Consider the following 55,444-nt stretch of genomic DNA (forward strand, 5'->3'; position numbering starts at 1 on the left):
GGGAAAAGCTAAGGGGCTCTCCCCCCGGTTTTTGCCGAGCTTCTATCTCAGTTCATAAATGACGGTGACGTCGGCCGTCAGGTCCAACTGACCCGGCTGCAGCTTCGTCGAGGCTTCGGCCTGATCCATTGCCGCGCTCCGCATCATTTGCGGCCTCGGCGGCTGCGGGGCATAATTGCTGCTTTCACTGATCGAAACGATCCGTGCGATCTGCATTCCTGCTGCCTGCGCATAGATATCGGCGCGTGCGCGGGCATTGCGCATCGCGTCGATCCGCGCCTCGTTCATGGCGGTTTCGGAATCCTCCATGCCGAACGTCGGGCCATTGATCTGGTTTGCACCTTCGGCCACCAGCGCGTCGAGCGCTGCGCCCGCATTGGCGATGTCGCGTAGGGTCAGGCTGACCGTATTCTGCGCCTGGTACCCGGTGATCTGCGGCGGCTCATTCTCGGCATAGCGATATTGCGGATTGAGGTTCAGATTGTCGGTCTGGATGTCCTTCTCATCGACACCCGCCGCGGTCAGCGCGGCGATAACCCGGTCCATGCGCGTCCGGTTCTCGCGCATCGCTTCATTCGCGGTCGCCGATTGGGTCACGACTCCGGCGCTGATCGTGGCGATGTCTGGATCCGCCTTCGTCTCTCCCGTGGCCGAGATGGTCAGGAGCGTCATGTCCTTTGCCATCACAGGAACCGAGTCTTGTGCCAGGGCCGCGCCCGCCAGGGGCAGCGTCAAAAGGGTACCTGCCAATGCGGCAATCATCGTGCGTCTCATTCATCATCTCCTTGGGGAAAGTCCCCGACAGCGAACAGCGCGCGCAGGGAGTTCCTGCACGCGCTGTCTATTTTCACACATCAGGCTGAATAGCGCCTGACGCCCTGATATTTAAACGCTGCGGGCGCGGAACATGCGATACAGCCACAGCAGAAGGACGGCGCCAAGCGTTGCGACGATCAGCGTCACGATAAATCCGCCGCCGATTCCCAGAAGTCCAGCCAGGAAACCGCCGACGACGGCACCCGCAATGCCCAGAAGGATGGTGACGATGATGCCGCCGGGGTCACGTCCGGGCATAATCATCTTGCCCAAAATGCCCGCGACCAAACCGATGATAATCCAGTAGAGAATATCGCCCATGAAATTCGTCCTTCCCTTTGTTGATATGACCGTGAACGCGCGAATACCGAGAAGTTTCCGATAGTCGAAAACTGATGCTCAACTGCAACAGCAGAAGATTGAGTTTCACTGCTTTGCGACTATGTGAAGCGCCGCAGCCGGACCGGGGTGGCAACCCGCGCTTGCCGCCAGTGACTTATTCAACTAATACACGTAAGGAATAGTCGGTCCCATCCGCTGGTGGGATCAGTCCGGAAGCGCGAGGCGTGAGAGATGAACATGCACGAACGAATCGACGTTTCCGGTTCGCCCCTGGATGAACCGCGGCGCTCTGGCCGGGGCCTTTCGCGCGGTGCCATTATATCACTGGTCGTTGCGGCGGCGGTCGTCGGCGGCCTGCTGTTCTGGTTTCTGGGAGCCGGCAGCGGCGGCGAGATCCCGCCGCAAAGTGCGGGCGCGGCCGGCGCCAGTGCGCCTACTGTTTCCGTCAGCGTCCCGGGTGCACGCCCCGTCACCGCCAGCGTCCGTGTGAACGGGAGCGTTGCTGCGCGGCGCGACCTGCCTGTCGGCGTCCAAGGCCAGGGCGGCATGGTCACCGCCGTTCTGGTGGACGAAGGCGATTATGTGGAACGCGGACAGGTTCTTGCCCGTATCGACAGGGCGGTTGCGGAGCAGCAAGTGGCGCAGATGCGCGCGTCCGTGGCCCAGGCAGAGGCGGACGCGCAATTGGCTCAGTCAGAGCTGGAGCGTGCCCAGGCCCTTGTCGAACGCGGGTTCATTTCGACGGCAGATATCGAACGACGTACCGCCACCCGGGACAGCGCGCGCGCGAATGTAAATGTGGCAAAGGCGCAACTGGCGTCGATGCAGGCGCAGCTGGGACAATTGGACGTGCGCGCGCCGGAGGCGGGTCTGATCCTGCAAAGGAGCGTGGAGCAGGGTCAGGTTGTCAGCTCCGGATCGGGGGCATTGTTCCGCATCGCACAGGGCGGACAGATGGAATTGCAGGCGCTCGTCGCCGAAGAGGATTTGCGCTCGTTGCGTGTGGGGCAGGACGCCACCGTCAGCCTGGTTGGCAGCCCGGTGGATTATCCGGGCGAGGTCTGGATGGTGGAACCCTTGATCGATCCAAGCACGCGGCAGGGAACGGCGCGCATCCTCATTCGCTCCGACGGTCAGGTTCGGCCCGGCGGCTTTGCCACCGGAACAATCGACACCGGCACCGCGACCCGGCCACTACTGCCTGAATCCGCCGTTCTTGGCGGTGGCGGCGAAAGCTATGTATATATCGTTGATTCCGAAAACCGGGCGAAGCGGCAACCCGTGCGCGTGGGGGCCATCACTCCCGACGGAGTGGTGATTGAAGAGGGCCTGACAGGCGACGAGCAGGTCGTCCTTTCAGCCGGTGCCTTCCTGAACGATAATGACCGCGTCGTGCCGCAGCTTGTCGAGCGGGACGACTAGGCCATGCGCAATATTTCCAGCTGGTCGATCCAGAACCCAGTCGTTCCGATCGTGCTGTTCGTCGCGCTGACGCTGGCGGGCCTCGTCAGTTTCCTGCGGCTGGACGTCAATAATCAGCCGGATGTCAGCTTCCCTGTCGCGAGCGTGACGGTGGCGCAACCGGGTGCCGCCGCCGAAGAATTAAAGACTCAGGTGACGCAGCGGGTCGAGGCCGCCGTGCGCGGGGTCAACGGCGTCGATGAAATCACCTCCACCATTCGGGAGGGTAGTTCCACCACGACGGTTCAGTTCGACATGGACGTACCGATCGACCGAGCGGTCAACGACGTTCGCGACGCCGTTTCCAACATCCGCGCCGATCTGCCGGACGGGATATTGGAACCGCAGGTGCAACGCATCGATTTGGGCGGCATCCTTGCCTACCTTTCGGTTGGCGCCGTCGACATGACGGAGCAGCAATTGAGCTGGTTCGTGGACGATGTCGTGGCGAAGCGGCTGCTGTCGCTTGAGGGGATGGCGGCAGTCAGCCGGTCGGGCGGCGTCGACCGCGAAATTCGCGTGGAGCTGGATCCGGCGCGCATGCAGTCGATCGGCGTGACGGCGGCGCAAGTGAATGCGCAGCTGCTGCAGCTGAACCTGAATGCCGGTGGCGGGCGCACCGAAATCGCCGGCGGCGAACAATCGGTACGGGTGCTCGGCAATGCCGATAGTGCGTACGCACTCAGCAATATGCAGATCAACCTGGGCAATGGCCGGTCGATCCGCCTGTCCGACATTGCGACCGTGACCGATGGCATCGGCGAAAAGCGCCTGATTTCAAAGCAGAATGGCCGCGAGGTCATCGGCGTGCGCGTGGAGAAGGCCAAGGGCGCATCGGACGTTTCGGTCTATGAAAGCATGCAGGATGAACTGGATGCGATGCGGCAGGATTATCCCGGCGTCACCTTCTCGATCCTGTTTACCCCCTATGATCAGACGGTGGAGGCGTATGAATCCTCCATGGCGGCGCTGATCGAGGGTGCGATACTGGCGGTAATCGTGGTCTGGCTGTTCCTGCGTGACTGGCGCGCGATGCTGATCGCCGCGACGGCCATTCCGCTCAGCGCGATACCGACCTTCTGGGTGATGGATCTGCTTGGGATCACGCTCAACAATACGTCGCTGCTTGCGCTCGCGCTGGTCGCTGGCGTGCTGGTCGACGATGCCATTGTGGAGATCGAGAATATCGTCCGGCACATGCGAATGGGCAAGTCACCCTATCAGGCATCGATGGATGCGGCGGACGAGATTGGCCTGGCCGTGGTCGCGACCACCAGTTCCATCGTCGCGGTGTTTCTGCCCGTGGGCCTGATGTCGGGCATCCCCGGCCAGTTTTTCAAACCTTTTGGCCTGACGGTCGTCGCGGCAGTGCTGTTCAGCCTGGTGGTCGCGCGCATGGTGACGCCGCTGATGGCGGCCTTCTTCCTGCATGCGCATGGGGAAAAGGAACATGCGGGCGGCCGTGCGATGCAGACCTATCTTCGCATACTCAATTGGTCGCTGCACCGCCGGAAACTGTCAGAGCGAGAGAAGCGTCAGCGCGGCTTCGTGCGGCGCCTTGGCGGCGATCTGGTGCGCGATCACCGGGTCTGGACGCTCCTGGTCGGCTTCGTCGCCCTGATCCTGACGGTCGTCACGTTCGCCACCCTGCCGTTTACGATGAACCCGTCGGTTGACGAGGACACCGTCCAGGTCAACATCAACATGCCGCCGGGCTCAACGCTGGCGCAGACGGAGCGTGTATCGGACGCCGTCACGCAATTCCTGTTGCAGGAACAGGAAACCCAGGATGTGTTTCAGGCGGTCGGCGTCGCCGATGCAACGCTTTACGTCAATCTTAAGGAAGATCGCGAACGGTCCAGCATCGAATATGCCCGCCAATTGGGTCCCGACCTTGGCCGCTTTGCCGATGCGCGCGTTGGTTTCCAGGCACAGCAGAATTTCGGCGGCAGCGCCCGCGACGTCAATCTGATGATTGCCGGCAGCGATTCCGTAATCCTGAACGAACATGCGAATTTGATCGTGGAGCAGCTGCGCCAGAACAATATTTTCGTGCAGCCCCGCATAGAGGGCGGACTACAGCGGCCGGAAATCGTCATCTCGCCCAATTTCGCTCTTGCTGCGGACCTCGGTATTACGACGGCCGCGCTCAGCCAGACTGTACGCATCGCGACGATTGGCGATATCGACCAGAACGTCGCGCAATTCAGCCTGCAGGACAGGCAGATACCGATCCGCGTCCTGCTGCCCGAATCATCGCGCCAGACGCTCGCCACGATCGAAAACCTGCCGGTTCCGACAACCAGCGGCGGTTCCGTCCCGCTTAAGGTAGTTGCCGATATTACGCTGGGCTCTGGCCCCGAGGTGCTGCAGCGTTTCGCACAGCAGGATCGCATCATCATCGGCGCCGATCTGGTCGAAGGCGTCGTCACGGGCGAGGGGCAGCGCATTGCGGAACGAATTCCCGCCATGCAGGATCTGCCCATGGGGGTCACGACACCGACATTCGGCAATTCCAAGATCGAGGGGGAACTGACCGAGCAGTTTTTCATCGCCACCGTGTCGGGTATTTTGCTGGTGTTTGCAGTGCTTGTGCTGCTCTACAAGCGTGTGATGCCGCCGTTCGTGAACATGGGGTCTCTGCTGCTTGCCCCGCTTGGTGGCGGTATTGCCCTGCATCTGACGGGCAATGTCCTCTCCATGCCGGTCATGATCGGCCTGTTGATGTTGCTGGGTATCGTCGCCAAGAATTCGATCCTGCTGATCGATTTCGCGCTTGAGGAAATTGCCGCGGGTGTGCCGCGCAAGATCGCCATCATCGATGCGGGTCGCAAACGCGCACAGCCCATCGTGATGACCACCGTGGCCATGGCGTCGGGCATGCTTCCCACCGCGATTGCGACGACCGGCGGCGCGGGCTTCCGCGCGCCCATGGGCATTGTCGTGATTGGCGGTCTGATCCTGTCCACCATCCTGACCCTGCTGATCGTACCGGCGGGATTCAGCCTGGCCGATGATTTCGAGAAGTGGCTGGGCAAGATATTGGGTCGGCTGGTGAACAGGCGGCATCAGGGCACCGGTGCGGATGACGTGCCGGAAACTGCCGCGGGCGGCTCCACGCCAGCGGAGTGAGGCCGCTGCGTTCCTTTGACAGACGACCGCTGACCCTGTTCCAGCCGCATCCGGCGCGGCGTATGCGGGTGATCGCGACGGGCCTGCTGGTTCTGATGCTGGCGATCTTCATCTTCACGCACCGGCTGCAGGGGGATGCGGCCTGGATCGGCTATGCCCAGGCCTTTTCGGAGGCGGCGCTGGTTGGCGGGCTTGCCGACTGGTTTGCCGTCGTCGCACTGTTTCGTCATCCGCTCGGCCTGCCCATCCCGCACACGGCGATCGTTCCCAAGAACAAGGACCGACTGGCCGACAATCTGGCCGGCTTCCTGCAGGGAAATTTCCTGACCCCGCCCATCATCGCCCGCCGTCTAAAGGACGTCGACATGGCGGGCGCGGCCGCCCGCTGGCTGGCCAGTCCGGGAAAGGCCATGGGGCCGCGCGGCGGCGTCGCCCGCTTCGCCATGCAAATGATGGATGCTGCGGATAATAAGGCGATTTCCGGCCTGGTGCGCGGCGGCATCTCCTCAAACCTGGAAAAGCTGGAGCTTGCGCCCCTGCTGGGCCGCATTCTGGATCGTTCGATAGACGAGGGGCGTCTGCAGCCTGTGTTCGACAACGCCGTCGTCTGGCTGGCGCGTATTCTGGACGAGAATGAGGGGTTGATCCGCGATCTGGTGCAGGAGCGGACACAATGGGTCCTGCGCCTGGCGGGGGTCGACGAACGTGTCGCGAATGCGCTGATCAACGGATCGCGCAAGCTGCTTGCCGACATGGCCGCCGATCCGCAGCATCCCCTGCGCATCAAGGTCATGATCGCGTTGAAGGATATGGCATTCGACCTGCGCTATCTGCCGGAAACGCAGGCGAAGGTGGAACGCTATAAATCGGAGCTGATCGCCAATCCCGAACTGGGGCGGTTCCTGGATGGCATTTGGGGCAATCTGAAGGAAACGCTGCGCACGTCGCTGACAGACCCGAAGGCTGCCCTATCAGGCCGGCTGGGAGAGGGGATTCGATCGCTGGGCACGACCATAGAATCAGATGCCCGGCTTCGCCATTCGCTCAACAAATATGCCCGCCGCGCCATCACCGGGCTGGTCGCCGATTATGGCCGGCAGATCGTCAGCATCGTGTCCGATACGGTAAAGCGGTGGGACACCGCGACGGTCAGCGACCGGCTGGAGCGGGCGGTGGGACGCGATCTGCAGTTCATCCGCATAAACGGCACGCTGGTCGGCGGTCTGGTCGGCCTGACGCTGCACGCGCTGATCGTCACCTTCTAGCGCGGTTTGGAGAAGGGCGTCGGACGGGCTATTGCAGTCCGATTACGCCAGCACTTTTTCCAGGGAATTTTGACCGTGAAGCGCATTTTGATTTTCGTTGACGAAGCGAATTTTGCCCACGCCGCCTATCAGGCAGGCAAGAAGACCGACTATCTGGCGCTTGCCGATTATCTGGCTGACGAGGGGCATGACCGCCAGCTCGTTGAAATGGTCGTCTATCTGGGTCTGCCGCCCGCCATGCGGTACGAGGATATGCCGCATGAATGGCAGCAGCGCCACGACGCAAAGATCCGCTTTCGCGACTTCCTGCGCTTCAACGGCTTCATGGCGGTCACGCATCACGGCAAGGGCTCGCCGCAACGGCCGGAGACATTGAATGCCAATGTCGACGTGCTGATGGCGATGGATGCGGTCGAAATGTGCATCGAGATAAAGCCTGATGTCGTCGTGCTGGTGACCGGCGATGCCGATTTCCATTATCTGGCGCAAAAACTGCGCCGCCGCGGCATTCGCGTGGAGGCCGCCTCCACAAAATCGCAGGCGTCGTCAGAGCTTCAGAAGTCGGTCAATGATTTCATCGACCTGACAGATTTCCTGTCCACCATGGACGATTGGGAAACGCATGGCGAAGGACGCGCCGACCCTTATGTGGATGACGACGGTTACGAGGACTGATCGGCCGTCGCGACCTTCTGAACGCGGTCCCCCACCAGGCGCGCGATTTCCGGTGTCACGAACTTGTCGATGCACCCGCCAAAGCGCGCGATTTCCTTGACCAGGCGGCTGGCGATCGGCTGCAGCGCAACATCCGCCATCAGAAAGACGGTCTCCACCTCGTCGTCCAGCTGCTGGTTCATACCGGCCATCTGATATTCATATTCGAAATCGGATACGGCGCGCAGGCCGCGAATGATCATGCTGGCATTCTGCTCGGCCGCGAAATGCACCAGCAGGCCGTCGAATGTGACGACCTGAATATCTTCGGCCAGTTTCGCGACCTCCGCCTCCACCTGCTGGCGGCGCTCTTCCAGGCTGAACATCGCCGTCTTGGACGGATTTGTGCTGAGGCCGATAATCAGGCGGTCCACCAGCTTTGCGCCGCGGCGGATAATGTCGATATGACCCAGGGTCAGGGGATCGAACGTCCCGGGATAGATGCCGATACGCATTAACGGTCCCTCTCAATGGCGAAACGGGCAATGGCGCGCAGCAAATCCGCTTCCGTGCCGAACCCGTCCAGGTGCGCAATCGCCTGGTCGATCAGCATTTCCGCCTGTGCGCGGGCGCGGGGCGCGCCCAGCAGGGACACGAAGGTCGATTTGCCGGCGGCGCCGTCCTTGCCCAGCGCTTTGCCGGCAATTTCCTCATCGCCTTCTATGTCGAGAAGGTCGTCGGCGATCTGGAACGCCAGTCCCAGATCATGGGCATAGCCGCGCAGGCGCACATGCGACTTTTCCTCGGCCTTCCCCATGATGGCGCCAGCCTCTACGGCAAAGCCGATCAGCGCGCCCGTCTTCAGCTGTTGCAGGCGCGTCGTCAGCGGCAGGTCGAACGGCTCCGCCTCCGCCGCCAGATCCAGCATCTGCCCCCCCGCCATGCCATTGGGGCCGCTCGCCCGGGCAAGCGCGAGGCAAAGGCGGGCACGGACGGCAGGATCTTCGTGCGTATGTTCGTCGGCCAGAACCTCATAGGCCAGCGCCTGCAGCGCATCGCCTGCCAAAACCGCCGTCGCTTCGTCGAACGCCAAATGCACCGTCGGCTTGCCGCGCCGCTGGGCATCGTCGTCCATGCACGGCAGGTCGTCATGGATCAGGGAATAGACGTGCACGCATTCCGCTGCGATGGCGACGCGCAGCGACCGTTCCTTGTCGACGTGGAACAGGTCGCATGCCGCGACCGTCAAAAGAGGGCGCAGGCGCTTCCCCCCCTCCATGGCGGCATAGCGCATCGCCTCGATCAGGCGGCGGCGCGGGTCGTCGGGGATCGGCAACAGGCGATCGAAACGCGCATCCACCGCCTTGGCGATGGCATCCAGCGCCGGCTTCAGACTGACTGACGTTAGCGATCGCATCATACCGGGCGCGCGGTCCGCGCCACTATTCCGCATCTAGCGGCATCGTGCCGACCGGCTGTCCCGCGCCGTCCAGGGTGATCTTCTCGATCCGGGTGCGGGCGGATTCCAGCTTCCCGTCGCAGATTTTCTTCAGCCGCACGCCATCCTCGTAGAGGGTGATGGATTTTTCCAGCGGTACCTCGCCCCGCTCCAGCGTCTGGACGATGTCCTCCAGCCGCTTCAGCGCGGTTTCGAAATCCATGTCCTGTTCGGGGGGGGCGGTCGTTTCTGTCATGCGGACAATCTGTAACGCAGGGGCGGCAGCGGTCAACAGACAGTTCCGCGCGGCGAATGCCCGCTGCCGGCGCTTTTGGAAAGGGCGGATACCGCCGCCCAGCCGCGGGCGCCCAGCGGCACCAGCGAGCGGTAGCGCGCCCGCGTCATGCCGCCCAGCGCGATAACGGGAAGCGGGCTGTGTCGCGCCAGCAGGCCGAAGCGCACGCGGCCGAGCGGCAGGGCACCCGGATGGCTGCCCGTGGCAAAGACCGGCGACAGGAAAACCGCCCGTGCGCCTGCCCGTGCCGCGCGCACGATTTCGACCCTGTCATGCGCCGCAGCCGTCAGCGGCCGATGCACGTTTTCGAAACCCGGCATGTGGACGCCGTCCGCGCCGATACGCCGCGCCAGTCGCTCATCGCCCGCAAGAATGAACAACAGGCCGCGTCGGCGGGCCAGACGCATCGCCCTTCGTGCCAGATCTTCTCTGTCCGTCACGTTATAATGGCGGAAAATCACGCCGGACCCGCGCGGCAAAACTGCCATCGTCGACAGCAGCTTACCGCCACGTTCCGGGTCGGAAACGAGCCAGCAGCTCGGCAATGCCTTCATTGGGGGATTGCGGCGGCGCATGGCTGTCCTTTAGCGAAAGGAAATGGGGACAGCACACCACAGATTGAACGAGATTGGCGAGCGGATCGACCGTGCGGCGCGCCTGATGGGCCGCAGTGCCCGCGATGTCACACTGATTGCGGTATCCAAGATGCACGATGCCGAAGACGTGCGCCCGCTATTGCAGGCGGGCCATCGCCATTTCGGCGAAAATCGCGTGCAGGAGGCGGAGGCGAAATGGCCGTCTCTTCTGGCGGAATATCCGGACACCGTCCTGCACATGATCGGCCAGTTGCAGTCGAACAAGGCGGAGCAGGCGGTGGCCATGTTCGACGTCATTCACAGTGTCGATCGCCCGTCCCTTGTAAAGGCGCTGGGCAAGGCGATCGTGAAGCTGGACCGGACGCCGCAATTCTTCGTGCAGGTCGATATTGGCGAAGAGCCGCAAAAGGGCGGCTGTGCCGTCGATAAATTGCCCGACCTTCTGCAGAAATGCGCGGATCATGGCCTCGACGTGGTCGGACTGATGTGCATTCCGCCCGCCGATACGGAGGCCGCGCCCTATTTCGCGCTGCTGCGCAAACTGGCTGAGCAGCAGGGTCTGCCGCTGCTTTCGATGGGCATGTCCGCCGACTTCGAAACCGCCGTCATGGTCGGTGCCAGCCATGTCAGGGTCGGCACCGCCCTTTTCGGTGCGCGGGACCGACCCGAATGAGGGGACCGGTGATCTTCGATTTTGACGGCGTTCTCATTGAAAGCGAACTCGCCAGTAACCGGCAATTGGCGGAGGCGCTGACCGAATTGGGGACGCCGACGACGACAGAGCAGGCCATTGCGACATTCATGGGTCTGTCGGGGGTGAATTTTCAGCGCGCGCTGGAGGGGTGGCTGGGCGACGCCATCCCCGAGCGCTTTCACGAGCTGCGGCGCGCAGAGGACGACCGCGTGCTGCAGGAAGGGCTGGACCCGGTGCCGGGGGCGCTGGCGTTTCTCGATTCCCTGCCGCCGGAGCGGCCGCGCGCCATCGCCTCTTCCAGCTCCACCATGTGGATACGCGCGCATCTGGATCATATTCGGCGGGCGTCGGTATTCGGCACCGCGATCTTCAGCGGCAAGGAGCATGTGACGCGGGGCAAGCCGGCGCCGGACCTATATCTCTACGCGGCTGAGCAACTGGCAGCCGAGCCGGCAGACTGTTTCGTGATCGAGGATTCGCCCACGGGCGTTGCCGCCGCCAGCGCAGCCGGCATGCATGTCTGCGGCCTGCTGGCGGCGGGCCATTGCCTGCCCGACCATCGCGACAGGCTGATAGAGGCAGGTGCGCACAGCATCGCCCGGGACTATGATAACGTGACCGCGCATCTGGCCGCGTTCGACAGGAGTTGAGTGAATGATTACGCTATTCTGGAGTCCGCAGACCCGCGCCGTGCGCGCCCTCTGGATGCTGGAGGAAGTGGGCGCGGCCTATCAGGTGAAGGCGGTCGATATCAGGGCCACGCCTCGCAACGACCCCGCGGATTTCCGTGCCGCTAGCCCACAGGGGAAAGTCCCGGCGCTCATCGACGGCGAGGTGAAAATGGCCGATTCGGCGGCCATGGCGCTCTACCTTGCCGACCGCTATCGCCCGGGTGAGCTCGCGCCCCGTGTGGATGATCTTGCGCGTGGGGAATTCCTCTATTGGCTACTCTATTCCCCGGCCACGATCGAACCGGCCATGATGGAAAAATTTGTGAAGCTGGATGTCGAATCGCAATCCTCGCCCTGGGGAAATTTCGATGACATGGTTTCGGTGCTGGAGAAGCGGCTGGAGGGGCGCACCTTGGTTGCCGCGGACCGCTTCACCATGGCCGATCTGATGCTGGCTGGCAGCATCCAGTTCATGGTCCAGTTTGACATGTTGCAGCCTGGTCCCGTGCTGCAGGACTATATGGATCGATGCCTGGCGCGCGGCGCGGCGCAGCGTGCGCAGCAGCGCGATGGCGAGGAGACGGCAAGGATGGGGGCGGCGTCGGCTTGACCGGCGATCTGCTGTTTTACGGTGCCTACGGCTATACTGGCCGCCTGGTAACGGAGCGCGCGGTGGCGCGCGGCCTGTCGCCCATCCTTGCCGGGCGCAACGCGGACAGGGTGGAGGCGCTTGCGCGGCAATATGGCCTTCGCTGGCGCGCCTTCGACCTTGGCAACCGCGCCGCCCCGGAACTGGCGGACGTCTCGACGGTCCTCAACATGGCCGGGCCCTTTTCCCGCACCGCCGTGCCCATGGCGGAGGCCTGCCTGCAAAGCGGCACGAACTATGTCGACATTACCGGCGAAATCACCGTGTTCGAGGCGCTGCACGCTCTTGGCGACCGTGCGATCGACAGCGGCATCGTGCTGTTGCCGGGCGCGGGGTTCGACGTGGTGCCGTCGGATTGCCTGGCCGCGCACCTGCATCGCCGCCTGCCCGCCGCACAGTCCCTGCACTTCGTCATCGGCGGACTGAACAAGCTGAGCCGGGGCACCGCAAAGACGGGGCTGGAAAGCATCGCCTATGGAACGAAGGTGCGCCGCGACGGCGACGTGGTCACGCTGCCCAAAACACCGCGCGGCACCAGCGATCTGGGCCATGGCCTGCGCGCAACGATCGGCGTGTCGTGGGGCGACGTGGCGACGGCGTTTTATTCGACCGGCATCCCTAATATTGAGGTTTATTTCGAATCCACCCCCGACATGGCGCGCATGGCCAGCCTGCCGTCCGTGCTGCGCTGGCTTCTGAAAACCGCCCTTGGCCAGTGGGTAGGGCGCCGCGCCATCGACCGCATGCCGCCCGGCCCGAACCTTGAACAGCGCGACCGTGCCCGCGCCATCCTGCAGGCAGAGGCTGATGACGCGAACGGCACCACGGTCATATCCCGCATGGAAACGCCCGAAGCCTATAAGCTGACCAGCATGACCGCCCTCGACATCGCAGAGCGCCTCGCGCGCGGCGAAGTCAGCCCCGGATATCACACACCCTCGTCGGCCTTCGGCGCGGACTACATATTGGGCTTTTCCGGGGTCTCGCGCACCGACCTTTAGCGGCGAACCCAGATTTCGATTTCGCGTGCGCGCGCTTCATCCTCAACGGTCGTTCGACCGGCACGCCGATAATTCTGCCTCAGCGCTGCCGCAACGAGGGAGCGAGTTTGTCGATTTGGTGTTGTAATGATGGCATCTGGGCCGGTGACGATGACGCGCGGCCGCTGCGCCAAAATCCTTTCTATTTCTGTCGCGGCGTCGATCCCCGTCGCCGTCGCCTCGGCAGCATTGTTTAGATGTTCAGGAAACAGGCGCGCCGTCAGGCGGCAATCGGAATTCAGCCGGTTCAGCAACGGTGGACCGTCAAAAACGAACAGGCATCCGCCGCGAAGATGATGGTCGATCATGGTCTCCGCTGCCAGAAAGCCGTTCTCCGACCGCGCGGTGCGTGAGATGTTCGGCCAACCGGAAAGAAACAGCGCCCAGGCAACCAACAAGCCGAAAATCGCGCCCCCGATTTGGGGGCGGGCAAATACTCCCGTACTGAGCACCGCGACCGGCACCATTAGGGGGAGCGCGTAATGATCAAAGAAGTTCGGTACGCTCAGGAAGCCGAGCATTGCCGAGAAGAACCAGGCAATCAGAAAGATGGCCGGTCCCCGGTTCTGCAGGATCAGCAGGCTTCCGGCCCCGGCGGCAAGCAGCAGTGGCAAGAGCCGTGGCGCCAGAAATAGCAGATGTGCGATGGTCGATTGCGACGTCTGTGCAGGCTTCCCAAAAACCGACTCGATCGTTGCGAACCAATAGGCATCGCCCTGTCCCAGCCCGACGAAGTAGATCAGACATAATAATGACGGGATCAGCCCCGCCACGGCGAACATGGCGCCGCGTGCCAACAGCCGCGTCGGATCGGCGCCCTTGCGCCACAGGATCACCAGCAGGGCGATCCCCAGAAATATCCCCTCGAACACGGTCGTGGGCTTGATCGTAAGGGCAAGGCCGCAAAGCCCCATCGCCAGCAGCCCGCTTCGGTCATCTGACCTTGCCGACGTTCGCAGATGGATGCGCAGCACCAGCAATGCGGCGCCCGCCACCAGCAGATTGTAGAAAACCGGCGCCTGCCCGCCCCCTCCCGCAAGGGGTTCAAGCGTCGCCAGATAGAGGATCCCGGCCATTACCGCGGCTTCCCTACGAACGATGTGGGAGGCGATGCAGGAAATAACGACCGCCGTGGCAAAGGCGAAGAGGCCGGCGATTAGCTGATAGGCGACTATGTCATTGCCGGGCAGCGCCACGATCGCCCTATAGATCAGGAAAAGCCCAAAGGGCTTTCGGTCCCATATATCCACATAGGGGATCCAGCCGGCCTGCGTCGCCTGGCCCACCAGCAGGTAGAACGCCTCGTCGGGATGATAATTGGGGTCGCCCACGACCGGCAGGCGGATCAGCAGCGTGGCGATAAATAGGCAGCAGAGCGGCAGAATCCAACCGTCCCGTCCTTGGGCCACCTGGGTTGCCGCCAATGTGCCAGCCTTCATCGCTGGCGCCACACAAGCCACTGGCTGGCAACGTAGTTCCACACCGCGCCGGTAATCGCTCCTGCGACACCCGCCAGCATCCAGCCTTCCTGTTCCTGAAATACCATGGTGCCCACGCCGACATTGGCAATTGCCCCCAGCCCGCACGCCGCAGCGAATCCCACCAGGCCGCGCCACCAGCCCCACCCGGTCCGGCGGCGATCGCGATAGGTAAACTGGTTGTTCAGCGCATAGTTGAACGTCATCGCGACACAGACCGCGAGCGACTGCCCACTGGCAAAGGACAGTGCGAAGGGGCCGATGGCGGTCGCCAGGACGAGCATGTGGACGAGCAACCCGAGTGCACCGACCGCCCCGAACATTACCAGTTTTGCCGGGATGAAGCGACCGATCAGCTTATCCAGCAGCAACTCGCCATATTCCAGAATTATGGCGCTATCCAGCTTTGACCTGCCTGCTGCTCGGGTGCGGAATTGATAGGGGATTTCCGCGACTTTCAGCCGCCGGGGCAGGGATGCGGTAATGTCCAGCAACAGCTTGTAGCCGACTGCGGACAGGCGCGGTGCAGCCTCTATCGCTACGTCTCGGCGCAGCGCGAACAGGCCGCTCATCGGATCGGACAAGGGTGTCTTCATCACGGGAGCGGCAATCAGGGTCGATAACCGGCTGAGGGCGACGCGCGCCGCCTCCCAATCGCCGGTCGATCCTTCCGGGGCATAGCGGGTGCCGATGGCAAGCTCGTGCCCGCCATCGGCAATGGCGCGGTACAGGCGCGGCAAGGCCGCCTCATCGTGCTGGCGGTCGCCATCAATCACCGCGACGACGGGCGCGACGGTGGCGAGGAACCCTTCCATGACGGCGGATGACAGTCCGCGCCTGCCGATCCGGCGAATTAGGCGGACGCGCGAATCGCTACGCGCGATCCTTTCCACGCAGTCCAGCGTTCCATCCGTCGAACCGTCATCGACGAATATGACCTCCCAGCCGATCCCGGAAAGCGCCTCGGCAATGTCGGCAAGCAGCGGCTCTATATTGCCTGCTTCATTTAGAACGGGAATGACGACCGCCAGCTCAAGCGGGGCGGGCGTTGCGGCAATGAAGCCTTCTTGTGCATATGAAAACATCGCATGCGTCCGCGTGCCGGTATGTGGAAACATGGGATTAGGCTCAGCGCGGTAAAGGCGGACTTAACCGAATATTCGCATGCCGGGGCTAGGCCAGCCTCATGTCCTGCACTGGTCCTGACGTTTTAGCTACAGCTGCTGCGGTACCCCCAAAGGCCGGGTTGCACCCGCTGCGCCTAGACCGGCCCATTGCCTACCTCGCTTGCTTGCTGGGTCTCCTGCCGGTTCTGTCTGGGGTCTTATTCCGCACCTATAGCTATCATTGTGCGCCCGGCTGGTACGAGGCGCTGCGGCAGATCGATTTCATCTTTCTGATCGTCGAATTGGGCGTCGTATTTCATGCGAGGGCCGCCGGTCTCGACATCCGCGCGCTTGGCAGGAAACTTCCCCGCGATGTAAAAATCGCGGCGTTAATACTCTTCGCGACCTTTTGGTTGGGGTCGGCCTTCATGTCGGAATGGCCCGCCCGCTCCCTCCTTCGCGCGACGTTCTGGCCGCTTCATGTCCTGTTTGCGCTCGCCGTGTGGCATCTTGCGTCAAGGGCGCCCGGGGGTGTGACACGCAGCGATATTCGCAGCCTGGCATTGTGGCTTGGCGTAGGACTGGTCCTTTACCTGCCTATATTGATCATTCATCTCGTCAGCGCGGAGCACCTCGCGCAGCAGACGGAGGCGCAGGTCATCTGGACCTCGGCAATTCCCGGATATCTCAGCATCCGTATTTTCGGCTTTCACCTTGGCGCAGTTCTGACGCTGTGTATCGCCCTCCTATGGCGGAAATCCGAACGTGGCGCCTTTGACGCCCCTCTTTACTGCCTCTTATTCCTTGCGGCCGTTTTGCTCTTTTGGTCCGGGTCGCGCGGTCCCATTTTCGCGGCGGGGATGGGACTGGCATCCTGCGCGCTCCTGATCGGTTGCAAGCCAGGACTGCGCGAACTCCTGGCCATCCTTGCAATGCTGGCATTGGCGGCCGTGGCAAGCTCTCTCTGGATTCCCGATTCGTCCTTCGGTCTTTTTCGCGTTGTTACGGACACGCAGACATCCTCCGGCTATACTGCCGGTCGAGCGGAAATGTGGATGCAGACATGGGACGCTTTTCTGGCCAGCCCGCTGATTGGTCATGGCGAAGACAGCACCATGTGGCTCGTCAATATCGGCGAGATGGCGCACACGCAGCCGCACAACCTCATCTTGCAGCTCCTCGGAAATTGGGGGACGCTGGCGGCGGTACCGGCATTCTGGCTGTTGGCGCGCGCAGGTTTAACCACCATTCAGATCGTGCGCTCTGCGCCTTGGCTGTTCCCTTTACTCGCGCTCCTTGCGATGCTGATCGTCACCGCCATGGTCGACGGCGTCATTTATCATCCGCGCTCGGCAATGCTGTTTATGGCAGTTCTCGCCATCATCTTGGCACACCGGAGAGGCCCTCTTGAAGAGAGCGCCCCTTGGTAAGGAGCTAATGGCGTATCGCTCGCAGCTCTGGTAAATCACGCCAATGACCGCCAACCGCACCATTATTGCCGCCCTGATCCTGGCGCTGGGTATTGTTGTCGGCGGATTCCTGCTGGGGGATGGGCTGAAGCGGGCGCGGCTGGCGGATCGGTCTGTTGAGGTGCGCGGACTGGCGGAACGGGATGTGACCGCCGACCTCGCCACCTGGACCATCCAGTTCACGGGGCAGGGGACGGACTTCAACACGGTAAAAGCGGACACTGCGCAAATGGCGGACAGCGTCCGCGCCTTCCTGCGCGAACAGGGCTTTCCCAACGACGCCATCACGACAGAGGGGTTGTCGGTCAATCAGTGGATGAATGGCGGCATTCCCAATGTTCAGGTTCGGCAATCGATTCGCCTGAACACCAGCGACATCGCTGCCGCCCGCCGGGCCTATGCGGCGCAAGGGGCGCTGCTGGATCGCGGCGTGGCGCTGGAGGGCGGTGCCCCCTCCATGGTTTACAGCTTTACCCGCCTGACCGACCTGAAGCCGGAAATGATTGCGGAGGCGACCCGCGATGCGCGCGCGGCGGCAGAGCAGTTCGCGAAGGATTCGGGCGCAGGGGTCGGCGGCATCAAATCGGCGCGGCAGGGCTATTTCTCTATCGAACCGCGTGATGGCGCGGTGGGACAGGCCACCGAATCGCCCAGCCAGAAGGTGCGCGTCGTCACCAGCGTGGATTTCTATCTGACGGACTGATCCCCGGCAGCGAGGCGTCAGACTGTTAACGGACGGCCCGCCCGCACCTGCCGCACGGACGGCTCAGCCGTCGATCATGCGTTCCAGGCGGTCGATGTCGGCGCTCAGTTCGCCATCATCGGCGCGCAGGGCCTCGATTCGTTTCACCGCGTGCATTACCGTCGTATGGTCGCGTCCGCCAAAGCGGCGGCCAATGTCGGGGAAGCTGCGCGGCGTCAGGCGCTTGGCGAGATACATGGCGATCTGGCGGGGCCGTGCGACTTCGCGGGCGCGGCGCGCGGACATCATGTCGGACAGTTTTATATTATAGAAATCCGCCGTCTGCCGCTGGATCACGTCGACGGTAACGCGGCGCGTGCTGGCACGCACGACATCGGCCAGCAGTGCACGTGCGCGGTCGATGTCGACAGGCATGCGGCGTGTCTTGGCAAAGGCGAGGATACGGTTCAGCGCCCCCTCCAGCTCGCGGACATTGGCGGTGACCTTCTGTGCGATGAAATCCGCCACCTCGTCGGGGACGAGTGCGCGCTCCTCCGGCGTGCGGGCGGACAGCTTTTCATAGACGATGTTCAACCGCAGCTCATATTCGGCGGGGTTAATGTCGGCGACGAGGCCCCAGGCCAGGCGGGAACGGACGCGCGCCTCCACCCGCTCCAGATCCTGCGGACAGCGGTCGGCGCTGATCACCAGGCGGCGGCCGGCATTGATGACCTCGTTCATGGTGTGGAACAACTCTTCCTGAGTCGTGTCCTTGCCGCCGATGAACTGGACGTCGTCGATCATCATCAGGTCGGCGCCGCGCAGGCGATTCTTGAACGCCAGCGTGTCCTTGGCCCGCATGGCGGTCACGAATTCGAACATGAACTTTTCCGCCGACATGTAGACGATGTGGGCGTGCGGATTGTGTCGCCGATATTCCCAGCCAATGGCGTGCATCAGGTGGGTTTTGCCGACGCCGGTAACGCCATGCAGGAACAGCGGATTGAAACCCGGTTCGCCGCCGTCGGCCATGGTCTGGGCGGCGCTGTAGGCCAGTTCATTGGCCTTGCCGATGACGAACCTGTCAAAGGTATAGCGCGGGTTCAGCACCTCATCCTGCAACGGAACAGGGGATGCGGCAGGAATCTCTATGTCCGAAATCGGCGTGTCCGATTCGATGACGGCCGCACCTGCAATGATTCGCACATGGGTGACGGGGCTGTCGCCGCGCGACCACAACATGCGCAGACGCTCGGCATATTGGCCGCGAATCCAGTCGGCGGCAAAGGCGGTCGGTGCCGACAGGATGGCGCAATCATCCTCGACGCCCACCAGGGCGACATTGGCAAACCAGGACGACCAGGTGCGGGCGGTCAGTTCGCCCTGCAGCGCGTCGCGAACCTCGGTCCAGCGCGCGTCGGCATCGAAGCCCGATGTCATCGCAGCGTTGGTCGATTTATCCGCATCCACTGTCACATCGTCTCCGTCTATCTCAGTCCTGCAGGTGCAGGTTAACAAAAAGATTGGACGGCATTCCTGCTGTCCAAAGTCAGGATGTTGAAGTAACGCCGATGCGAAACAACAATAATCCTGTCGAACAGCCGGAATTTTCCGACTGCGAGCATTAGGCGCAATTCTTCCTTGTTCGCCGAATGCATCAGTGCAGACGGACGATTACTGGAAATCGCATTCTAAATTGGGGTGGAAGCCCCGATAAGCCCCTCCGCCTCGGTCCATCTTGTACGCGCCGGAGGGCCATTCGATCAAGCCTCGGGCCTGTCATATTCTGGAAATAAAGTCGTTGACACGCGGGACCCGCGATTCGCTGCGTCGCACATTTTCGGGCTGTTTTATCTCTCCCTTTTCGCTGCCAATCGACGGCTGCGGGCAAGTTCCCGAAAACGCATGAGTCGCATTGAAAAGGGGCGCCGCCGGCTACCCGGCAGCGCCCCTTTTCAGGCACCGAAAGATTTAGCGGGCCTTAACCAAGCGCGGCAATGCGGGCGCTCAGACGGCTCAGCTTGCGAGAGGCGGTGTTCTTGTGAAGAACGCCCTTCGCGACGCCGCGCTGCATCTGCGGCTGCGCTGCCTGCAGGGCGTTCTTCGCTGCGTCCTTGTCGCCGGCGGCGATGGCCGATTCGACCTTCTTGACAAAGGTGCGGATCGCGCTGCGGCGCGCACCCAGAACCTCGGTACGGGCTTCGTTGCGGCGGATGCGCTTGCGCGCCTGGGGGGTATTGGCCATGGGGCTCGTCTCGTCTTCAGATGTGCGTGTCAGATTGGACGGCGGGCAAGACCCGCTGTCAGCAAGGGGCCGGACATAGGCAGCCGGGCCGCCGGGGTCAAGGAATTTGGCGCTATCGCTGGCAAGTAGGACAGTAAAAGCTGGACCGCGCCGATTGAACGATGCGCCGGATCGGCGTTCCGCACGCATGACAGGGGTCTCCCGCGCGGCCATATACGCGGAAATCATGCTGGAAATATCCCAGTTCACCCGAAGGCTGCGCATAGTCGCGCAGGCTGGACCCGCCCGCCTCTATCGCGCGCGAAAGAACGGCGGGAATGGTTTCCGCCAGGCGCGCTGCTTCGCGTGCGGTAAGGCGTGCGCCCTTGCGCGTCGGCCGGACACCCGCCTCGAACAGTGCCTCGCAGACGTAGATGTTGCCGAGGCCCGCGATGCGTTTTCCGTCCAGCAGCAGCGCCTTTATCGGCGACTGACTGCCTTTCGTCACGGTGCGCACATGCGCGGCATCGAAATCCGCGCTCAGCGGTTCCGGCCCGCAGGCCGCGATCAGGGGGTGCTCATCCAGCCGGTCCGTCTCAACGATATGCAGTGACCCGAATCGCCGGGGGTCGTTCAGGGCGATGCGGCCCTTCGCCGTTTCGAACAGCACATGGTCGTGCTTCAAATCTTCGGCGGGATCGAGTCGCAGCCGGCCCGACATGCCCAGGTGCAGGATGATCGAATTGCCCCGCTCGGTGTGGATCAGGCCATATTTGGCGCGGCGCCCGACGGCGGTGACGGTCGCCCCCTGCAGCCGCTGGCGGAAATCGGGCGCGATGGGCCAGCGCAGGTCCGCCCGCCGCACCTCGACCTGCGTCAGCCGTTCCCCCACCAGCAGGGGGGCGACGCCGCGCATCGTCGTTTCGACCTCGGGTAATTCGGGTATGGGAGGGCTCCTTCAGCGATTTGTCTGCCGGGCGTCGTCAAAGCATCCTCTTGCAGGCCACGCGACATAAGGCCATTTGCCCGCCCTTCCAGTGGCAGCTATGCGCTATCCCCATGAACGACACAGTATCCTACGGCTTCGAGGATGTTTCCCCGGAAGAGAAGACCGCCCGCGTGGGCAGCGTGTTCGAACGGGTGGCGCAGCGCTACGATATAATGAACGACCTGATGTCGGGCGGTACGCACCGCCTGCTGAAGGACCGATTCGTTTCCCGCGTACGCCCCCGCCCGGGGGAGCGCATTCTCGATATGGCCGGGGGGACGGGCGACATCGCCTTTCGCCTGGCGCGGTCCGGGGCCAGCGTCACGGTGGCGGACATCAATCCGCACATGCTGTCCGTCGGAAAGTCGCGCGCGGAAAAGCGCGGTATCGCCGACCTTGCCTGGGCAGAGGAAAATGCCGAGACGCTCAGCTTTCCGGACCAGCTGTTCGACGCCTATACGATCGCCTACGGTATCAGGAATGTAACGGATATTCCCGCTGCCCTCAGAGAGGCGTACCGTGTCCTGAAATATGGCGGGCGCTTTTATTGTCTGGAATTCAGCCGCGCCGAATGGCCAATATTTGGCGCCGCCTATGAAAAAATGTCCATGGCCCTGTGGCCCAGGGTGGGCGGCATGGTCGCCGGGGACCAGGAACCCTACCAATATCTCGTCGAATCGATTCAGCGTTTCCCGCCGATGGAAGAGTTTGCGGCGATGATGCGGGATGCCGGCTTTGCACGTGTTGCGGTCACGCCCTTTCTGGGCGGCGTCAGTGCGATTCACTTCGGCTGGAAGGCGTGACAGCGGCGTGACGAGCGACATTACGCATTTGCGGCGTGTGCTGGTGTGGGGGCGCACGCTTGCGCGGCACGGCGTCCTGCGCGTGTTCGAGGAAAGCCCGCATGCGCCGCCGATGCTGAAGCGTCTGGCTCGTCTTGCCCGCATCGGCACGCGGGCGCCGCGCGAACCGCAATATGTCGACGCCTTCCGTGCCCTCGGCCCGGCGGCGATCAAGCTGGGTCAGGCGCTGGCCACGCGTCCCGATCTGGTGGGGGAGGCGGCGGCGCGCGAACTGGCGCATCTGCAGGACAATCTGGACCCCTATCCCTTCGCGACCTTCAAGGCGTCCATCGAGGAGGCTTTCGGCGTCCCGGTTGAAACGATGTTTTCTCACATCGATGAAACGCCCGTGGGTTCGGCCAGCATCGCGCAGGTGCACAAGGCCGTCACCACCGACGGGGATGTCGTCGCGGTAAAGGTCCTGCGCCCGCATATCGAGGATGATTTCGAACGCGCGCTCGCCACATATGAATGGATCGCCATCCGGATAGAAAATTATGGCGGCGAATTTGCTCGGCTGCGCCCGCGCGCCACGGTCGCTTATTTCCGCCGCTGGGTGGAACGTGAACTCAATCTGCGGATGGAGGCCGCCTCCGCCTCCGAACTCGCCGACCAATTGGCGGCGGAGCCGGGATTCGTCATTCCAAGGGTCGATTGGCAGAGGACCAGCCGCCGCGCGATGACGATCGAATGGATCGACGGCATAAAGATGACCGATGTCGCCGCGCTGGAGGCGGCGGGTCTCGACCGTAGAGAGCTGGCCGGCATATTGGTGCGCGGTTTCCTGCGGCAGGCGATCATCGCCGGCTTTTTCCACGCCGACCTGCATCAGGGGAACCTGTTCGCGCTGCCCGATAGCAGGATCGCGGCCATCGATTTCGGCATTATGGGCCGCATCGACCACCGCGCACGGCTGTGGCTGGCGGAGATATTGGGCGGTCTTATCACCGGAAATTATCGCCGTGTGGCGGAAATCCATTTTGAGGCGGGCTATGTTCCCCCGCACCATAATATGGGCGAATTCATCACCGCGCTGCGGTCCGTGGGGGAGCCCATACGCGGTCTGCCGGTAAAGGACATTTCCATCGGCAACATGCTGGACGGGCTGTTCGCCATTACGCGCCAGTTCGACATGCAGACGCAGCCGCATCTGCTTCTTCTGCAAAAGACGATGGTGATGGTGGAGGGCGTCGCCTATGCGCTGGACCCCGACGTCAACATGTCGGTCATCGCCGGTCCCCTGATAGAGGAATGGAGCCGCGATGAACTGGGGCCGGAGGCTGTGCTGGCCGACGGGCTGATCCGCAATGTACGGACGCTGGCGGAATTCCCCGATTTCATGCGCCGCGTCATGGCGCTGGTTCCGGCAGAGGGCGCGGCGCCGCCGCTGCCCCCCATGGCCCCGCTGCCGCCGCGCAGGCGGCCGGTACGGTCGGCATGGATGCTGCTGGGCACGGGCATAGGCGCCGCCCTTGCGCTGGCAGTCGTGGCGCTGGCCTGACGCCGGTCCGGTTAATGACGAGACGGTTATCTGCCGCTAGATAGGTTCCGATGAACGGCAAGCGCATCCTTCTGATCGTCTCTGGCGGTATCGCGGCATATAAAGCTTTGGAGCTTGTCCGCCTCTTGAATCGGGAGGGGGCGTCCGTGCGCGCGGTGATGACCGACAGCGCGAAGAGCTTTGTGACGCCGCTATCCCTGGGCGTCCTGACCGGCGACCGGGTGTTCGGCGATATGCTGGACGCGACGGAGGAGCAGGAAATCGGCCATATCCAGCTGTCGCGCGACGCCGATCTGGTGCTGGTATGCCCGGCGACCGCCAATATCATGGCAAAGGCGGCGAACGGCATCGCCGACGATCTGGCGACGACCCTGCTGCTGGCGACCGACAAGCGGGTGCTGTTCGTGCCCGCCATGAACGTCCGCATGTGGCATCATTCCGCGACGCAGCGGAACCTGGCGACGCTGCGCGCGGATGGCGCGCTCGTCATGGAGCCGGACGAGGGCGCGATGGCGTGCGGCGAATGGGGCGCCGGTCGCCTGCCGGAGCCGCCTGAAATCCTTGCCCGTGTGCGGCAGGTGCTTGCGCAGGAAACCGGCGCCCTGCCCTTGCCGGGTGAGGGGCGACCGCTTGCGGGAAAACGGGCCATCGTCACCGCCGGTCCCACGCATGAGCCGATCGATCCGGTGCGCTACATCGCCAACCGGTCGAGCGGTCGGCAGGGCTTTGCCATAGCGGGCGCACTGGCGGCGGCGGGCGCGGATGTCACGCTGGTCGCGGGCCCCGTCTCCCTGTCGGCGCCGCCCGGCGTTCGCCGCGTCGATGTGCAGACCGCGCGTGAGATGCAGGCCGCGGTCGAGGCGGCCTTGCCCGCCGATATTGCCGTCATGGTGGCCGCCGTCGCCGACTGGCGCGCCGCCAGCGATGCGAAGCAGAAGATAAAGAAGGGTGGCACCGCGGCCGCCAGCCTGCCCTTGGCCGAAAATCCGGACATTCTCGCGCACATCTCCGCCCATGACAGGCGCCCGGCGCTGGTAATCGGCTTCGCGGCGGAAACCGAAAATGTCGTCGAACATGCCGCCGCAAAGCTGGCGCGAAAGGGATGCGACTGGATTGTGGCCAATGACGTATCGGGCGATGTGATGGGCGGCAGCGTAAACCGCGTCCACATCGTCACGTCAGACGGGGTCGAGGAATGGCCCGACCTGCCGAAGGAAGAGGTCGCCCGCCGCCTGGCAGCAAGAATTTCGGAGACGCTAACATGACCATCGCCATTCGCCTGCAACGCCTGCCGCATGGCGATGGCCTGCCCGTGCCCGCCTATGCCAGCGCGGGCGCGTCGGGCATGGACGTGGTCGCGGCGGAGGAGCTGGACCTCGCCCCCGGTCAGCGGCACGCGGTCGCCACAGGTTTCGCCATCGCCATCCCCGCGGGATATGAGGTGCAGGTACGCCCGCGATCCGGCCTGGCGCTGAAACATGGCGTTACCTGCCTGAACACGCCCGGCACCATCGATTCCGACTATCGCGGAGAGGTGAAGGTGATCCTCGCCAATCTGGGCAGCGAAAGCTTCGGCATCCGGCGCGGCGACCGCATCGCGCAACTGGTGCCCGCCGCCGTGACACGGGCCGAATTTGCGGAGGTCGAGGAACTGGATGCCACCGACCGGGGCGCGGGCGGCTTTGGCTCCACCGGACGCTGACGGCGAAGGGACGATATGACGGATGCACACCCGCTTACTGACCAGCAGCTGGAACGCTATGCACGCCACATCGTCCTGAAGGAGATTGGCGGCGCGGGACAGCGCAGGCTGTTCGCCTCCCGCGTGGCGGTGATCGGCGCCGGCGGCCTCGGCAGTCCGTGCCTGCAATATCTGGCGGCGGCGGGCATTGGGCGGCTGACAATCATCGACGACGATATTGTCGATCTGTCCAATCTTCAGCGACAGGTGCTGCACGGAACCGCCGATATCGGCGTTGCCAAGGCCGGCTCCGCAAAGGCCGCATTGAAGGCTTTGAATCCAGAGGCGCGCGTCGATGCCGTTCGGGAACGGCTGACGGCGGACAATGCAGAGGAATTGCTGGCGAATCACGATGTCATTGCCGACGGGTCCGACAGCTTTGCGACCCGCGCCGTTGTCGCGGACATATCCAACCGGCTGCGCATCCCGCTCGTCAGCGCGGCGCTGGGCCCTTACGAAGGGCAGCTTTCCACCTTTCGCGGCTGGGAAGCGGACCAGCCGTGCTGGTTCTGCTTTGCGGGTGAGGCGACGGACGTGCCGGGGCGCTCCTGCGCGGATGTCGGCATATTGGGCGCGGTCGCGGGCATCGTCGGTTCGATGCAGGCGCTGGAGGTGATCCGCGCGCTGGTGCCGTTCGGCACGCCGCTGAACGGGCGCATCCTGTTCTATGATGCGCTGTCACAGCGGATGCGGGACATTCGCCTGCCAAAGGACCCGGAATGTCCCCGCTGCCGCCCGCGCTGAACATCGTTCTGGTCGACACGGGCTATGCGCGCATTCATGCGGCGCTTTCGCTGGCGGTCGGCGCGGCGGCGCTGAACCGGCAGGTGCGCATGTTTTTCCAGGGGGAGGCGGTGGCCGCGCTCTCCGCCCGCAAATGCTGGCCCGAAAGCGACCGCTATCGCGCGGCGGGGGTGGCGACGGTGCAGGAGCTGTTTTCTCAGGCGGAGGAGATGGATGTCGAACTCGCCGCCTGCGAAACCGGTATGCACCTGACAGGGCTGCGCGCCGGGGATTTGCGGCCCGGTTGCGTCACGATGGGAACGATCGGATTTCTCGCCGCCTGCAATATGGGCGGTGATCTCGTGACGATTTGAAGCACCCGAAAGGCGAGGGCGGGCGGGAACGGAATCGCATGCGCGCGCCTTTCTTTTCCGAACGGCCTCCATTCGCGAAAGGGTTTGAAATCGTGCAGTTCAAGCACCGCCGGCATGGGACGCCGCCTGCCCGTCGTTTGATCGGAACGGCTGCCGGCATCCTTGGCGCAGGGCTACTGCTGTCCGCATGTGACGATCTGGTCGGCGATGCGGGCAAGGCGCTCAGCAAGGCGCCGGACTATCGCCCCCAGGACGCTGGCACGGTGGATCATGCATTATGCTTGCTGGGCTTCTCCGCCGTTCCCCTGACCCACATCGTCACCGGCCATCATCTGGTCGATGCGACGGTCAATGGCACGCCTGCCCGCTTTGTCGTCGATACCGGCGCCAATATCTCCGTAATCGACAGCGCGACCGCAGGGGATTTCGATCTTGCGGAGGCGGGCGGCGGCCTGCCCTCCATACCCATTCCCGCCGTGTCCATCGCCGGCGCCGGAAAGGCACAGCAGATGCGGCTCGATTCGATGACCGTCGGCGGCATGCCGGTGCGCCAATCGACGATCATGGTCGCCGACCTTGGCGCGCTCAGTCAGGTTCTGGGGCCGCTTTCCGGTGGGCGGCTCGACGGACTGATCGGACAGGATCTGCTGGATGAGCACCGCGCGGTGATCGATGTCGCACGTCCCATGCTCTACATGATCGCGACCGATCAGGATCCCGCGCCAGTCGCGGCAGAGGATTGCGGTGCCGTCTCCGCGCCCGCCTCGCCACCTTCCCCGGCGGACGAATGAGCTTCATCCTTTTCCATCATCCTGATTATATCGGGCCGCTACCGCCGGGCAGCAGCTTTCCCATGAATAAATATGGTCTGCTGCTGAACGCGTTTCAGGAACTGGGCGTCGCACCCGATCTGATTGCGCCCGACCCAATGCCCACACCGTGGATCGCCGCCGTCCACGATCCCGCCTATGTCGAATCGGTGCTGACCCAGACGGTCGACCGCGTCGTCGCCCGGCGGATCGGCTTTCCTGTTACCGCGCGTGTTGCCCGGCGCTCCGAACTGGCCGTGGGCGGAACGTGGAGCGCGGCCCGGGCGGCGTTGCAGCACGGATATGCCGCGAACGGTGCAGGCGGATCGCATCACGCCCTGCCGGACAGCGGCGCGGGCTTCTGCGTTTTCAACGACCTTGCCGTCGCCGCCCACCGGCTGCTGGAGGAGGGGGATGCCCGCCGCGTCATGATCGTCGATCTGGACGTGCATCAGGGCGACGGCACGGCGGTATGCCTGGCGGGCCAGCCAGACGCCTTCACCTTCTCCATGCATGCGGAGAGGAATTTCCCGGTGCGAAAGGCGCGCTCAAGCCTGGACGTGCCCTTGCCGGACGGCCTGGGCGACACCGGCTATCTGGAGGCGCTGGACGCGCACCTGCCCGCTGCCATCGCGTCGTTTCGCCCCGATCTGATCCTCTATCAGGCGGGCGTCGATCCGCATGCAGGGGATCGACTGGGTCGGCTCAGCCTGTCCGATGCCGGCTTGCAGGCCCGTGATGCCTATGTGCGCGATCTTGCCCGCGCCGAGGGCGTGCCATTGGCGAGCACCATGGGCGGCGGCTATGCCCGCGATGAACAGCGAATGGAACTGGCGCACCGCCACGCGCGATCGATGCTGGTACTGGCCGGACTCCCTATTCCTTCGCCGCGCCCTAGCAATTCTTTGTTGGCGAGCATGGCCCGACCGGCATAGGACCGGCAATGATGATATAACCGTCAGCCCGGCGCAGGTCGGGGGCCACCCTCCCGGATCGAATGCGGGACACTATATCGGGGATGACGTCCGGTTTCCGGAATGACGAAAAAGACGAAGAGGCGAGCATTTTGGCGACGCAATTAAAAGACCAGCCCGCGGCAGCAAGCGAACGAGAGGCGGTAACCGTCCGCTTCGCCGGCGATTCCGGCGATGGCATGCAGCTGACCGGGGGGCAGTTCACCCTGTCGACGGCGCTTGCCGGTTCCGACCTCGCGACATTCCCGGACTTCCCGGCAGAGATCCGCGCGCCGCAGGGGACGTTGTTCGGCGTCAGCGCCTTTCAGATCAATTTCGGCTCCGACGCGATCGAGACGGCGGGCGATGCGCCCGACATTCTGGTGGCGATGAATCCGGCCGCCCTCAAATCAAATCTCGACGCGCTGAAGCCGGGTGGCCTCATCATCGCCGATACGGGCGAATTCGGCGCGCGCAATCTGAAGAAGGCGAATTACGACGAAAACCCGCTCGAGAATGACAGTCTGAAGGACTATCAGCTCGTCGCCTTCGACATCAGCGCGCTGACACTGGAAAGCGTCAAGGAATTCGGCCTTGGCAATAAGGAGGCGCTGCGCTCCAAGAACATGTGGACGCTGGGCCTTGTCCTCTGGATGTTCGACCGCGACCGGCAGCCGATCCTCGACTGGCTGCATTCCAAATTCGTGAAGGCGCCAGAACTTGCGGCCGCCAATGCCGCCGCGCTGAACGCCGGCCATGCCTATGGCGAGACAGCGGAAATTCAGCAGGGTCTGGGCCGCTACCATGTCGGCGCGGCAGAGGTTGCGCCGGGTCTTTACCGCACCGTCACGGGCGGCGAGAGCCTGTCGCTGGGTCTTGTCACCGGTGCCAGTCTGGTCGATCTGCCGCTGTTCTTCGGTTCCTATCCGATCACGCCTGCCAGCCCGATTCTGCATACGCTGGCACGGCTGAAGGAATTCGGTGTCACCACGTTCCAGGCAGAGGATGAAATCGCCGCCATCTGTGCCGCCATCGGCGCGTCCTATGCAGGGCAATTGGGCGTCACATCGTCCTCCGGCCCCGGCATCGCGCTGAAGGGGGAGGCGATGGGCCTCGCCATCATCACGGAATTGCCGCTGATCATCGTCAATTCGCAGCGCGGCGGCCCCTCAACCGGCCTGCCGACGAAGACCGAACAATCCGATCTTTATCAGGCGCTCTATGGCCGCAATGGCGATGCGCCGATGCCGGTTCTGGCGACGCGCAGCCCGGTGGATTGCTTCGAGGTCGCCATCGAGGCGTGCCGGATCGCGACGCAATATATGACGCCGGTCATGATCCTGACCGACGGCTATATCGCCAATGCGGCGGAGCCGTGGCATGTGCCCGATATCGAGGATTTCCAGCCCGCGCCGGTCACGCATTATGAGGGCGAGCCTGTCAGCCCCTATAAGCGCGACGAGAAGTTGGCCCGCGTCTGGATCAAGCCCGGCACCCCCGGCCTGATGCATCGCATCGGTGGTATCGAGAAGAATTTCGAAACCGGCAATATCGATTACGCCCCGGCCAACCATCAAAAGATGACCGATACGCGCCAGCAAAAGGTGATGAACGTCGCCGATTCCATCCCGGATCAGGCGTTCGAAATCGGTGGCCCGGATGATGACATGGTTGTCGTCGGATGGGGATCGACCTTTGGCCCCATCCATCAGGCCGTAAAGGCGGCACGCAGGGGCGGCGCAAAGGTCGCGCATGTCCACATTCGCCATTTATGGCCGATGCCGAAAAATCTGGGTCCGCTCCTGAAGGGGTTCGACAAGATCCTGGTGCCGGAAATGAACACCGGCCAGCTGAAGACGGTGCTCCGCGACCAGTTCCTGGTCGACGCAAAGCCGCTCAACAAGGTCAGCGGTCAGCCCTTCAAGATCGCGGAAATCAAAGCTGCAATTACGGAGATGCTCCCATAATCGTCATCCCGGCGCATGCCGGGATCCATCGCCTGTTCCAGCGGGGCAGGTGAGAAGGCTCAGTGATGGACCCCGGCCGACGCCGGGGTGACGGGAAGGAAAGAACGAACATGAACGACATGACCCCTCTCAAGGCCGCCGATTTCGCCACGGATCAGGAGGTTCGCTGGTGCCCCGGCTGCGGCGACTATGCCATCCTGAAGGGTATGCAGCGCACCATGGCGGAAATGGGCGCACGCCCGGAAAACACCGTATTCGTGTCGGGCATCGGCTGCTCGTCGCGCTTTCCCTATTATATGGAAACCTACGGCTTTCACACGATCCACGGCCGCGCGCCTGCGGTGGCGACGGGGGTAAAGCTCGCCAATCCGGAACTCGACGTGTGGATCATCACTGGCGACGGCGACGGTCTGTCGATCGGCGGCAATCACATGCTGCACCTTCTGCGCCGCAATCTCGATTGCCAGGTGCTGCTGTTCAACAACGAGATTTACGGCCTGACGAAGGGGCAATATTCGCCCACCTCCCGCACGGGCACGCGGTCGCCCTCCACCCCCTATGGCAGCGTCGATGCGCCGGCCGAACCCTGCGCCTTTGCGCTGGGCGCGAACGGTCGTTTCATCGCCCGCTGCATCGATACGGCGCAAAAACAGATGCCCGGCATCCTGAAGCGCGCGCACGCGCACAAGGGCGCTTCCTTTGTCGAACTCTATCAGAACTGCATCGTCTATAATGACGACGTGTTCGCTGATTTCACGGCAAAGCCTGTCGCCGCCGATTCCCAGATCTGGCTGGAACATGGCGAACCGATGCTGTTTTCGAACGGTACGAAGGGCCTGCGTCTGAACCGTGACGACCTGCGCCTGGAAATCGTCGACGTGGTCGATGGCGACTGGCAGGCGGCGGACGTGCTGGTGCACGATGAAACCCGGAAGCAGATCGCGCATATGCTTGTCGAGATGCGTCATCCCGATATGCCGGTCGCGCTGGGCGTCATCTATTGCGATCCGGCCCCCAGCTTCGAACAGGACATGCGCACGCAGAATATCGAGGCGGCGAAGGGCAAGGTTGTCGATCTGGGCGCGCTCATTCGCAAGGGCCAGACATGGGAAGTCAATCAGAAGAAGATGCGTGAGGGGAACGCCCATCTCGCTGCGGCAGCGGACGAGAACAAGCAAGAACCGTCTCTCTAAGTCCGGACCAAGATCAGCAGAGGACTGCCCGGCTCGTTGCGAGACTTCGGGGGTCCGCCCGGCTTGGGGCGGGGGAGCCATTATGAGCGCCGGGCGGAAGACCCCTTCCATCTACAAGAAGGCGGGAGTTCCCCCCTTGCTGCAGGATCTTTCTGAACATAAATCCCCGGGTGCCGCATCTACCTATGTGAACGACGCGGGCCGGATGCGACCGAATCGAACGCGATCCGGTCGGATACGCTAAAATAATTATCGATCGACCGGGTGCGGGTAGCGGTCTTTTTCGCGACGGCTAAACGGTGCCGTCGAGAAATATTCCATATATTCAAGCCGCTGAACTTCATCATCCAGCATTGTCAGTTCCCACTGGCCGGTTTCGCGGCGCAACCGACCATTTTTTTCAAGGGTGCGGATGATCCGATTCACATGGACATGCGTCTGGCCGATCATGTCGGCCAGCTCATCCTGCTTCAGGGGTACAGCAAAGCGGATCGCCTCGCCCCCACTGGCCGATTGCTCTGAGCGCAGGTCCAACAGCAGGTGGATCAGTCGATCCTCGCCCGATCGCGTCACGATGGCCCTGACCCGCTGGGTGGCGCGCATCGTTCTCGCCAATTCGTGCCGCGTCAGCGCCTTTGCCAGCACCGGATGCTCTTTCAGCAGCTCGCGCAGGTCTTTCAGCTTGATGCAAACGACGCGGGCACCCGCCATGAAATTGATATTGGATCTGGCCGCCGGGGCATCCAGACTGGTCCAGTTGCATATGCTGCCCGCCCCGAACACCTCGCTGATGTGCCGCCTGCCTGTTTCCAAAAGGCTGAACGTGTAGGCATAGCCGCGTTCCAGAATGTGGACGTGCTCGTCATAGGGGTCGTTTGCCAGAATCGCCGTGGGGGTACGGAACTGTTTCGCGACATAGCCGATATTCTCGAACGGCGAATAATCGATCTCGCTGTCGAAGAGTGTCCCCAACCGGCCTTTCATCGGCAAAAAGGGGTCTGCTGGCACTTCCGGTTTTCGCTTTGTGACCGAAACCTGGCTCAGCATAAAAACCCCTCTGAAAACCTGGAAACATAGAATCGCGAAGAGAAAATTGAGTGCAATTCCTTCATGATGCACCTTCAATTCCTGTTGCTGAAATCGGTTCCCAGTCATTTTTGATAGGTAATGCCGGGCGCGTGTCGCTGGCTCAACTGCCGACGATGACACCGCCATTCGGATGCAGAACCTGGCCCGACATATAGCTGGAATCCGCGCATGCCAGGAACAGGAAACAAGGGGAGACTTCGTTTGGCTGTCCTGGCCGGCCCATAGGCGTACTCTTGCCGAAATCGTCCATTTTCTCTGGCGGCTGCCCGCCGAATGGGTTCAGCGGGGTCCAGATCGGGCCAGGCGCCACCGCATTGACGCGAATGCCGTCCTCGATCAGATTTTCGCTCAAGGACCGCGTGAAGGCGGTAATCGCGCCCTTCGTCGATGAATAATCCAGCAGGATGGGCGCGCCCTTATACATGGTAACGCTGGTGCAATTGACGATCGCCGCCCCCGATTTCAGGTGTGGCCGCACCGCCTGTACCAGGAAGAACATCGAAAAAATGTTGGACTGAAACGTCCTGCGCAACTGCTCCTCGGTAATATCGCCGATCTCCTCGTCGGGATGCTGCTCTCCCGCATTGTTGATCAGGACATCGACCTTGCCGAACGCATCGATGGTTTTCTTCACCACTTCGTCGGCGAAGGCGCGCTCGCCCAGATCACCACGAATGGTGATGGCTTTGCGGCCTTCATTTTCGACGATGGACTTTGTTTTTGCCGCGTCGTCATCTTCCTCCAGATAGACGATGGCGACGTCTGCCCCCTCCCGCGCGAACAGGGCGGCAACGGCGCGTCCTATGCCGCTGTCCGCGCCGGTCACGATGGCGACCTTGTCCTGCAGCCTTCCCGACCCCGGAAAGCGTGGCTGCCATTGCGGCTTGTCGCGCATCTCGGATTCATGGCCCGGCATGCGCGGCTCTTCGGAAATCGGCGGCGTAAATTCTTCCGACATGGGAATATCCTTTCATGAAACTGGTGAAATGGTAAACGCGCCGACGGCCATATGTCTCCGCATCCTGTTGAAAACATGAACTCGCTGGGTCGTCACAGGCGACAGCGCGGATCGTCGCCTGCCGCAGCGGTGGACGCGGCGCTGGCAGCGGCGCATAGGTACAGCAGAGTGTCGTTTCGACCGGTCGGGCGGAATTGCCTAGTACCGACGAAGGGGGCAGAATGGCAGTCAATTGCCCGCGGCGGGCGGGGTAGAAGGGGCGTCGTTTTGAAAGAACTTTTTGAAAAATACGGATCGCTGGTGGGCCTGTCTGACAGCGAGAAGAAAGCCATTGAAGGCATGCAAACCAAACCCGTGGCAATCGGCGCGGGGCTGACGCTGACGGAGGAAGAAAGCCAGGGTTCGGATAATCTTTATGTGGTCAGGTCGGGGCGGCTATTCTCGTCACAGGATCTTGCCAGTGGCGACCGCGCGATTACCCGCCTCTATTTCAGCGGCGATGTCATCGGCACCGCCAACGTTCCGTTCAACATCGCCGTCCAGACCGTCACGGCGTCGGTGGAAAGCACATTGTACCGTTTCGAACGGGAAAAGCTGGCCGATACCTTTTTCCATCATCCCCGCGTCGCCGCAATGTTCTACACCTTTGCCGCGCTGGAAAACGCGATCCTGCAGGATCGGCTGGTGTCGGTGGGCCGCACCTCCGGACTGTCGCGCATTGCCGCCATCATCATGGAAATCGCCACCCGGCGCGAATTGACGGGCGCGAACATTGCCGAACCTTTCGAACTGAAACTGAAACAGGCGGAAATCGGCGACGCGGTCGGTCTGACACATATTCACGTCAACCGGCTGATGCGGGAGCTTGAAAGAAGCTCCCTCATCTCGCGAAAGGGAACGCAATTGCAGATCCTCGATCCGGTTCGGCTTGCTGAGGTGGGTCACTTCCGTAACCGTTATGAAGACGTCGACACGGGCTGGTTCGAAGAATGACCGGCGGGCGGCGCGCGCGCCTTTACCGCGCGCAATCGCCTGTTTCCTTGCCGGAACTGCTGCACCTGCGAGATTGTAGCCTATAGGGATCTCGGTATCATCGGCGGGCCGTGTGGGGGCGCCGCATCCGGGGTGCGGATTTATCCGGCAGTCATCATTTTGCGCGGGAGCGCATGCGGCGAGGCTGGGGGGTGACAGATGAAGATGCGGATAGAGGGGATCGGCCGCATGGGCCTGCTGGGGCGCATGGCCCTGGCGATCATTGCCCTTTCCCTGCTGCAGATGGCGCTCAGCTTCTTTATCTTCGACCGCGTCGAGATGCGGTCTATTCAGGAGGATCATGCGCGGCGGGTGGCCGAACTGCTGGTGGTGTCGAAGCGTGTGGACACATTTGAGCCTGGCACGGCGGCACGCATCATGTCGACGCGTCACCTGGACGCCAGCGTTTCGGACACGCCATTGCTGCGTGAAAGCGGCGCATCCGAAATGGCGGGTCGGGTGCGTGAACAGATCCTGCACTGGGAACCGGGGCTTCGTAATGCCGTGCTGCGCCTTGATGTCATGCGCGGTCGCAGCGGGAATTCGCATCTGGTCGGGTCCATGTCGCTCGCGCCGGACCGCTGGCTGAACTTCCGGTCCCGCAACATTGGCGAGGATTGGCCGGGCCTGCTGGGCGCGACCGCCATGACCCTGCTGACGGTCGGCGGCTCTGCGGCAATCGCGATTTATCTGCTGCGCCTGCTCGGCAGGCCGCTGCGGACGCTGGCGCATGCGGCGACCGAAATCGGTGCGGGACGTACGGTGACCGTGGCAGAGGTGGGGACGCCCGATCTGCGCAACGTTTCCCACGCAATGAACGACATGCAGGCGCGCATTGCACAGATGATCGCCGGCCAGGCGCAGGCGTTCGAGGCGATCAGCCATGATCTGCGCACACCGCTCAGCCGCCTGTCCTTCGCTGCGCCGTTCACAAAGCCCGATGATATTGCCGAGATCGTTGCCGATTCCGCGCGCGAGATGGAGGCGCTTCTCGATTCCCTGCTGGCGTTCCTGCAGGCCCAATATACGGAGGCGGAGCCTGCGTCTTTCGACCTTGCGGCGCTGGTCCGGGATCTTGTCGGCGATGCGCAGGATATTCGCTGGACCGGCCCGGTTTCGGCACCGTTCTACTGGTATCGGGAGCCGCTGGAAACGGCCCTTCGCCCGCTATTTGCGAATGTCCGGCAATATGCCGGTACAGCCGAAGTCTTTCTGACGGATGAGGACGGCCCGGTCCTCAACATCGTCGATGCAGGTCCGGGGATGACCCCTGCCGATCTGCAGCGCATCTTCGACCCCTTCTTCCGCGCCGACCAGGCACGTGCCCGCGATACCGGCGGATTTGGTCTTGGCATCCCCACCGCCCACCGGATCCTGCACCGTTTTGGTGCCACCCTGGTGTTCAAGACCGCGGAGAAGGGCGGCCTTCACGCAATGATCACCCTGCCACCGCCGACCAGAAGGGGACAGGAAATAGGTTCGGAATCGTCGCATGATGCAGAGGGAACGCTGCCCGAAACGCCTCGGCTCTGATGCTGGCTGATCGGAAAAGATCGGCGAAACGAGGCAGGTCTGTTGGCTTCCTACGGCGCCCTCTACTGGCTAGAGACGCAGTCATTGCTTTGTGGATCGAGATCCATGTGGGCAAAATAGGCTGACGCCCTGCGCAATATGTCGTTTGCCTGACGCAATTCGTGAACCTCTCTTTCGAGCGATTCCACCTTCTTTGTCAGCGCGGTCAAAATGTCCGCGCGTGTATCGCTGATCTCCAGCGTATCCTTGATCATCACTTTGCTCATGCGAACATCATCTTCTTGAATATACGCGCGCCTCAGGCGCTCGCGAGTTTCTCGCCGGCGTCGGCGCTGGGGAGGAGCAGGGCTGCGGCGGCCGCAGGCAGCGCCTGCCAGAACAGATTCCCCTGCGCCACTCTGCAGCCGCTGTGGCGCAGGCGGTCGGCCTGCCCCTGGGTTTCGACGCCCTCGGCCACCGTTTCCAGCGACAGGTCGCGGGCCAGACCCACGATCAGGTCGATGATACGCGCGCGAGATTCAGACCGCTCCACATCCTGGACGAAGGACTTGTCGATCTTGATCGTATCCACCGGCCAGCGGTCGAGATGGGCCAGCGATGCATAGCCGGTACCGAAATCATCCAGGGCGATGTGAATGCCCGCATCACGCAGGGCGAGCAGGGTCGCGCGGACCTGCGCATCGTCATCGTCCAGAAGCACCTTTTCCGTCACCTCTATTTCCAGCAGGCTTTCCGGCACCCCGTTCTTTCGCAGCGCAGCGATCAGCCGCGCGGCGTAAAGCGGATCGCCCAGTTCGCTTGTGCCGGCGTTCAGCGACACGCGGCCGAACTCCAGGCCCTGCCTGTGCCAATTGCCGATGTCGGATGCGACCTGGCGAAGCATTGTCTGGCCAATGGCGACGGCTGTGTCGGGTATGTGGAACGCAGCCTCGACAGCGGCGGGATAATCGACCTCGCCGCCGGGCAGGGGCAGACGCAGCAGCGCCTCGAAACCAGTGATGGCGCCGCTGAACAGGTCGACCTTCGGCTGATAAAAGGGCACGATTCCGTCCGTGGCGAGGGCATGCCGGGCGCGGTCCAGCATTGCGTCATGCTCCCGTTGCCGGTGCAGCAGGCGCGGCACGAAAAAACGCGCGCGGGCGCCGCCTTCGCGCTTGGCTACCTGCAGGGCCAGATCCGCATCGCGCACCAGCGCCTCCGCCTCCGAACCCGCATCGGCGGAGCCGCCGCCAATACTCGCCTTGACGAAAAGCTGCCGCCCGTCGATCGATACTGGCTGTTCCATGGCCCGCATAATGCCGCGCGCGATTTCCTTCATCCGGGCTTCGCCGGTGTTCGGAAGGATCAGGGCGAATTCATCACCGCCAAAACGGGCGACGACGTCCCGGGAAAAACCGCCGGCATCCAGCCGTTCCACAATAGTACGCAGCAGACGGTCACCGGTATGCTGACCGAAACGGTCGTTCACTTGCTTGAACTGATCCAGATCCATCAGCAGCAGGCCGGTCGGGCCGCTTGCAACGACCTCTTCCAATTTTGTTTCGAACAGCGTCCGGTTGCACAGCCCGGTCAAGGGGTCGTGCAGCATCAGCCATTCCAGCTCGGTGCTGCGCGCCCGTTCCCGCTCCAGCGCCTCGTCGCGCTCGAACAGGGTACGGCGCAGCTCCATCTGCGCGACGGCTTGCGCGGCCAGTGTCGACAGCGCTTCCTTTTCAAGTGGGTCGAGGCCGGGGCGCGGCTCGGTACTTGCTACACAGAGTGCACCGACGCGCACTCCCTCCCGCGTTGCCAGCGGGACGCCGGCATAAAAGCGCAAATCCCCGGTCAGATATGCGGGATGGAACTGAAAAACGGGATCGACGCGCAGATCGGGTATGATCAGCATGTCGGAATCATTTTCTGCCGCCCACAGGCACAACGATTCATTCAGCGGTGTTTCGCTCTGCTCCAGCCCCAGGCGCGCCTTGAACCATTGCCGGTCGGGCGCCAGCAGGGTCAGCGCCGCGATGGGCGCCTTGCAAAGCCGGGCGGCAAGTTGGACCAGATCGTCGAACGCCGGCTCGGGCGGCGTATCGAGGATGCGCAGGCGTTGAAGCGCATCCCATCGCACGGCGCAATGATGGTCAGCCGTGATTCCTGTGTCTTGAAGTAATGCCATTGGCGCCCTTGGACAGCAATGGACGAAAAAAAATAGACCGGGGTTCTACGGTCATAAAATAAAGGTTTCGACAAGGATTGCTGCCGCCCTGGCATCGCTGGGTCCGGGATTGCGCAAAATGACGTCCTCTGCCGGGTTTCCGGACCGGGCATCCGTGGCAGATATCATATTCTCCCCGTCCGACAAGGGCAGCGTAAAGTGGAAGGCTGCCCCGCCTGCCGCTCGCTCTTCGGCCCAGATCCGGCCGCCCTGTGCCTCGATGATCATCTTGCAGATGGCCAGGCCGATCCCGACGCCGTGCATCTTGGTGGTCAAAAACGGCGTAAAGACGTCGTCTGGCTGTGTGGTGCCAAAGCCGGGTCCGTTGTCGACGATGCTGACCCTGACAAATTCGCCCTCCTGTGCCGCGCGTACCTCTATGAAGGGGGCTGGCGTCCGGGCTGTCGCTTCCGCGGCATTGCGCAGCAGGTTCAGGAATACCTGGTGCGTCTGAATACGGTCGCAAACGATCTTGCAATCTTCCAGACCCTCTTCGATGGCGATGCGCAAATTGCTCTGCTCGTTTTGCAGGATAGTCAGCGCGCGGGCGTTGGTGGCGATCCGTCCCAGCCGCTCGACGGTCAGCCGCCCTTCGCCGCGAGAGATCAGTTCCCGCATGCGCTGCACGAGCGCACCCGCATCGATCGCGCTGGAGGCGGCGGAATCAAGCGCCGCCTGCACCCGGTCGCGTGAAAAATCATCCTGCTGCAGCAATCGCCTGGCGCCCCGTACATAATTGGTAAGGGCGGTCAGCGGCTGGTTCAGTTCATGCGCCAGCATGCCCGCAAGCGCGCCGACAGTGCCGGAACGAGAGCTGTCGAGCATGTCCGCCCTCAATTTTTCCATGCGCGCGCGCATCAGTCTCTCGTCGGTCAGGTCGGATATCGCACCCGTCGCCTGTTTAGGTTCCCCCTGCGCATCACGCCGGATGAATGCGCGGGACTGCACGATGGCGTAGCTGCCATCGCCGCGCTGGACCCGGTATTCGGCAACCCAGCGCGCGCCCGGGGGGCAGGCGTAGAACGAGGCCCGTGTCTCTTCAAGGTCGTCGGGATGCAGACGCTCTTCCCACCAGGAAAGGGGGTGCAATCTCTCTACCTCGGCATGGCCAAGGGTCTCCTGCAGTGTCTCGCCGAAAATGATGGTGCCGTTTTCAAGATCGGCATCCCAGATGACATCGCGGGTCGCGCGCGCGGCGGTGCGATAGCGTCTTTCATTCTGCTGCGCCTCCCGCCTTGCACGATACAGTTCGTCGATGTCGTCGAGCACTCCGCGCCAATGCGGCGCGCCCAGTACACCGGCATCAATTCTTTCCGCCCGGCATCGCACCCAACGGCGGGGATCAGCAGCTGCGGCCAAGCGGAAGTCGAGTGAATACGCATCCCCATCACGCACAATCGCCCGCCAGGTGTCGCGAGCTGCAACCTGATCCTCCGGATACACCCAGTCGAACAGACTGGTTCCAATCGCCTGCTCCACCGGGATACCGGTCCAGTCTTCCCACCGGTCGCCGATGCTGAACAGAATTCCCTCCGCATCTGCGGCGAAGGGGACCTGGCCCGTGATCCGGATCACGCAATCATATTGGGCCTTCGCAACATCAAGCTGCTTTCGCAGGCCGCGGACCTCTGCCTCCGAACTTGCCAGCCGCGCGGCGATCGTGTTTTCGTGCTCCGTCACCCTCGCTCCCGCTTCAGAAATCAGTAAGGGGCAGCAGTCCTGCGGCCTCGCCGATCTCCATCGCTCTATAAATATCCGGGGCGCCAATCCGCTCCTGCACCCGGGCGCGCATGCGGCGAACCTCCAGCTCCGACATGTCCAGACGCTGGCAAAGTTCGGGCGTGTCCATGCCACTGATCAACCCGCGCAGCAGCAGGAATTGTCCGGCCGACAGCCGCGCGATCCCCTCCTTGGCTTGCGCGGCCCGGCTGGAGCATGTGCCTTTCCCCAGCATTTCGAATGCGTCTTCTATGGCTCCCAGCAGCATGTCTTCGGCAAAGGGCTTCTCCAGAAGCTTGAACGGACCGATCCCGGGTGCCAGGCGGATGGTCCACGCGCTGCTGGCGGCAGTCATCAGGATAACCGGCATGGGCCTTTTGCGTGCAGCCAGATCGCGCATGACCTCAAAGCCGCCGGCACCGGGCATCATCAGGTCGAGAAGAAGACAGCCGTCGGAGAGTTCATCAAGCGCCTCGATAAAGGCTTCCCCCCTTTCGAATGCATGATTTTTGATAGACATAGTATCCAGCAGGAATGCGGTAGAATCGCGTACACCGGGATCATCGTCTACCAAATAGACTATCTGATTATTTTCGCGCCTGATATTCAAATCGTTTCCACTCCGATCGATAATCCGGACAGGCCGCTATTCCGGGAGCGTCGCCCTGACCTGTAACCTGGATTAAGGCGTTGATACAAGAGATGGATCAGAACCTTGCTCCATCTGGTAAAATTCACAATGACAAGTAAAAGCTAATTTGGGTGTATGACGAACTTATCCCTGTTCGTTTTATACGATATTATATGCCTAAAGCGTGGTCGTTTGTTCCGGTCTCTCCCTCCATCAAACGCAAGGTCCTTTGTGTTTTCAGTCTTGAGCTATGCGCCCCGTCAAGTTAGCAAATTTCCCATGGATGTTACTGTAACTCGCCCGTGAACCCGGCGTTCCCGACGAACGTCTATATCGTGGACGACGATGCGGAGGTCCGCCGCTCCTCATGGTTCATGCTGTCCGAGGCGGGCTTCGAGCCTCGGGGGTTCATGAGCGGCGCCGATTTCCTCGACGAACTTGACGATCTGCCCACCGGGGTCGTGCTGCTCGACCTCAACATGCCGGATGTAAACGGGTTTGACGTACTGAAGGCCATGGCTGCCCCGCAGTCGATGCCGGTGATCGTTGTGACCGGCTTTGGCGATGTCTCGCGCGCCGTACGCGCGATGAAACTCGGCGCCACCGACTTCATCGAAAAGCCCTATGACGACGCGGAAATGATCGATCTGATCAACGCGGCAATCGAAGCCCATAAGGATGTAGAGGAAGATCGCAGGCGTCGCTTGGCGGCGCGCCAAAAGCTGTCGGAGTTGACCGATCGTGAGCGCGAAGTGCTGGACCTGCTTCTGGCGGGTCTGCCCAACAAACTGGTCGCCCACCGCCTGCAACTGAGCCTGCGCACGGTCGAAATGCACCGTGCCAACATGATGAGCCGCCTCGGTGCGCCCAGCTTTGCGGCGGCCATGCGCCTGGCCCTCTCCGCCGGCCGGGAACCTCCGGTCCTGGAAAGCTGGGGCTGAGGCCAAGGAACAGGCCGGCCGCACCAAAGGAGGGGAGGGGCCTTCTGTGCCAGACCGCCCTTAGGGAAGGGGATGTTTGCAGGTTTCAGCGCAAGATACGCAAATAAATCTGCTCCGAACCGTCAGTATAGTTTGACTCGACAAATATTTTTATACGTCGTACGCTTTTGGTATCTCGGAGGGAGATTTGACGATGCTGAAATTTTTTGGAATTGGCCGCCGAAACAAGACGCCGACTACAGATGCCGTCGCAGAACTGGCGCTGGACATAGGCTCGGTCGCATCCCTGACCGGCCATAGTGGCTCGGGGCAGATCGAAGACGGCGGCAGCATTACCAATTACACGCGCAAGGATCCCGGCACGAGCGGCTGATATTTGGGTCTGCGTGCGCGATCATGACGACAATTTGGCCGCCCTTGCTGGCGCGCCACATCCGGTGGGCGGACGTTGATGGGCTGATCGTGGTCCTGGATGCCAAGGCCGGTCGCTACCTCGCGCTTCCGCCGGAAACAGGTGAGCTTTGGCGTCTGATGTTCATGACGGATCACGGCCCGCCTTCGATCGGTCCCCCGGACCAATCCCGTCGCATGGAACGTCTGGGTGAACAGTTGAAGACGATCGGATGGCTAAAGGGCGCCGATGATCCACCGGTGCGTCCGCGCCGCCTCGCTCTTCCCTGCCGCAGTCCGTTGTTCTGCCTGATCTCTGCCTTTGCCCTGCTGCGTTTTGCAGGGTTTCAGGCTGCCCTTGGCTGGGCCGAACGTTCCGCGGCGCGGCCCGATGAGGGGGCACGCGCGGGTCTGCAGCGCTGTCTGGCGCGCTTTACCAGGGCGGAGGCGTTCATCCCTCATGGGCGCGGCATGCTTGACTGTCTGCCGCGCAGCCTGGCGCTGTTCGGATATTTGCGCGCGCATCATCTGCCAGCGACCTTCATCATTGGCGTCAAACGCTTTCCATTCCAGGCGCATGCCTGGGTCGAGGTCGATGGGCAGGCGCTCCTTCAATCCGAACCGGTCGCGAGGAGCGAGGATGCCCGCGAAGGGGGGCAGAACTTCTTCACGATGCTCACCATCGCCTGATCGTGCGGCGCCTGCGCATAATCCCTGATCGCCGCTTCAGCAGCTTTGCCCTCGACCAGCCTCGCTGCCTCTGCGTCCATGTCATTGGCTATATGGGCACCCCATCAGGGCCGCGCAGCGGTCCGGAGGCTGCTCAAGACATCGCCGACCGCTATCTTGCGCGGGGTTCGTCATTCTCTTCGGGCCTGCCCGGTGCCTGGGCGGCTGTGATCGAGGACGGTGCATCTGGCCGGATCGTGCTGGCTCAGGACCCATTGGGGATCGAGACTATCTATTTTCGAAAAGAGGCAGGGGAATTGATCGTCGCGGCGGAGGCCCTTCCTCTCGTGGCAGGTTCCCCTCCAGACGCGGTGTGCTAGGAATATTTCGCTGACCTATTCGCCTTCGGGACGCCGAACCGTGCCCTGACGCCGTTTCGCGACGTGCGCAGGCTCGCTCATGGTGAGACGATCCTGGTCGATGGCGCAGGCGAACATCGCCAGACCCCATGGCATCCCGAAACTGCCCTGCCGGCGGGCAGCGCAAATGATCTTGCCGACCGGCTGCGGCAGCTTGTCGACGAGGCGGTCGCCAGTGCCGTGGGTTCTGGCGACAGCGCGCTGTGCGAGCTTTCAGGCGGCCTAGATTCCAGCACGGTGTTCATGGCGGCCGACCGCCGCTGCGAAAACCTGCAGGCACTGACGACCGTTTCATCGGTCGCGACCGCTGCCGAGGACGAGGATTTCGCGCGGATCGCGGTCGAGGCCACCGGCCGCCCGTGGCACCGCATCGATCTTGACCAGGCCCCCTTGTGCAGCCTCGCCCCCTTCGGTCGGGCCAGCGAACCTGACGGCGAAATGCGTGGGGCGGTGCAGGCGGCCTATGCATCGGTCGTGCGCGAAACGTCACCGGATGTGGTGCTGACAGGGGCGGCGGGCGATATCGTCTTTGGCTATGGCGGGCTTGTTCCGGCGCATCTTGCCGACCCGATTGGCAAGGGCCGACCGGTTGCAGCCTGGCGCAATGCCCGCCGCTGGTCGCGTAATCTCGACGGCGCGCGTTCGGCATTTTCGCTGATCCGGCAAACGTCGCTGCCGCTGTGGAAGGCCTATCGCGTGGGGGCCTCGCTCGTGCACCGCGGCGCGCAGCCTGCATGGCTCAGCCAGGCATTTGCCAGCCGCTATCGATTTGCCGGCCGTCGCCGCGCGCGGGCCGCGCCGACGGTGGACCGCATCGGCCAGCAATATTTATGGGATCTGATCTACGAGCTTGCCGGTCAGGCGCAGCCGTCTTTCCGTCGCCACCTGTCCGCACCCAGCCGCCATCCCCTCCTCCATCTTCCACTTGTGGAGTTCATGCTGGCCCTGCCGCCGGACCTGCGGGCCGTGGGGGCCGACGACCGGCGGCTCCAGCGGCAGGCGTTACGCGATCGACTGCCGGAGGCGATCCGCACCCGCTACACAAAGGGTACGTCGCAGGAACGCAGCGAGCGTGACCTGATGAAATCCGAACCCTGGTGGCGCGCGATGACGGATGATCCCCGCCTGGTGTCCAGGGGATGGGTGGACCCCGTCGCGTGGCGTCGAACGATTGAGGGGGTGCGCCTCGGCATCTACGACGGCTCGCTGAACCTGGAAGCGGCGATGATAGCGGAACTATGGTTGCGACGCCTGGAAGAATAGCGCCATCAACCCCATTGCCAGGCATGAACCCCGCATGGGGCATTTGGCGCGTCCCATCCCGGCGACGCTGATGCTCTTATGCCTGCAGGCTTATGGAATGCGCGATTCGGTCGTGGTTCTGACCTGTCGTTACATCTGCAAGTGAGGCGCTGGGGGGGAGCCACAGAATCACGCGCGCCGACGTAAAGGACTGAAAAGCCTGAAATGGTGACCCCTACGGGACTCGAACCCGTGTTTCAGCCGTGAAAGGGCCGCGTCCTAACCACTAGACGAAGGGGCCACGCGCATGTTTGCCATGCGGGGTGTCGCTCAGCAGAACGAACGGGCCGTCAATTAGGCGGGGATGACGGACGGGTCAAGCGCGGCGTCGGCCCTGTTGTGCGTTGTGCCGCGCACAGTGTCGCATGTCCTCAGGGATTGGTGACATTGCTGGGCGTGAAGCTGCCTGTAACGCGGCCGCCTTCGCCACTCTCGGCATTGACGGCGGCGTCGAACGTCGACCTGCCGCTGCCCAGATCGATGATCAGGCGCTGGCCGCGCAGCACGTCGGACCCGCGTGTCAGGACGACGTCGCCGATCATCGTGATCTGCTCGCCCGGAACGTCGTAAAGGGCGCTTTGCGCGCGCGCGGTCTCGGCGGGGGTTCTGACCGTGACACCGCCATCCGCGTCCAGCCGGTCGACCTGAATGCGGTCGGCGCCGTCATTATAGAATACGCGAATCCGTTCTGCATCCAGGTCCAGGGATCCTTGCGTTACGTGGACATCGCCGGAAATGATCGCCTGGCTTTCCGCCTCCCGCACCTCGATCCGACCGGCGTCGAAATCGATGGGTGCGCTGCTGTCATGATTCCGCATCGACGCCCCCGGTATTTCCTGAGCGGCGGCGGCGGCAACGGCAAGCGCCGCCAGTGCGGCGAGGCCAAGGGCGGTCTTCATCAGGGGTCGATCCTCATCTTCACATTGCCGGTCAGCACAAGTGTCCGGTCGTTCATATCCGCTTCCAGCGTATCGGCGGCAAAGGTGCCCAGCGGGTTGGCGCCCAGTATCCGCCCGTCGCCGATAATCTGGCGGCTGGGAATGTCCACGGCAACGTCGCTCGTCACCAGGCGGTACCCATCGGCACGCCTGACCCTGACCGGGCCTGCCACCACCAGGCGCTCCGCGTCCATGTCGTAAATGCCGCGCGGCGCGGTGACCGTCGCCAGGCCCTCTTCCATGTCCATCCGGGCGCTCAGATCCTCCAGCACGACGCGGGGGTCGGCGCTCGATTGCTGCACGCCCGATTGCGCGCGAATGGCAAAGGGCCGGCCAAAGGAATCCTCCCCCCGGTACAGCGCACCGCCCAGCCGCATGCGGTCGCCCGCCATGTCGACGCGGTCTTTTGACAGGACGAATGAGAATTCGCGGTCCTGCGTCATGGGCCAGATCAGGCCGATCGCCAGGATCACCGCGGCCGCGACCGGAAAACCGCGCTTTCCGAGTGCGACAAGGCGGTCGCGACCGGACCCGGGCAGGGCCCAGGCGCGGCGCGTGCGTTGCAATTGATCGGCGGCGGCGGTCATGCCGCGCTATCACCACAAATCCACGCCCGGCGAAAGCTCCCGAAAGTTCCGCGACGCTCGCTCAGCCCTCCTTGCGCGCAGACACGCATCAACCGCTGCGCGCAGACGCGCATCCACCGCTGTGCGCAGGCGCGCATCCGCCCACGCGATTCGCGTGCGGCGCCTCGCCTAGCCGAGTGCCCGTTGCAATTCGCGGTACACCTCCGCCCGCTCCCGCAGGTTCAGGTGGCGGCCGATCAGCAGGCGCCTGCCACGATGCGTCAGCCACAGGCGGCTGACCGGCGGGCTGGGCCGCTCCAGCTCCACGCGCGTCCATTGGCGCGGCAGAGTGTAGCTTTGGCTGTTTCCGCCGGCACCGACGCGCTCCACGCGGATCTCGCGTTCCGACAGGCAGATGCGTTCGAACGCCTTCGACCCGCGCGCGCTGGCGTGAAATGCCCATATCAGCAGCGACAGGTCGATGATCAGAAAGGGCAGGATCATCCAGGCACCCAGGAACCAGAACCTTGCCGCCGCAATCGCCATTACAAGCGCGGTGACGCCCAGCACGATCAGCGCCTGCCGATAATTCAGCGGTGGCGGCGGGCGCAGAATAAGGTCCAGCGTGGCGGTCATGGCGGCTGCATCTTACATCGCCGCCGCGCAGTCGATAAGGCCCGGCGGCATGAAGCCGCAGGATGTCCGCACTTTTTTCGCCGCACTGGCCGCGGAGCGCCCGGACCCGAAGACCGAACTCGACTTCGTCAACGACTATACGCTGCTGGTTGCGGTCGTGCTTTCCGCGCAGGCGACCGATGCCGGCGTCAATCGCGCCACCGCCAATCTGTTCGCAGAGGTGCAGGACCCCGCCGCCATGGTCGCCTTGGGAGAGGAGGGGCTGAAACGGCATATCCGCACGATCGGCCTTTATAATTCAAAGGCGAAGAACGTCATCGCTTTGTCTGAAATCCTGCTGGCCGAACATGACGGCCTGGTCCCGCGCACCCGCGCAGAGCTTGAGGCTTTGCCCGGCGTCGGCCGGAAAACCGCCAATGTGGTCCTGAACGAGGCGTTCGGAGAGGCGACACTGGCGGTCGACACCCATGTGTTTCGCGTCGCCAACCGCACGGGCCTCGCACCCGGAAAAACGGTTGAGGCGGTGGAAACCAGGCTGATGCAAGTTGTACCGCAGGATTATCTGCTGGGCGCGCATCATTGGCTCATTCTGCACGGCCGACACCTGTGCAAGGCACGAAAACCGGAATGTTATCGGTGTCCGGTCGTCGATATCTGTGCTTTTGACGCAAAAAACATGGAATCCTGATCTGTGTTCAGTGACTATTCACGCCCGGGTGCATAAGACAAAGCGAGTCACTTGCGTGACGTGTTGCGTATCAGTACCCATCGCGCCCTGTCGGAGTTTGGACGGGGCGCGGTGCGGTCGCCGCCCTGGGGTGCCGCCGATATGTCCAGAATTGCCCTTTTCGCCCTTCTCCCGCTCGCGGGTCTATCTGTCTCCTCGTGCGCGGATCCCCGCGCGGAAGAGCCGCTGGATGCCCTTATTCCGGTCGCCGACGTCGCACCCGAAAATTGTGTCGCGATCCAGCGCGTGCGGCGAACCCATGTCCTTTCTGACTATGTCATCGACTTCGAAATGGCGGGCGGCGAGATCTGGCGCAACGAACTGCCGAACAGATGCCCCGGCCTGGGGTTCGAGGAAAGTTTCAGCTACACGACGTCACTCAGTCAGATTTGCTCGACCGATATAATCCGCGTCGTCAGGCAGGGTGGCGGCAATATGCCCGGCGCCTCCTGCGGCCTGGGTCAATTCCGCAAAATGACCCCCGCCCCTGACGCCGCCACCAACGCTGACGCCGACGCTGCCGAAGAATGATCGCCGCCTAAGGCGACGCACGGGCCCACGCCCAGAAGCACCTGCCCCAGCAGCGCGATTACCGACTGGCGGCCCCGCCCGCGCTTTGCTAATGCCCCACCCACAGCACCCGTAGCTCAGCTGGATAGAGCGCTGCCCTCCGAAGGCAGAGGTCACTGGTTCGAATCCAGTCGGGTGCACCATTTCCTTTTCGGGTTGTCGAGCCGCACGAAAAGCGGCCCGGCCTGACAGGCGAAGCGCCTCTATATGGCAAGTAAGGCGCCTCTGATAGATACTGAGCGTTCGACGACGGGACTTTGCCCAATTTTGTGGATTTTCGTGCCCCCCTTTTCACTTGGAAAAGAGATGGCATCTCTCACAGCCTGACCGAAAAAGAAGTTGGGTGATATCAGCATGATGTGATTCAAGCCGGTGTTGCAACACATCGACGGAGGATCCCATGTGGACCGATACCACCCGCAAGCAGTGTGCCCGAAGCGAGCAGCGCTTGCCAAGCGATTTGACGGATGCGGAATGGGCGGTTCTGGAGCCGCTTCTGCCACCACGCGCTTCTCAAGGCCGTCCCACCGCGCTGGAGTTACCGGCAGATCGTCGAAGCTCTTTTATATCTGCTTCGCGGCGGCCTTCCCTGGCGGATGCTGCCGCCCGTCCTATTCCCACCGATGACGACGCTGCAGCATTACTTCTATCGTTGGCGTGACGCAGGACTGTGGTCGTCGATCAACCACGCGCTGCTGATGCTGGCGCGAGAGCAGATGAACAAGGAGGCCAGCCGAAGCGCCGTGTCATCGACAGCCAGAGCGTCAAGACCACCGAGAACGGCGGTCCGAACGGCTATGACGCTGGCAAGAAGATGAAGGGCAGAAAACGACACATCATCACCGATACGCAGGGGCTGCTGGTCGGAGCTATCGTGCATCCTGCTGACGCCCAGGACCGGGATGGTGCACCTGATGTTCTGGCCGCTAGCGTGAAAGTGTCGGAATTATTAACATCATAAACGCGCTGCCTTGGCCGATCATTGAATTTGCGAGATAAATCGCCATGGCATGCTCCTTGCTTAATCGACCTTGTTCCCAATTTTTTATCAAGGCAGGTTAAATGAAATTCCGATCACTGGTCTTATCCGCTGTCGCTCTACTCGCCACGCCCGCCGCTGCGACCACTCTCTATGTCGATGGCGGACAGTCGATTGAAGGCGACTGCACATTCGCCTGTGCCCTCCGGTACCAACAGGCTTACTCCTCCGATCTCTTCGGTTCGGCGCCCATCCTGATCTCAAGCATTGATTTCTTTGCATCGAGATCCGTGTCTTTCGATGGCCGGACATTCGTCATGCGTATCGGTACCCAAGCCAATGCCGTGAACAATCTCAGCACGGACCTCTCCGACAATCTTTCAAACGACGTGGTTTTCGACACCGTCAGCGACTTTGGGTTCGTTGAAGCAGGAGATCAGTACGGTTTCGATGGAGCCTTCCTCTACGACCCCTCGGCCGGTGATCTCATCATCGACATCCTCCGGACCGAAGGAGGCCAGGTCAGCATGTTCAACCGCTTTAATTCGGCAGCTGGCGATACCTTCAGCAGAGCCCTCAATTTCCAAACTGACGGTACAGGCTATACAACTGACCGATATGGCCTCGTAACGCAGTTCGGCTTTGAGGCCGCAGACGTCCCGGAACCCGCAGCCTTTATGATCTTCGGATTGGGTTTGGCCGCTCTTGGCGCCTCGCGAATGCGCAGGCGCTAACACGGCCTCGCCCCGCCGTTGAAGCAGGCTGGGACCAGGTAACGCAAAAGGGCGGTTCCAGCCGAGTCTGGAATCGCCCTTCTTTTCTAAGCCCCGGGCAGACTCCTTTTTGCTGATTAATTCGGAGGCTCTTTCAAACTTGGAAGAAAGGGAAAGAGCATCTTCGAGATTGTTCTCGAGAGACGGTATAGTTCGGCTCAGTTCAATCCGATGACGACAGCATAAGTTCGGGGTTCGAGACAATTTCCCACAGGTGACCGCCGGGATTCCCGAAATAGCCGGCGTAGCCACCGTAGAATATTGGCGTTGGGTCGCTGACGGCTTCGGCGTCGACGCGGCGAGTTTTTTCTACGATTTGACCGACCTCGCTGCGGACGAGAACATCATGACCAATTGTGAAGACGGTCGAGATCGACTGCTTCGGCAGACCGGTGTCATGGACAATATCATTCTGCGCTCAGATCGACCCGCCAAGACCAGCCGTCTCGTCCAAGTGTCTCGAAAGGGGCGGCCGAAAGTTTCTGCATCATCACTCCGCAAGTTTGGGAATGCGTTTGCCTTTCGTGCGGCTCGTGAGGTGAATTAATCGGCAGCGGTCGCAGCGGTAAGTTCGGAGCTGCAAGCCAGAGCGCCGGACGACGACGAGCGCCTCCTCCTCCGATCGGTAGGAGAACTTATTCAAACAGACGCTCAATCTGGTTCGCACGCGACTAGCCTATCAAATCGCGCATCCATTGGTCGCGTACGAACCTGGGAAAGCCAGACTGTGTGGGTTGGGGATCGTGAGTGATATCGTCTTGAAAGCGGCCGTTCACTAGCTGAGATTGATCCCTCGGAACGCACCTTATGCTCACCTCAAGTCAACGACGACGCTGGCGCGCATAGTCGCTGATCCGCTATCAAAGGTCGATGCGACTTGTGACCCCAATCGTTTGGAGGAACTTTTCGTCATGGCTCACGACAAGCAGTGCGCCATCATAGGCCCTGAGCGCCGTCTCAAGTTCATTCAGCGCATCCAGGTCGAGATGGTTGGTCGGCTCATCGAGGATGAGTAATGGCGGCGGTGTGGCGCCGCCAAGCGCGACGGCCAGCGCCGCGCGCAACGTCTCTCCACCGCTGAGCCGGTCCACCCGACGCTCGGCTGCCGCCGCGCGGAAACCGAAACGTGCAAGAGCCGCGCGGCGGCCATTGTCGTCCACGTCCGGATTATGGCGCGCATGGTTTGCCAGGATCGTCTTCTCGCCGTCGAGCAGCGTCATGCGTTGGTCGAAATATGCAGCCTTTGCGTACCGCCGTACAGTGCCCGACCAAGGCGTAATATGCCCCGCCGCAAGCGCCAGCAAGGTTGACTTGCCGGCCCCGTTCGCTCCGGATACCGCAACCCGCTCCCGCCCCGCGATCAAAAGGTTCTGATCAGCAAGGATCGGCTTGTCCGCGACATGACCGAAGTGGACGCCCCGCAGCTCGAGCACACGCTGTCCCGAGGCAAGGCCACTGGAGGCAAGCGTGATCGACCAGGGCTCGACGCGTTCTACGCGCTCGCGCGCTTCAGCGAGCGAAGTTAGGGCGTCGTTTCGCTGACGCTCCGCAAGGCGGGCATTGTCGCCACCGCTGTTCTCAGCGCGGTTGGCGCGCGCGCCCATCAGGATCTTCGGCATGTCGCCGCGTGCACTCTTGCGGGCGCCGGCGGCATCACGTCGCTGCTGGCGCTCGCGTGTCTGCTGCGCGCGGCGCTTAACTTCATTCAGGTGACGCTGCGCGACCGCGGCGTCGTGCTCTGCTGCAGCGAGTTCAACTGCTTTGCGCTCGCTAAAGGCGCTGAAGTTCCCGCCGTAGCGCGCCGCCCCCAAGGTGGTCAGTTCGACAATAGCATCCATGACCTCAAGCAATTCACGATCATGGCTCACCACGATTGCCCCCGCCCGCCAACCGCCCAGCAGGTTGCGAACGATGGCGCGTCCCTCCGCGTCCAGGTCGTTAGTAGGCTCGTCGAGCAATAAGAAGTCTGGCCGAACAAATATGGCCCCGGCAAGAGCCGCGCGGGTGCGTTGCCCACCCGATAAGGCAATAAGCGGAGTCTCGAGGGGGACCTCGAGCTCCACCGATGCCAAAGCCGCCTCGGCTTCGGCTTCCAGGGTCCAGTCAACTTCCGCAAGGTCCTCAAGTGTTGCTGTACCAGCTTCGGCGCGACGAAGCCTCGCAAGATCGCCACCAATGCCGAGCAGGTCTGCGACCCGCTCTTCCGAGTTTACCTGCACGATCTGACGCATGGTTCCGATCACACCCATGCGAGAAACGCGACCCCGGTCGGGCTCGATCTTGCCTGCGATCATACGCAGCAACGTGCTCTTCCCCACGCCATTGCGGCCGACAAGTCCCACGCGCTCACGCACGAAATCAATTGAAAGATCGGAGAAGAGGAGATGTCCGTCCGGTGTAGACCAGGTGACATCTGCAAGAGAAAGCGAAGACACGGATAGATGAACTCCCAACAGGCAAAACGACGTGGCGCTGTAAGGGGCATCCGATCACATAGGGCTTCTATTCTCCGACGGGTTTCGTCCTCCCCGTTAGGCACCAGAACAGGGACTCGCAAGAGACATCCCGACTGAAAGACGACTGTCCCGGACGCCGCGAGGTGCTGGCGTTGTGGAATGCGCATGGTGGCCGGCCGGGATGACGGGCGGCGCGGCGGAGGGCCTCTGCGTGAGGAGGCGATCGCCGCACTCCCTCTATCGCCTGCTTTGCCTCGCGGCCTCGCGGGCCCTGGCACGCACCGTTGCCAGCGATCGACTGGCTGCCTCGACGAGTCGCTGCTCGTCGATCCGGGTCATGCGGCCATTGCGCTTCAGCACCGCGCCCTCCACCATCACCATGCGGACATTCTCCGGCTTTGCGGAGTATACGATCAGGGCGCTGGGGTCGCTTGTGGGAAATCCCATGTGCAGATCGCGCGGATCGATCAGTATCATGTCGGCGCGCTTGCCCGGCTCGAGCGAGCCGATGAGAGTGCCCATGCCGATGGCGCGCGCGCCTTCGATCGTGGCCAATCGCAGGATCTGGCGCGGCAGGATGGCGAGTTCGTCGCCGCCGACCGCAGCCTGCACCATGTGCCCCGCGCGCATTACCGCGAACATGTCGGGCGCCCCGGCAAGCGCGCCGTCGATTCCCAGCCCGACACGGCCCACCCGGTCGGTGTAATGCCTCAGCAGCGTCAGGCCAAAGCCGATGCGCTGCTCGGTAATCGGGGTCAGCGCGATCGCCGCACCCGCTTCCTCCACCGCGCGCAAGGCGGCAGGATCGGCTCCGGTGGCGTGGACGAGCAGCATGTCGGGCCCGAGGAGGCCGTGCTCCAACAGGAATTGCAGTTGCGAGGGACCATTGTCTCCGCTGATATGGGTGGAGACCGGGAGGCCGATCTCACGCACGCGGCGAAGCTCGGTCAAAGCCGTGACTTGGACCGCTTCGTTCGCGTCCGCGCTGGGTGTGCGCCAGCCGAGGCCGAGATCGATGGGGGCAGCGCCGGCCCAGGCGGCCCGGCTGCGGTGCAGATGCCGGAGGTGATCGATCCCCAGTGTTTCGCTCGGCGCCAGCCTGTCATGGCCGGCATAGAGAAACCGTGCCCTGATCCCCGCTTCAACCAGCGCGTCCAGCGCCGCCTCGGCATCCTCGGGGGAGCGGATGTTGTCGCAATAGGCCAGTGTTGTTGTGATTCCGGCCGCCAGCGCACCCGCGGCGCCGAAAAGCGTACCCGTCCGCATATCCTGGGGCCGATATGCGGCCCCGAGCCGTTCCACCAGCGGAAAATAGCGCGTTTCGGGCGAGCGACCGAATAGCCCGCGCATCTGCGAGAGCCAAAGATGATTGTGCGTATCGACGAGGCCGGGGAGCAGGATTTGATCCTGCGCCTCGATGATCTCCGCCCCTTCGGCAGCAAGGTCCGGTCCGATTGCGGCGATGTCGCGCCCGCGCACCAGAACATCGGTGTGGGGCAGGTCGCCCACTTGACCCATGGTCATCACATGGGCACCGCGGATCAGGAGCGGCCGCTCCGTGCGAGGTTGCGCGAAAGCTGCGGGCGATCCTGCCGTCAATACCGACGCCGCCGCACCCGCACCTGCAAGAAAGCTGCGGCGGCGAAGCGGGAATGCGCCAGATGGTTCTGTCATTCCTGCTCTCCTGCGGGTGACTGCTGCTCCCGCAGCACGGCGAGCAGTCGTTCCTCGAAACGCTCCGGCGCCTCCACCTGCGGGGAATGGCCGAGGTCGGGAAAGGTGACGAGCCTGGCATCAGGGATGCGCGCGACCGCTTCCGGCGCCAGATCGGGGATCGGCCGCAGCCGCTCCGCCACTTGTGGAGGCGCCTGTCCCTTGCCGAAGGTGGTTGTGTCCAGCATGCCGATCATCAGCGTTACCGGCATGGTCAGCCGCTCAAGATGCTGGGAGACGGGCTGGGTGAGGATCATCTCGCTGGTCTTCGCCTGTGCGAAAGCGACATCCTCGCCATCGGCGCTGGCATACTGGCCGGCCAGCATGGCGACCCATCGATCGTAGCGCGGCTGCCATTCACCGTGATAGTAGACGTCGCGCTGGTAATCCTTGATGGCGGCAAGGTCTTTCTGCCGCTCCTGCTCGACCAGCTTATGCAGGGGAACATAGGGCACGCCTTCGGCCATCCGGTCGGATAGGCTCAGCGGGTTGACCAACACCAGATGGCTGACCGTTTCCGGATACATCAGAGCGAAATGCATCGCCAGCATGCCGCCGGTCGAATGGCCGATGACTACCGCGTCCTCGATCCCGCGCGCTTTCATCAGCTCCCGCGTGAAGCTGGCGAGCATGGCGAAGGTGTATTGCGCCTCGCGCGGCTTGGAGGATTTGCAGAAGCCGATCTGGTCCGCAATCAGCACGCGATAGCCCTCATCGAGCAACGCGCGCGCCGTGTCTTCCCACGTCGCGCCGCAGAAATTCTTGCCGTGCAGCAGGACGGCAATCCTGCCATTGGGCTGTTCGGGATGAACATCCATGTAGGCCATCTGCGCGGGCGTGGACCCAACGGTCACGGGCAATTTCCGTACTTCCCATGGGTAAGGGAATCGTTCGAGATCGGCTCCGAACGCCGCGACCGGCTCCTCCTGCGCCCTTGCCGGAACGCCCGCTAGCAGCATTGCGGCCCAAAGGATCGTAACGCTGACGACAAGCTTTGCCATGTCAGTTCAGGAATTGCGCCGAGCGCCCGGCATTCACGTCGAGCGCGGTCCCGATGTGACCACTTTCTAGGCTGCCGAGAACAGCCACCGCGCGGCCGATCGTCTCTGGCTTGGCTGGGTCCACCGGCAGAACATTGCCCTTGCGCGCGTCCCGATCAGCGGCTTCGTGCGTGTCCTCGCTCGAGCGCCCACCACTAGAAAACACGGAGGCAGGATGGGTCGCCAAAGCGCCGAAGTGGAATTCCGCGTTCACGTCGCTCTCCTGTCGCCTTTTCTGCCGAATATGAACCCGCGCTCCGGATCTTCGTTCCGTTCCAGCCGACTACTTCAGATCCCAAGCACACCCATCCGATGAAGTTCTGCCGTGAGGCGCCAAGACGCCGCAGTGATCTGGAGCAGTGAGAAAACCCATGACAGGAAAGAAATTACATACCGTTCGGGTCCTACCGTTCGGGTAGGGTGAGTTATTTAAGTTTCGTCGGAAACATCTCAAATATTGCGGACTTATAGCAGCACCTATTGTACCGAACATCTTTCTTTGACAGCGATATGCTGCCCGTCAGCAGCTGCGCTTTGCGCGTTCACATGAGCTATTAAAAAGCCGGCACCCACAATCTGACTGGACGATAAGTCCACACTGCGCCAGTTTGGTGCTGCAACAAAATGGGACCCGGACATGCGCCACATTACCCTCCTCGTGCTCTCGACGCTCGTTGCCGGCCATGCCGCGGCGCAAACTCCTCAACGAGAGGAGCTCGAAAATGCGGTGACAGCTCGGCATGGGGAAACCGTTGAAGCTCTCCGCGACTGGATAGCCATACCAACCATTGCGGCGGAGAACCGCAATGTCAGAGAAGGCGCGGAGTATATGCGCCGTCTGGCACTTGAGGCCGGATTTCAGCAGGCAGACATCGTGCCTTCGGGTGGTGTTCCAGGCGTTTTCGCCACGCTTGATGCTGGCGCGCCTGTCACTCTGGGTGTCTACTTTATGTACGACGTCAAGCAGTTCGATGCCGCTGAATGGGAAGCGCCGCCACTCGAGGGCAAACTCTTGGACAAGCCCGGCGAGGGCGAGGTGATGATGGGGCGGGGGGCAGTTAAT

At 62.6% G+C, this 55,444-nt stretch carries 57 protein-coding genes, 2 tRNA genes and 1 pseudogene (2 of these 60 cut by a window edge); 35 read left to right on the forward strand and 25 right to left on the reverse strand.

Going from position 1 to position 55,444, the window contains the following annotated elements; genetic code table 11:
- Positions 1-12: the 3' portion of a ribonuclease R family protein gene (locus ACSMXM_RS11605; RefSeq protein WP_460316238.1), read on the forward strand. It extends 2,187 nt beyond the left edge of the window; 12 of the gene's 2,199 nt are visible here — the last part of the coding sequence; its start codon lies beyond the left edge, outside the window; the stop codon is at positions 10-12.
- A gap of 30 nt (positions 13-42) precedes the next feature.
- Here ACSMXM_RS11605 and ACSMXM_RS11610 read toward each other — a convergent pair whose 3' ends face one another.
- Positions 43-774: an SIMPL domain-containing protein gene (locus ACSMXM_RS11610; RefSeq protein WP_460316239.1), complete on the reverse strand. Its 732-nt coding sequence runs from the start codon at positions 772-774 to the stop codon at positions 43-45.
- Between the two features lie 111 nt (positions 775-885).
- On the reverse strand, positions 886-1,137 hold the full coding sequence (locus tag ACSMXM_RS11615; protein ID WP_460316240.1) for a GlsB/YeaQ/YmgE family stress response membrane protein: 252 nt from the start codon (positions 1,135-1,137) through the stop codon (positions 886-888).
- A 258-nt stretch (positions 1,138-1,395) separates the two neighbouring features.
- Here ACSMXM_RS11615 and ACSMXM_RS11620 point away from each other — a divergent pair, with 258 nt between their 5' ends.
- The 4 genes from ACSMXM_RS11620 to ACSMXM_RS11635 all read left to right on the forward strand — a co-directional run bounded on the left by ACSMXM_RS11620 (position 1,396) and on the right by ACSMXM_RS11635 (position 7,691).
- Positions 1,396-2,580 (forward strand): efflux RND transporter periplasmic adaptor subunit, encoded by a 1,185-nt coding sequence (locus ACSMXM_RS11620; protein ID WP_460316241.1) that lies wholly within the window; start codon positions 1,396-1,398, stop codon positions 2,578-2,580.
- A 3-nt stretch (positions 2,581-2,583) separates the two neighbouring features.
- The gene (locus ACSMXM_RS11625; protein WP_460316242.1) at positions 2,584-5,751 is read left to right on the forward strand and encodes an efflux RND transporter permease subunit; all 3,168 of its coding nucleotides are present in this window, start codon (positions 2,584-2,586) and stop codon (positions 5,749-5,751) included.
- A 62-nt stretch (positions 5,752-5,813) separates the two neighbouring features.
- Positions 5,814-7,016 (forward strand): DUF445 domain-containing protein, encoded by a 1,203-nt coding sequence (locus ACSMXM_RS11630; RefSeq protein WP_460316432.1) that lies wholly within the window; start codon positions 5,814-5,816, stop codon positions 7,014-7,016.
- 75 nt (positions 7,017-7,091) lie between these two features.
- Positions 7,092-7,691, forward strand: coding sequence for a LabA-like NYN domain-containing protein (locus ACSMXM_RS11635; RefSeq protein ID WP_460316243.1), 600 nt, complete (start codon positions 7,092-7,094; stop codon positions 7,689-7,691).
- On the opposite strand, the gene coaD is transcribed toward ACSMXM_RS11635, so the two are convergent.
- The 4 genes from coaD to ACSMXM_RS11655 are packed head-to-tail and all read right to left on the reverse strand — an operon-like array spanning position 7,679 to position 9,957.
- Positions 7,679-8,185: a pantetheine-phosphate adenylyltransferase gene (gene coaD / locus ACSMXM_RS11640; RefSeq protein WP_460316245.1), complete on the reverse strand. Its 507-nt coding sequence runs from the start codon at positions 8,183-8,185 to the stop codon at positions 7,679-7,681. The genes ACSMXM_RS11635 and coaD overlap by 13 nt on opposite strands.
- Positions 8,185-9,087 (reverse strand): polyprenyl synthetase family protein, encoded by a 903-nt coding sequence (locus ACSMXM_RS11645; protein WP_460316434.1) that lies wholly within the window; start codon positions 9,085-9,087, stop codon positions 8,185-8,187. The genes coaD and ACSMXM_RS11645 overlap by 1 nt, the downstream gene beginning before the upstream one ends.
- Before the next feature lie 25 nt (positions 9,088-9,112).
- Positions 9,113-9,364 (reverse strand): exodeoxyribonuclease VII small subunit, encoded by a 252-nt coding sequence (locus ACSMXM_RS11650; RefSeq protein WP_460316246.1) that lies wholly within the window; start codon positions 9,362-9,364, stop codon positions 9,113-9,115.
- Positions 9,365-9,396: 32 nt separating this feature from the next.
- Positions 9,397-9,957, reverse strand: coding sequence for a thiamine phosphate synthase (locus tag ACSMXM_RS11655; protein ID WP_460316247.1), 561 nt, complete (start codon positions 9,955-9,957; stop codon positions 9,397-9,399).
- Between the two features lie 43 nt (positions 9,958-10,000).
- Between ACSMXM_RS11655 and ACSMXM_RS11660 the strand changes: the two genes are divergently transcribed.
- Genes ACSMXM_RS11660 through ACSMXM_RS11675 form a run of 4 tightly spaced genes read left to right on the forward strand, consistent with a single transcriptional unit; the run spans position 10,001 to position 13,014 of the window.
- Positions 10,001-10,672, forward strand: coding sequence for a YggS family pyridoxal phosphate-dependent enzyme (locus ACSMXM_RS11660; RefSeq protein WP_460316248.1), 672 nt, complete (start codon positions 10,001-10,003; stop codon positions 10,670-10,672).
- 8 nt (positions 10,673-10,680) lie between these two features.
- Positions 10,681-11,343: an HAD family hydrolase gene (locus ACSMXM_RS11665; RefSeq protein ID WP_460316249.1), complete on the forward strand. Its 663-nt coding sequence runs from the start codon at positions 10,681-10,683 to the stop codon at positions 11,341-11,343.
- Positions 11,344-11,347: 4 nt separating this feature from the next.
- Positions 11,348-11,974: a glutathione S-transferase family protein gene (locus ACSMXM_RS11670; protein WP_460316250.1), complete on the forward strand. Its 627-nt coding sequence runs from the start codon at positions 11,348-11,350 to the stop codon at positions 11,972-11,974.
- Complete coding sequence (locus ACSMXM_RS11675) at positions 11,971-13,014, forward strand: saccharopine dehydrogenase family protein (protein ID WP_460316251.1); 1,044 nt, start codon at positions 11,971-11,973, stop codon at positions 13,012-13,014. Before ACSMXM_RS11670 ends, ACSMXM_RS11675 begins: the two co-directional genes overlap by 4 nt.
- Here the strand turns inward: ACSMXM_RS11675 and ACSMXM_RS11680 are convergent.
- Both ACSMXM_RS11680 and ACSMXM_RS11685 read right to left on the reverse strand, forming a co-directional pair.
- Positions 13,011-14,492: an ArnT family glycosyltransferase gene (locus ACSMXM_RS11680; RefSeq protein WP_460316252.1), complete on the reverse strand. Its 1,482-nt coding sequence runs from the start codon at positions 14,490-14,492 to the stop codon at positions 13,011-13,013. The two genes, ACSMXM_RS11675 and ACSMXM_RS11680, sit on opposite strands and share 4 nt — an antisense overlap.
- Positions 14,489-15,616: a glycosyltransferase gene (locus ACSMXM_RS11685; protein ID WP_460316254.1), complete on the reverse strand. Its 1,128-nt coding sequence runs from the start codon at positions 15,614-15,616 to the stop codon at positions 14,489-14,491. Before ACSMXM_RS11685 ends, ACSMXM_RS11680 begins: the two co-directional genes overlap by 4 nt.
- 206 nt (positions 15,617-15,822) lie before the next feature.
- Between ACSMXM_RS11685 and ACSMXM_RS11690 the strand changes: the two genes are divergently transcribed.
- Together ACSMXM_RS11690 and ACSMXM_RS11695 are read left to right on the forward strand one after the other, a co-directional pair.
- Complete coding sequence (locus ACSMXM_RS11690; protein WP_460316255.1) at positions 15,823-17,067, forward strand: O-antigen ligase family protein; 1,245 nt, start codon at positions 15,823-15,825, stop codon at positions 17,065-17,067.
- Between the two features lie 43 nt (positions 17,068-17,110).
- Entirely contained in the window at positions 17,111-17,809 is a 699-nt protein-coding gene (locus ACSMXM_RS11695; RefSeq protein WP_460316256.1) for an SIMPL domain-containing protein, read from the forward strand.
- 63 nt (positions 17,810-17,872) lie between these two features.
- Here the strand turns inward: ACSMXM_RS11695 and dnaA are convergent, their stop codons facing one another.
- The 3 genes from dnaA to mutM all read right to left on the reverse strand — a co-directional run bounded on the left by dnaA (position 17,873) and on the right by mutM (position 20,958).
- A complete protein-coding gene (gene dnaA, locus ACSMXM_RS11700; RefSeq protein ID WP_460316435.1) occupies positions 17,873-19,228 on the reverse strand; it encodes a chromosomal replication initiator protein DnaA in 1,356 nt (451 codons plus the stop codon).
- Positions 19,229-19,769: 541 nt separating this feature from the next.
- The gene (gene rpsT, locus ACSMXM_RS11705; RefSeq protein WP_460316258.1) at positions 19,770-20,033 is read right to left on the reverse strand and encodes a 30S ribosomal protein S20; all 264 of its coding nucleotides are present in this window, start codon (positions 20,031-20,033) and stop codon (positions 19,770-19,772) included.
- 112 nt (positions 20,034-20,145) lie between these two features.
- The gene (gene mutM / locus ACSMXM_RS11710) at positions 20,146-20,958 is read right to left on the reverse strand and encodes a bifunctional DNA-formamidopyrimidine glycosylase/DNA-(apurinic or apyrimidinic site) lyase (RefSeq protein ID WP_460316436.1); all 813 of its coding nucleotides are present in this window, start codon (positions 20,956-20,958) and stop codon (positions 20,146-20,148) included.
- A 113-nt stretch (positions 20,959-21,071) separates the two neighbouring features.
- On the opposite strand from mutM, the gene ACSMXM_RS11715 reads away from it, so the two are divergent.
- The 10 genes from ACSMXM_RS11715 (at position 21,072) to ACSMXM_RS11760 (ending at position 31,103) form a co-directional block, all read left to right on the forward strand.
- Positions 21,072-21,803 carry a class I SAM-dependent methyltransferase gene (locus ACSMXM_RS11715; protein ID WP_460316260.1) on the forward strand — a complete coding sequence of 244 codons (732 nt, stop codon included), beginning with the start codon at positions 21,072-21,074 and terminating at the stop codon, positions 21,801-21,803.
- 7 nt (positions 21,804-21,810) lie between these two features.
- Positions 21,811-23,343, forward strand: coding sequence for a 2-polyprenylphenol 6-hydroxylase (gene ubiB, locus ACSMXM_RS11720; protein ID WP_460316262.1), 1,533 nt, complete (start codon positions 21,811-21,813; stop codon positions 23,341-23,343).
- A gap of 50 nt (positions 23,344-23,393) precedes the next feature.
- Positions 23,394-24,608, forward strand: a complete 1,215-nt coding sequence (gene coaBC, locus ACSMXM_RS11725; protein WP_460316264.1) for a bifunctional phosphopantothenoylcysteine decarboxylase/phosphopantothenate--cysteine ligase CoaBC — start codon at positions 23,394-23,396, stop codon at positions 24,606-24,608.
- A complete protein-coding gene (gene dut, locus ACSMXM_RS11730; protein WP_460316266.1) occupies positions 24,605-25,045 on the forward strand; it encodes a dUTP diphosphatase in 441 nt (146 codons plus the stop codon). The genes coaBC and dut overlap by 4 nt, the downstream gene beginning before the upstream one ends.
- A gap of 15 nt (positions 25,046-25,060) precedes the next feature.
- Positions 25,061-25,828, forward strand: coding sequence for a HesA/MoeB/ThiF family protein (locus ACSMXM_RS11735; RefSeq protein WP_460316267.1), 768 nt, complete (start codon positions 25,061-25,063; stop codon positions 25,826-25,828).
- Entirely contained in the window at positions 25,804-26,181 is a 378-nt protein-coding gene (locus ACSMXM_RS11740) for a DsrE/DsrF/DrsH-like family protein (RefSeq protein WP_460316268.1), read from the forward strand. Before ACSMXM_RS11735 ends, ACSMXM_RS11740 begins: the two co-directional genes overlap by 25 nt.
- A gap of 38 nt (positions 26,182-26,219) precedes the next feature.
- Positions 26,220-26,972, forward strand: a complete 753-nt coding sequence (locus tag ACSMXM_RS11745) for a retropepsin-like aspartic protease family protein (RefSeq protein ID WP_460316270.1) — start codon at positions 26,220-26,222, stop codon at positions 26,970-26,972.
- Positions 26,969-27,925, forward strand: a complete 957-nt coding sequence (locus ACSMXM_RS11750; RefSeq protein WP_460316272.1) for a histone deacetylase family protein — start codon at positions 26,969-26,971, stop codon at positions 27,923-27,925. Before ACSMXM_RS11745 ends, ACSMXM_RS11750 begins: the two co-directional genes overlap by 4 nt.
- An 83-nt stretch (positions 27,926-28,008) precedes the next feature.
- Positions 28,009-29,910 carry a 2-oxoacid:acceptor oxidoreductase subunit alpha gene (locus ACSMXM_RS11755; RefSeq protein ID WP_460316274.1) on the forward strand — a complete coding sequence of 634 codons (1,902 nt, stop codon included), beginning with the start codon at positions 28,009-28,011 and terminating at the stop codon, positions 29,908-29,910.
- Positions 29,911-30,020: 110 nt separating this feature from the next.
- Positions 30,021-31,103 carry a 2-oxoacid:ferredoxin oxidoreductase subunit beta gene (locus ACSMXM_RS11760; RefSeq protein WP_460316275.1) on the forward strand — a complete coding sequence of 361 codons (1,083 nt, stop codon included), beginning with the start codon at positions 30,021-30,023 and terminating at the stop codon, positions 31,101-31,103.
- 249 nt (positions 31,104-31,352) lie between these two features.
- On the opposite strand, the gene ACSMXM_RS11765 is transcribed toward ACSMXM_RS11760, so the two are convergent.
- Entirely contained in the window at positions 31,353-32,150 is a 798-nt protein-coding gene (locus ACSMXM_RS11765) for a Crp/Fnr family transcriptional regulator (RefSeq protein ID WP_460316276.1), read from the reverse strand.
- A 142-nt stretch (positions 32,151-32,292) separates the two neighbouring features.
- Positions 32,293-33,150 (reverse strand): SDR family oxidoreductase, encoded by an 858-nt coding sequence (locus ACSMXM_RS11770; protein ID WP_460316278.1) that lies wholly within the window; start codon positions 33,148-33,150, stop codon positions 32,293-32,295.
- Between the two features lie 267 nt (positions 33,151-33,417).
- Here ACSMXM_RS11770 and ACSMXM_RS11775 point away from each other — a divergent pair, with 267 nt between their 5' ends.
- Together ACSMXM_RS11775 and ACSMXM_RS11780 are read left to right on the forward strand one after the other, a co-directional pair.
- Positions 33,418-34,143 (forward strand): Crp/Fnr family transcriptional regulator, encoded by a 726-nt coding sequence (locus ACSMXM_RS11775; RefSeq protein WP_460316280.1) that lies wholly within the window; start codon positions 33,418-33,420, stop codon positions 34,141-34,143.
- A 198-nt stretch (positions 34,144-34,341) separates the two neighbouring features.
- A complete protein-coding gene (locus tag ACSMXM_RS11780; protein ID WP_460316281.1) occupies positions 34,342-35,715 on the forward strand; it encodes a sensor histidine kinase in 1,374 nt (457 codons plus the stop codon).
- A 62-nt stretch (positions 35,716-35,777) separates the two neighbouring features.
- Here ACSMXM_RS11780 and ACSMXM_RS11785 read toward each other — a convergent pair whose 3' ends face one another.
- Genes ACSMXM_RS11785 through ACSMXM_RS11800 form a run of 4 tightly spaced genes read right to left on the reverse strand, consistent with a single transcriptional unit; the run spans position 35,778 to position 40,241 of the window.
- Positions 35,778-35,981 carry a hypothetical protein gene (locus ACSMXM_RS11785; RefSeq protein WP_460316446.1) on the reverse strand — a complete coding sequence of 68 codons (204 nt, stop codon included), beginning with the start codon at positions 35,979-35,981 and terminating at the stop codon, positions 35,778-35,780.
- Positions 35,982-36,013: 32 nt separating this feature from the next.
- A complete protein-coding gene (locus tag ACSMXM_RS11790; protein WP_460316282.1) occupies positions 36,014-37,873 on the reverse strand; it encodes a putative bifunctional diguanylate cyclase/phosphodiesterase in 1,860 nt (619 codons plus the stop codon).
- Between the two features lie 51 nt (positions 37,874-37,924).
- A complete protein-coding gene (locus ACSMXM_RS11795) occupies positions 37,925-39,592 on the reverse strand; it encodes a PAS domain-containing sensor histidine kinase (protein WP_460316283.1) in 1,668 nt (555 codons plus the stop codon).
- A 13-nt stretch (positions 39,593-39,605) separates the two neighbouring features.
- Positions 39,606-40,241 carry a response regulator transcription factor gene (locus ACSMXM_RS11800; protein ID WP_460316284.1) on the reverse strand — a complete coding sequence of 212 codons (636 nt, stop codon included), beginning with the start codon at positions 40,239-40,241 and terminating at the stop codon, positions 39,606-39,608.
- 323 nt (positions 40,242-40,564) lie between these two features.
- Here ACSMXM_RS11800 and ACSMXM_RS11805 point away from each other — a divergent pair, with 323 nt between their 5' ends.
- The 5 genes from ACSMXM_RS11805 to ACSMXM_RS11825 all read left to right on the forward strand — a co-directional run bounded on the left by ACSMXM_RS11805 (position 40,565) and on the right by ACSMXM_RS11825 (position 43,944).
- The gene (locus tag ACSMXM_RS11805; protein ID WP_460316285.1) at positions 40,565-41,203 is read left to right on the forward strand and encodes a response regulator transcription factor; all 639 of its coding nucleotides are present in this window, start codon (positions 40,565-40,567) and stop codon (positions 41,201-41,203) included.
- Between the two features lie 193 nt (positions 41,204-41,396).
- A complete protein-coding gene (locus tag ACSMXM_RS11810; RefSeq protein WP_460316286.1) occupies positions 41,397-41,576 on the forward strand; it encodes a hypothetical protein in 180 nt (59 codons plus the stop codon).
- A gap of 23 nt (positions 41,577-41,599) precedes the next feature.
- Complete coding sequence (locus ACSMXM_RS11815) at positions 41,600-42,283, forward strand: lasso peptide biosynthesis B2 protein (RefSeq protein ID WP_460316287.1); 684 nt, start codon at positions 41,600-41,602, stop codon at positions 42,281-42,283.
- A 92-nt stretch (positions 42,284-42,375) separates the two neighbouring features.
- The gene (locus ACSMXM_RS11820; protein WP_460316288.1) at positions 42,376-42,642 is read left to right on the forward strand and encodes a hypothetical protein; all 267 of its coding nucleotides are present in this window, start codon (positions 42,376-42,378) and stop codon (positions 42,640-42,642) included.
- 63 nt (positions 42,643-42,705) lie between these two features.
- Complete coding sequence (locus ACSMXM_RS11825; RefSeq protein ID WP_460316289.1) at positions 42,706-43,944, forward strand: asparagine synthase-related protein; 1,239 nt, start codon at positions 42,706-42,708, stop codon at positions 43,942-43,944.
- Positions 43,945-44,149: 205 nt separating this feature from the next.
- On the opposite strand, the gene ACSMXM_RS11830 is transcribed toward ACSMXM_RS11825, so the two are convergent.
- From ACSMXM_RS11830 to ACSMXM_RS11845, 4 genes are all read right to left on the reverse strand, one after another.
- Positions 44,150-44,224: transfer RNA gene (locus tag ACSMXM_RS11830), tRNA-Glu, on the reverse strand.
- Positions 44,225-44,354: 130 nt separating this feature from the next.
- Entirely contained in the window at positions 44,355-44,882 is a 528-nt protein-coding gene (locus ACSMXM_RS11835; RefSeq protein ID WP_460316290.1) for an LptA/OstA family protein, read from the reverse strand.
- Positions 44,882-45,508 (reverse strand): LPS export ABC transporter periplasmic protein LptC, encoded by a 627-nt coding sequence (locus tag ACSMXM_RS11840; protein ID WP_460316292.1) that lies wholly within the window; start codon positions 45,506-45,508, stop codon positions 44,882-44,884. The genes ACSMXM_RS11835 and ACSMXM_RS11840 overlap by 1 nt, the downstream gene beginning before the upstream one ends.
- Positions 45,509-45,676: 168 nt before the next feature.
- Positions 45,677-46,123, reverse strand: coding sequence for a DUF2244 domain-containing protein (locus tag ACSMXM_RS11845; RefSeq protein WP_460316294.1), 447 nt, complete (start codon positions 46,121-46,123; stop codon positions 45,677-45,679).
- Between the two features lie 49 nt (positions 46,124-46,172).
- Here ACSMXM_RS11845 and nth point away from each other — a divergent pair, with 49 nt between their 5' ends.
- From nth to ACSMXM_RS11875, 6 genes and pseudogenes are all read left to right on the forward strand, one after another.
- Positions 46,173-46,811, forward strand: coding sequence for an endonuclease III (gene nth, locus ACSMXM_RS11850; RefSeq protein ID WP_460316437.1), 639 nt, complete (start codon positions 46,173-46,175; stop codon positions 46,809-46,811).
- 60 nt (positions 46,812-46,871) lie between these two features.
- Complete coding sequence (locus ACSMXM_RS11855) at positions 46,872-47,381, forward strand: hypothetical protein (RefSeq protein ID WP_460316439.1); 510 nt, start codon at positions 46,872-46,874, stop codon at positions 47,379-47,381.
- 105 nt (positions 47,382-47,486) lie between these two features.
- Positions 47,487-47,563, forward strand: a tRNA-Arg gene (locus tag ACSMXM_RS11860).
- A 257-nt stretch (positions 47,564-47,820) separates the two neighbouring features.
- A pseudogene (locus tag ACSMXM_RS11865) lies at positions 47,821-48,354 on the forward strand (IS5 family transposase); the annotation flags it as partial.
- A 128-nt stretch (positions 48,355-48,482) separates the two neighbouring features.
- Positions 48,483-49,133 (forward strand): PEP-CTERM sorting domain-containing protein, encoded by a 651-nt coding sequence (locus ACSMXM_RS11870; protein WP_460316295.1) that lies wholly within the window; start codon positions 48,483-48,485, stop codon positions 49,131-49,133.
- A gap of 253 nt (positions 49,134-49,386) precedes the next feature.
- Positions 49,387-49,719: a hypothetical protein gene (locus tag ACSMXM_RS11875; RefSeq protein ID WP_460316296.1), complete on the forward strand. Its 333-nt coding sequence runs from the start codon at positions 49,387-49,389 to the stop codon at positions 49,717-49,719.
- Positions 49,720-50,032: 313 nt separating this feature from the next.
- On the opposite strand, the gene ACSMXM_RS11880 is transcribed toward ACSMXM_RS11875, so the two are convergent.
- The 4 genes from ACSMXM_RS11880 to ACSMXM_RS11895 form a co-directional block, all read right to left on the reverse strand.
- Positions 50,033-51,607: an ATP-binding cassette domain-containing protein gene (locus ACSMXM_RS11880; RefSeq protein WP_460316298.1), complete on the reverse strand. Its 1,575-nt coding sequence runs from the start codon at positions 51,605-51,607 to the stop codon at positions 50,033-50,035.
- 258 nt (positions 51,608-51,865) lie between these two features.
- Complete coding sequence (locus ACSMXM_RS11885) at positions 51,866-53,302, reverse strand: amidohydrolase family protein (protein ID WP_460316299.1); 1,437 nt, start codon at positions 53,300-53,302, stop codon at positions 51,866-51,868.
- Positions 53,299-54,342: an alpha/beta fold hydrolase gene (locus ACSMXM_RS11890; protein ID WP_460316300.1), complete on the reverse strand. Its 1,044-nt coding sequence runs from the start codon at positions 54,340-54,342 to the stop codon at positions 53,299-53,301. Before ACSMXM_RS11890 ends, ACSMXM_RS11885 begins: the two co-directional genes overlap by 4 nt.
- Position 54,343: 1 nt before the next feature.
- Positions 54,344-54,595 (reverse strand): hypothetical protein, encoded by a 252-nt coding sequence (locus ACSMXM_RS11895; protein ID WP_460316301.1) that lies wholly within the window; start codon positions 54,593-54,595, stop codon positions 54,344-54,346.
- A gap of 423 nt (positions 54,596-55,018) precedes the next feature.
- Between ACSMXM_RS11895 and ACSMXM_RS11900 the strand changes: the two genes are divergently transcribed.
- On the forward strand, positions 55,019-55,444 hold the 5' end (the start) of the coding sequence (locus tag ACSMXM_RS11900) for a M20/M25/M40 family metallo-hydrolase (protein WP_460316302.1). It continues 1,074 nt past the right edge of the window; the window shows 426 of its 1,500 coding nt (coding positions 1-426); it begins with the start codon at positions 55,019-55,021; its stop codon lies off the right edge, out of view.

This window comes from Pacificimonas sp. ICDLI1SI03, from assembly GCF_054740865.1.

Excerpts from the sequence above, each read along its gene's own strand:
- ACSMXM_RS11620 (WP_460316241.1), top strand. The coding sequence starts at position 1,396 with ATGCACGAACGAATCGACGTTTCCGGTTCGCCCCTGGATGAACCGCGG.
- dnaA (WP_460316435.1), bottom strand. The coding sequence starts at position 19,228 with ATGACATCGGGCTTCGATGCCGACGCGCGCTGGACCGAGGTTCGCGAC.
- nth (WP_460316437.1), top strand. The coding sequence starts at position 46,173 with ATGAAGCCGCAGGATGTCCGCACTTTTTTCGCCGCACTGGCCGCGGAG.
- ACSMXM_RS11625 (WP_460316242.1), top strand. The coding sequence starts at position 2,584 with ATGCGCAATATTTCCAGCTGGTCGATCCAGAACCCAGTCGTTCCGATC.
- ACSMXM_RS11610 (WP_460316239.1), bottom strand. The coding sequence starts at position 774 with ATGAGACGCACGATGATTGCCGCATTGGCAGGTACCCTTTTGACGCTG.
- ACSMXM_RS11740 (WP_460316268.1), top strand. The coding sequence starts at position 25,804 with ATGTCCCCGCTGCCGCCCGCGCTGAACATCGTTCTGGTCGACACGGGC.
- ACSMXM_RS11890 (WP_460316300.1), bottom strand. The coding sequence starts at position 54,342 with ATGGCAAAGCTTGTCGTCAGCGTTACGATCCTTTGGGCCGCAATGCTG.
- ACSMXM_RS11670 (WP_460316250.1), top strand. The coding sequence starts at position 11,348 with ATGATTACGCTATTCTGGAGTCCGCAGACCCGCGCCGTGCGCGCCCTC.
- ACSMXM_RS11645 (WP_460316434.1), bottom strand. The coding sequence starts at position 9,087 with ATGCGATCGCTAACGTCAGTCAGTCTGAAGCCGGCGCTGGATGCCATC.
- ACSMXM_RS11755 (WP_460316274.1), top strand. The coding sequence starts at position 28,009 with ATGACGTCCGGTTTCCGGAATGACGAAAAAGACGAAGAGGCGAGCATT.
- coaBC (WP_460316264.1), top strand. The coding sequence starts at position 23,394 with ATGAACGGCAAGCGCATCCTTCTGATCGTCTCTGGCGGTATCGCGGCA.
- ACSMXM_RS11680 (WP_460316252.1), bottom strand. The coding sequence starts at position 14,492 with ATGAAGGCTGGCACATTGGCGGCAACCCAGGTGGCCCAAGGACGGGAC.
- ACSMXM_RS11785 (WP_460316446.1), bottom strand. The coding sequence starts at position 35,981 with ATGAGCAAAGTGATGATCAAGGATACGCTGGAGATCAGCGATACACGC.
- rpsT (WP_460316258.1), bottom strand. The coding sequence starts at position 20,033 with ATGGCCAATACCCCCCAGGCGCGCAAGCGCATCCGCCGCAACGAAGCC.
- ACSMXM_RS11745 (WP_460316270.1), top strand. The coding sequence starts at position 26,220 with ATGCGCGCGCCTTTCTTTTCCGAACGGCCTCCATTCGCGAAAGGGTTT.
- ACSMXM_RS11885 (WP_460316299.1), bottom strand. The coding sequence starts at position 53,302 with ATGACAGAACCATCTGGCGCATTCCCGCTTCGCCGCCGCAGCTTTCTT.
- ACSMXM_RS11615 (WP_460316240.1), bottom strand. The coding sequence starts at position 1,137 with ATGGGCGATATTCTCTACTGGATTATCATCGGTTTGGTCGCGGGCATT.
- ACSMXM_RS11835 (WP_460316290.1), bottom strand. The coding sequence starts at position 44,882 with ATGAAGACCGCCCTTGGCCTCGCCGCACTGGCGGCGCTTGCCGTTGCC.
- ACSMXM_RS11845 (WP_460316294.1), bottom strand. The coding sequence starts at position 46,123 with ATGACCGCCACGCTGGACCTTATTCTGCGCCCGCCGCCACCGCTGAAT.
- ACSMXM_RS11840 (WP_460316292.1), bottom strand. The coding sequence starts at position 45,508 with ATGACCGCCGCCGCCGATCAATTGCAACGCACGCGCCGCGCCTGGGCC.
- ACSMXM_RS11780 (WP_460316281.1), top strand. The coding sequence starts at position 34,342 with ATGAAGATGCGGATAGAGGGGATCGGCCGCATGGGCCTGCTGGGGCGC.
- dut (WP_460316266.1), top strand. The coding sequence starts at position 24,605 with ATGACCATCGCCATTCGCCTGCAACGCCTGCCGCATGGCGATGGCCTG.
- ACSMXM_RS11630 (WP_460316432.1), top strand. The coding sequence starts at position 5,814 with ATGCGGGTGATCGCGACGGGCCTGCTGGTTCTGATGCTGGCGATCTTC.
- ACSMXM_RS11695 (WP_460316256.1), top strand. The coding sequence starts at position 17,111 with ATGACCGCCAACCGCACCATTATTGCCGCCCTGATCCTGGCGCTGGGT.
- coaD (WP_460316245.1), bottom strand. The coding sequence starts at position 8,185 with ATGCGTATCGGCATCTATCCCGGGACGTTCGATCCCCTGACCCTGGGT.
- ACSMXM_RS11815 (WP_460316287.1), top strand. The coding sequence starts at position 41,600 with ATGACGACAATTTGGCCGCCCTTGCTGGCGCGCCACATCCGGTGGGCG.
- ACSMXM_RS11735 (WP_460316267.1), top strand. The coding sequence starts at position 25,061 with ATGACGGATGCACACCCGCTTACTGACCAGCAGCTGGAACGCTATGCA.
- ACSMXM_RS11715 (WP_460316260.1), top strand. The coding sequence starts at position 21,072 with ATGAACGACACAGTATCCTACGGCTTCGAGGATGTTTCCCCGGAAGAG.
- ACSMXM_RS11765 (WP_460316276.1), bottom strand. The coding sequence starts at position 32,150 with ATGCTGAGCCAGGTTTCGGTCACAAAGCGAAAACCGGAAGTGCCAGCA.
- ACSMXM_RS11760 (WP_460316275.1), top strand. The coding sequence starts at position 30,021 with ATGAACGACATGACCCCTCTCAAGGCCGCCGATTTCGCCACGGATCAG.
- ACSMXM_RS11655 (WP_460316247.1), bottom strand. The coding sequence starts at position 9,957 with ATGAAGGCATTGCCGAGCTGCTGGCTCGTTTCCGACCCGGAACGTGGC.
- ACSMXM_RS11790 (WP_460316282.1), bottom strand. The coding sequence starts at position 37,873 with ATGGCATTACTTCAAGACACAGGAATCACGGCTGACCATCATTGCGCC.
- ACSMXM_RS11870 (WP_460316295.1), top strand. The coding sequence starts at position 48,483 with ATGAAATTCCGATCACTGGTCTTATCCGCTGTCGCTCTACTCGCCACG.
- ACSMXM_RS11685 (WP_460316254.1), bottom strand. The coding sequence starts at position 15,616 with ATGTTTTCATATGCACAAGAAGGCTTCATTGCCGCAACGCCCGCCCCG.
- ACSMXM_RS11770 (WP_460316278.1), bottom strand. The coding sequence starts at position 33,150 with ATGTCGGAAGAATTTACGCCGCCGATTTCCGAAGAGCCGCGCATGCCG.
- ACSMXM_RS11650 (WP_460316246.1), bottom strand. The coding sequence starts at position 9,364 with ATGACAGAAACGACCGCCCCCCCCGAACAGGACATGGATTTCGAAACC.
- ACSMXM_RS11750 (WP_460316272.1), top strand. The coding sequence starts at position 26,969 with ATGAGCTTCATCCTTTTCCATCATCCTGATTATATCGGGCCGCTACCG.
- ACSMXM_RS11820 (WP_460316288.1), top strand. The coding sequence starts at position 42,376 with ATGGGCACCCCATCAGGGCCGCGCAGCGGTCCGGAGGCTGCTCAAGAC.
- ACSMXM_RS11660 (WP_460316248.1), top strand. The coding sequence starts at position 10,001 with ATGGGGACAGCACACCACAGATTGAACGAGATTGGCGAGCGGATCGAC.
- ACSMXM_RS11810 (WP_460316286.1), top strand. The coding sequence starts at position 41,397 with ATGCTGAAATTTTTTGGAATTGGCCGCCGAAACAAGACGCCGACTACA.